Origin of the sequence: Ruegeria sp. HKCCD6428 (genome assembly GCF_013110595.1) — a bacterium.
Classification (GTDB): domain Bacteria; phylum Pseudomonadota; class Alphaproteobacteria; order Rhodobacterales; family Rhodobacteraceae; genus Ruegeria.
The window spans coordinates 1-56290 of record NZ_WVQX01000007.1 but is presented as its reverse complement, the minus strand read 5'-3'; the positions used below and the strand labels follow the sequence as shown (position 1 = coordinate 56290).

Genomic DNA, 56290 nt, shown 5'->3' with positions numbered 1-56290 from the left:
GACAAACCCGAACTCCTCTGCGAGGGTGGTGAAGATGAAATCGGTGTGTTTCTCGGGCAGGAAGTTCAGCCGGGATTGCGTACCCTGCATGAAACCGCGCCCGTTCCAGCCGCCGGAACCAAGGGCGATCTTGGATTGCGTGATGTGATATCCGGCACCCAAAGGATCGGTAGAAGGGTCAAGAAACGTGTCGATCCGGCGGAACTGATAATCCTTGAGCAACTGCCATTCGGTCCCGCGACTGTTGAACACGGCGGCGATCAGGCCCACGACGGCGGCAATGACGGCTGCAAAGTAAGCCCAGTGGACACCCGCAAGAAACATCAGCCCGCCACCGGCAGCCAACAGCAGGATCGACGTGCCGAGATCCGGCTGCTTCAGAACCAGCAGGGTTGGTAGGACAATCAGGGCCACGGGAATAAAGACCCACAGAGGGCGCGACGTCTTGTGCGATGGCAGCCAGTCGTAATATGCCGCCAGAACCATGACCAGGGCCACCTTCATGACTTCTGAGGGTTGCAGGCGCATGAACCCAAGGTCGATCCAACGCTGCGCACCCATGCCGATGGTGCCGAACAATTCCACGAAGACCAGCAACGCAACCGACCCGAGATAGGCCAGCACGGACATGTTGCGCCAGAACCAGATCGGAACCAAAGCAATGATGAACATCGCGATCAGGCCAAGCCCAAACCGCTCCATCTGCGGTTCTGCCCAGGGTGTCCACGACCCGCCTGCAACCGAATACAGCATCAGGAACCCTGCGCTGGCCGTGCTGATCAGCAACAGGGTCAGCGGCCAGTTCATGTACAGGAATTTCCGAAACCCCGACGGCGTGGATTTCACGGCATATTCAAGATAGCTCATGCGCGGTCCTTTCCATCGGGACGCGCTTTGGGGCGACGGTCGCCCTCGAGCCGTTTTTGCTGTTCCTTGATGCGCTCGCGGTCGGCAACCGGATATGCTTCAAGCGGCGGAGTACCGTTATAGAGCGCCTGAAGCATGATATCGCGGGCGACCGGTGCCGCCGCCTTGGACCCGCCGCCGCCATGTTCAACGACCACGGCAACCGCGTATTTCGGATTGTCATAGGGCGCGAAGCAGACGAACAAGGCGTGGTCGCGACGTTCCCATGGCAGGTCTTCGTTGCGTATAACGCCGGCGGCACGCTCGGCCTTAGTGATGTTGCGGACCTGGCTGGTGCCGGTTTTGCCGGCCATGCGGAACTCGTCTGCGATGATGCGACTGCGATAGGCCGTCCCCCGCCGATCATTCGAGACCGAGTACATGGCCTTGCGCACCTGTTCCAGATTGTAGGCGTTGATGTCCAGCGGTTCCCCTGCGCCCGAAGGCTGCTCGACACCGTCGATCGATCGTACAAGGCGCGGTGTCACAGATCGGCCGGTGGCGATACGAGCCGTCATGACGGCCAGTTGAAGCGGTGATGCCAGCATGAACCCTTGCCCGATGGACGCGTTGGCCGTGTCGCCCACCAGCCAATCCTGACCGTGTGTCCGCTGCTTCCATTCCTGGTTGGGGGCAAGTCCAGCGGCAACCGCCGACATCGGAATATCGTGCTTGACGCCCAGCCCCAATGTACGGGCCATTTCGGATATCTTGTCGATCCCGACCCGCAAAGCCACGTCGTAGTAATAGACGTCGCAGCTGCGTTTAAGCGACAGGTTCAGATCGACCGTACCATGCCCGCCGCGCTTCCAGCAGTGGAACCTGCGGCTGCCGACCTTCAGATGTCCGGGGCAATACACTGTGTTTCCAGGGCCTATCACGCCGGCCTCCAGCGCGGCCAATGCGGTGACCATCTTGAACGTCGACCCCGGAGGATAAGTGCCTTGTACGGACTTGTTGGCCAGAGGGCGATACTTGTCCCCCGTCAATGCCCGATAATCAGCGACCGAGATACCGCGCACAAACAGATTAGGATCGAAACTGGGTGTAGAGCTGACAGCGCGCAGGTCCCCGGTTTCGCAATCCAGAACAATTGCAGCCGCGCTTTCACCTGCCAGCCGCGCTTGCGCATATTGTTGCAGGTCGGCATCGATCGCCAATTGCAAGTCCGCACCCGGCTGACCTTCCTGCCGGTCCAGCTCGCGCATGACGCGCCCTGTGGCATTGACTTCGACACGCTTTGCGCCGGCTTTGCCACGCAGGGCTGTTTCCTGCTTGGCTTCCAACCCGACCTTGCCAATCTGAAACCTGGGAATTCGCAAAACCGGCTCGGGGTCTTCGAGCTTGCTGAGATCGTAGTCGCTGACCGGGCCGACATAGCCGACGATATGGGCGAAATCCTCATAGCGCGGGTATTGCCGTGTCAGACCGACCTCGGGCGTCACACCCGGAAGGGCCGGGGCATTGACTGCGACTTTCGAGATGTCTTCCCAAGTGACCTGATCCGCCAGAGTGACCGGCAGGAACGGCGCTGATCGGCGCATTTCGGTCCGGGCGCGTTCGATCTCATCGTCGTTCAGCGGGATGAGTTCCGACAATTTGGCAATCACCTTGTCGACGTCGCCTGCGTCTTCACGCACGATGACGATGCGATAGGATGGTGAGTTCTGACCGATGATCTGCCCGTTGCGATCATAGATACGTCCACGGGTTGGCGGGATCAGTCGAATGTTGATGCGGTTTTCTTCGGCCAGCAGGCGGTATTCGTCGGCCTGATCCACCTGCATGAAACGCATCCGTGCGGCCAGCCCGCCGATAAAAGCCGCCTGCAAACCGCCCAGCAGCAGCGCCCGGCGTGGCAGGCGTTTATAGGCAAGGCCCTGCGACTTGGGTTTGCGTTGTTTCATGCTCCGCCCCCTACGGCTCCAGCATCCGAAGCAGACAGGCGGTGGACGCCAAATACGCTTTGGCTCAACAGCACGATGATCGGGTAGAAGGCGATTGTCAGCACAAGTTGAATCACGACTGGCCACAAAGCGGCCTGCTGCACCGACAAGATCGACAGAACGACTCGGTTGATCAAAAACACCATGGCAATCACCACACCGACGGACATCCATTCACCGACAAATCCGGTGTCCTTCATACCCGGAGCGGCAGAGCGCAGATAGGCTGTGCCAAACACCACCAGCGCGGCCAGAAGGCCCGGCGGGCGTTGCAGCAACAGATCCGCCATCAGCATGACAAACGCGACCAACACGGTGGGCACATAATCGGGGCGCCGCAATACCCAGGCAAAGGTCAGCGCAACCAACACATCAGGAAAAGGCCAGCGATCCGGTTGCGCATCGAGCGGCAGCAAGTGCATGAACAGCACGACAAAGGCCAGCGCAACGTAAAGGCCGCGCATTGCCCAGTTGTATGAGGCGGGCCTATCCATCGCTGACCTCATCCGGTACAAGCGCAGTTTCGGGCCGAGTTGGCCCGACGATCCCACCCGGATCTTGAATTGGCGGGGGCGAATGGAAGCGCAGAACGCGAAGAAACTCGAGCCGTTCAAAATCCGCTGAAAGGCGAACGCGCAGACGGCCGCCCGGATCCGCGGCGATCTGGCCGATCAAAAGGCCTGCCGGAAAAACGCCACCGTCGCCGGATGTGATCACCCGATCACCGGGGCGGACCAGCTCTCGGTTTTCCAGGAATTCGACCACTGGGGCCGGAGTATTGTCTCCTTTGATCAACGCGGTCTGGCCAGAAGGCTGAATCGTTGCCGGAATGGCGCTGGTGGCATCCGTCACCAGGATCACCCGAGCCGTATCTGGCCCGACGCCGGAAATTCGGCCCACCAGCCCGATGCCATCCATCGTGGCCCAGCCATCAACGATCCCGTCGCGTTCCCCCACATTCAACAGGACGGACTGCCGGAAGGGTGACCCGCTGTCGGCCATCACAACACCCGTGATGTATGTCAGGCGCGGGTCGAGGCGGACATTGTTCAGATCCAACAGCCGCGCATTTTCCTGCTCCAATTGCAGTGCGGCCTCTTTCCAGGCACGCATCAGGCGCAGTTCGCTGCGCAGCTCGCGATTCTGCTCGCTCAGACGCTGGTAGCTTTGGAAATCACGCACAAGGTTCACAGCGGCAGTCACCGGCACCATGGCCCAATCCATCGACGGTACGACTGCGTCCACCACCTGCGCGCGGAACCGCTCGACGCGCGGGCTGTCGATCCGCCAGACTAGAAAGATGCCCAGCAAGCACAGGATGACGATCCCCAGCAACAAGCGGCGCAGAGGGGTCGTGTAGTCATCGCGCTGTGATCGGTCTTTTGCCACAGGTTACCTTCCCGTGCTGCTCGTGCCGAATTCAGACTGCCCCCTGAAAGGTGCGCGCCTCAGCTTTCGTAGTCAATCGCGTGGCGCAGCTGTTTTTCGTATTCTAGCGCCTTGCCGGTGCCCAAAGCCACACAATTCAGGCTTTCGTCCGCGATGGACACGGCCAGGCCTGTCTGTTCGCGCAGGGCCAGATCCAGATCACCCAGAAGCGCGCCACCGCCGGTCAACATCACGCCCCGGTCCACGATATCGGCGGCCAGATCGGGCGGAGTGGTTTCCAGCGCAGTCATCACCGCTTCGCAGATCTGCTGGACGGGTTCCGACAGCGCCTCGGCGACCTGGGCCTGGCTGATCTCGATTTCCTTGGGTACGCCGTTCAACAGGTCACGACCCCGGATATGCATCGACTGGCCGCGGCCATCATCAGGCATCCGCGCCGTGCCAATTGTCGTCTTGATCCGCTCGGCAGTGGATTCACCGACCAGCAGGTTCTGCTGGCGACGCAGGTACGAGATGATGGCTTCATCCATGCGGTCACCACCAACACGGACCGAGCGGGCATAGACGATGTCGCCCAGCGACAGAACCGCCACTTCGGTTGTACCACCGCCGATGTCGACGACCATGTTGCCGGTCGGGTCGGTGATCGGCATGCCCGCGCCGATGGCGGCGGCGATCGGTTCGGCGATCAGGCCGGCGCGGCGGGCACCAGCGGACAGAACCGACTGACGGATCGCTCGCTTTTCAACGGGTGTCGCGCCATGGGGGACGCAGACGATGATCTTGGGCTTCGAGAAAGTCGAACGCTTGTGAACCTTGCGGATGAAGTGCTTGATCATTTCTTCGGCTGTATCGAAGTCAGCAATCACACCTTCGCGCATGGGGCGGATGGCTTCGATCGAACCGGGCGTCCGGCCCAGCATCAGCTTGGCATCTTCGCCGACAGCCAGAACTTTCTTCACGCCGTCCTTGACGTGATAGGCTACGACCGAAGGCTCAGACAGGATGACACCGCGCCCCTTGACGTAAACCAGCGTGTTCGCCGTTCCAAGGTCGATGGCCATGTCCGCTGTGAACAGGCCGCCCAGATTGCCAAAGATCCCCATGTTTCCCCTGATCCTGTATGTCGGTTTTTCTACTGCCCGCGACTCGACGGTTCCGGGACGGATGACTTATAGGGTGCCATCACGCCCGGTAAAAGGGCTGATTCCGCGACAATCAGCACCTTTCCGCCTTATTGAATGGGACTTTAGAAGGCAAAATGCTCTCTTATCAACACATTTACCACGCCGGGAATCTGGCTGATGTCCAAAAGCACGCATTGCTGGCCTGGGTGCTGAATTATTTGACGCAGAAGGACAAGCCGCTCAGCTATGTCGAAACGCATTCCGGGCGGGGGCTGTACCAGTTGGACGCGGACGAATCCATGCGGACGGGCGAGGCGGCGGCGGGAATCGAGCGCGCGAAACGAGAAGGGTGGTTCGGCCCCGGGCATCCGATGGCGCGGGTTCTGAAAAACATACAGGCCCGGCACGGCGACGCGGCCTATCCGGGGTCGCCGATGATTGCAGCACATCTGTTGAGGGATCAGGACAGTCTGCATTTTGCCGAGCTGCACCCCCAGGAACATGCCGCGCTGTCTTTGGCAATGTCACCGTTCGGGGCGAAGGTGTATCGGCAGGACGGGTTTGAACTGGTGCAATCCCTGATGCCTCCGACGCCGCGACGGGGGCTTTTGCTGATTGACCCAAGCTATGAGGTGAAGACCGATTACGATCGACTGCCCGGAGTGATTGCCAAACTGCACCGGAAATGGAATGTCGGGGTGATCGCGCTGTGGTACCCGGTGTTGTCGGACAAACGCCACGCACGGATGATCGTGACGCTTGAAGCGCAAAACTTCCCCAAGGCTATTTGTCATGAGGTGACATTTCCACCGGTGCGCGAGGGGCATCGGATGGTGGGATCAGGGATGTTCATTCTGAACGCACCATTCGGCATTGAGGAAGAAACGACACGCCTGTCGCAGCTATTTGCAAGCCTCTGAGGTCAGCCAAAGAAATGCAACCGATACTCCCGCCCTGTTTGCCTGCATCAGAGATGCAGTCAAATATGTTGGGCCCGGCAGCGCGCCGCAGGCGCGCTGCCGGGCCCAAAGCTGCAAGGGTGCTCGGCGCAGCCGGGCAACCGCAGGTGCGGGAGCCCCTCACCGCGCCACTTTGGATCAGGTCAGGTCTTTGTAGCTGATTTCGCGGGCATCCGCGCCCGGGCCGGTCTTTTCCCGGCGCACGATCAGGCGGTTCAGCGCGTGGATATAGGCTTTGGCCGAAGCCACGACGGTATCCGTGTTCGCCGACTGACCCGTGGCGATCATGCCATCTTCTTCCAGCCTGACCGAAACCGTGGCCTGCGCATCGGTGCCTTCGGTCACCGCATGAACCTGATACAGCTGCAAACGGGCCGTGTTGGGGTGAATCGCACGGATTGCCTTGAAGGTCGCGTCTACCGGCCCGTCGCCATGTTCAGTTGCGATGACGTCCTTGCCGTCGACTTCCAGCTCAACCGTCGATTCCGCCTGCCCGCCGGTGCCGCAGGTGACTTTCATCGACACCAATTGCAGATAGTCGTCCGCCTCGTCCAACGTCATCAGCGCAATGAGATCGTCGTCGAACACTTCTTTCTTGCGGTCCGCCAGATCCTTGAACCGCACGAAGATGTCTTTGAGTTGATTGTCGCCAACTTCAAAGCCCAGCGTTTCCAGTTTGTCGCGCAGAGCCGCGCGGCCCGAGTGCTTGCCCAGAGGCAGGGATGTGCCCGACAGGCCGATATCCTCGGGGCGCATGATCTCGAAATTGTCGCGGTTCTTGAGCATGCCGTCCTGATGGATGCCGCTTTCGTGGGCAAACGCGTTCTTGCCGACGATGGCCTTGTTGAACTGAACGTTGAAGCCCGACACCGTAGCGACCCGGCGCGAGATATGCATGATCTTGGTCGTGTCGATCCCGGTGTGGAAGGGCATGATGTCATTGCGCGTGCGCATAGCCATTACGACCTCTTCCAGGGCGGTGTTGCCGGCGCGTTCGCCCAGGCCGTTGATGGTGCATTCGATCTGGCGTGCGCCACCGATGACCGCCGCCAGCGAATTCGCTGTCGCCATGCCGAGGTCGTTGTGACAATGGGTGGCGAAGATCACCTCATCTGCGCCCGGAACCGTTTCGATCAGGCGTTTGATCAGGTCAGCGGATTCCAGAGGCGCAGTATATCCCACGGTGTCGGGGATGTTGATGGTGGTTGCCCCGGCCTTGATCGCGATTTCGATGACGCGGCACAGGTAATCCCACTCGGTCCGGGTCGCGTCCATCGGCGACCACTGCACGTTTTCGCACAGGTTGCGCGCGTGGCTGACCGTTTCGTGAATTTTGTCAGCCATCTCGTCCTGTGTCAGGTTCGGAATGGCGCGGTGCAGCGGAGAGGTGCCGATGAATGTGTGAATGCGGTTCTGTTCCGCGTGTTTGACCGCCTCCCAGCAGCGGTCGATATCGGCGAAATTGGCGCGGGCCAGACCGCAGATGCGGCTGTTTTTCGATCGTTGTGCGATCTCGGACACCGCTTTGAAGTCACCTTCGGATGCGATCGGAAAACCCGCTTCGATGATGTCGACGCCCATGTCATCCAACAGTTCGGCAATCTCGAGCTTTTCGTCGTGGGTCATGGTCGCGCCGGGGCTCTGCTCGCCGTCGCGCAAAGTGGTATCAAAGATCAAGACGCGGTCTTGGTCGGTCACGTTGGTCATGGGAATCTCTTTCTTGTCTGTCCTAAAGCCTGTTGGCGCGCTGGCGTCCTCCTCTGAGCGGGCGCGCCGGATGGCACGCTCAGAGGCGGATTAGGATCAGTAGGCCACGCAGAACCGCGCCGTGAGGGGCGGCTTTGGCAAAAGGGATATCTGCGCAGTTGATCATGGGTTTGAGGTTATACAGACGCCGCCGGGAATGAAAAGAACCAATTTTCGACAAGTTGCGGTGTACGGGGTTGGAAATTCCCGTCCCTTGATTGATCCGTCCATGCCGCTAGCTGGTCGCAGATGGATACTGCTTTGATCATTGGTGCGTCCGGCGGGATTGGTGCGGCCGTACGCGAGCAATTGGAGGCACAGGGCGTTGCGGTGACGTGCCTCTCGCGCTCTGTCGAGGGGTTCGATCTGATGGAGCCAGATCGAGCAAGCCGGATGCTTGATCGCCTATCGGGCCCGTTCGATCTTGTTCTCGTCGCTTCCGGGGCGCTGGAAATTTCAGGCAATGCGCCCGAAAAGACCATTCGATCTGTTTCGGCAAGGGCAATGATGGACCAGTTTGCTCTGAATGCCGTTGGTCCGGCGTTGGTGCTAAGCCGGGCCCATCAGTTGTTGCCGCGATATCGGCGTTCCGTATTTGCTGTATTGTCCGCGCGGGTCGGGTCCATTGGCGACAATCGGATGGGCGGCTGGATCAGCTACCGCGCGGCCAAGGCCGCGGTCAATCAAATCGTCCATACTTCGGCAATTGAATTGGCCCGGACCCATAAACAGGCGATATGTGTTGCGCTGCATCCCGGCACGGTCAAGACAGAGTTTACTCGGAAATATCTGGGACGGCATCCTGCCGTTGAACCCGGTGAAGCCGCGCGCAACCTGATGTCCGTGATCGGCGGGTTGCGCCCGGCGGATACCGGTGGGTTCTTTGACTGGGCCGGAAAACCAGTTCCCTGGTGAGCGATCATTCGCCAGACGGATCTGGCTGTGCCGTCTCTGAGTCCGGGTCTGTCTGCTGTGCCGGAGCGTCTACGCCGCCCTGCTGGTCCTGGGTTTGATTTGGCAAAACACCGTTTTCCCAGATACCGGTTTCTTCTTGCCCGTTGGCATAGCGCATGGTTCCGCTGCCCTGCCTTTTGTTGTCGACAAAGTTGCCCTCATAGACGTCGCCGTTCGAATAGGTCGCTATGCCTTCGCCGTTGATTTTGCCTTCGGACCAGTCGCCGACATACTTGAACCCGGCAGGGGTCACGATTTCTCCTTTGCCGTGGCGCTTACCGTTCACGAAATCCCCGGTGTATACCGTGCCGTCAGAGTAGGTCGCCTTGCCTTTTCCCTGACGAACCCCGTTGACCCAGTCTCCGTCATAGATCGAACCGTCCGCGCGGGTCATCACACCCTTGCCGTGGCTTTGCGCGTTTTTGAACTGGCCCTTGTAGATCATGCCGGTGGCATAGGTCGCCGTACCCTGGCCTTCGATGACGCCGGCGATCCACTCACCCTCGTAAGTGGAGCCGTCGGGATAGGTGATGCGGCCGTTTCCTTCCGCCAGATCGGCCACGAAATCGCCCACATAGACCGAACCGTCGGGATAGGTCAGCTCACCCAGGCCTTCTATCTGACCCTGGTTCCAGTCGCCGGTGTACACAAAACCATCGGTTCCGGTGAACGTGCCTGTGCCATGGCGGCGATCATCGACAAAATCGCCCTCGTAGACGTCCCCTGACGCGTGAGTTACTTTGCCTTTGCCCTGACGGCGCCCCTGCACAAGCTTGCCTTCATAAACATCGCCATTGGCATAGGTCAGGCGACCTGTCCCGGTGATCTGGTCCTGCGTCCATTCGCCTTCGTATACCATTCCGTCAGGCATTGTCTGGGTGCCCGTGCCATCGCGCAAGCCGGCGTTGACATCGCCTTCGTAAACGCTGCCATCGACATAGGTGATCGTGGCCTTGCCTTGCCGCTGACCGTCCACCCAGTCGCCATCGTAGACATATCCGTCGGGAAAGGTCAGTTTTCCCTTGCCGTGCCGTTGTGCGTTCCTGAACTCACCCTCATATCGCGAGCCATTGGCAAATTCAGCGACGCCCGTGCCGTTGATGGATCCGTTGGACCATTCTCCATCATAGCTGCTGCCATTGGCGTAAACGATCTTGCCGCGCCCTTCCGGCTGACCTTTGACGAACGCGCCTTCATAAACCGATCCATCCGGGTACTTGGTGACGCCCTGGCCCTGAATTTCGCCTTCCACCCACTGGCCGGTGTATTCGAACCCGTTGGGCAGCCGATACGTACCCGTCCCGTGGCGCAGGCCATTCTCATAAGTGCCCTCGTAGACGCCGCCCACTTCGTCATCCTTGACGATAATCGTGCCGTCCTGTGCAAAAGCGGTCGCAGCTGCCAGGCTCATGGCCACAGCCCCAATTGAGTTTCGGATCACGTTCATTTTGGTCCTGCCTGCCGGATCATCGTTGGTTGCATCCCTGGGCGCAAAACTAGGGTACCGTCGCGGGCAGGGCAACGGGTTTTGCCGCATTGGCCTTTTACTCGCGCGATGATCTGCTAAATGGCAATAGGACTGACGAGGCAAGAGGGCAGCATGGCCGACCGTTTCCGCATCACTCTGGCGCAACTGAACCCGACCTTAGGGGATATCGACGGCAATGCGGCCAAGGTCGTTGCCGCGTGGGAACAGGGCAAGGCGGCGGGGGCCGATCTGGTGGCGTTCCCCGAGATGTTCATCACCGGATACAACACGCAGGATCTGGTGCTGAAGCCGGTATTTCATCGCGCGGCCATGGATGCGGTCGAGTCTCTGGCGGCGAAATGCGCCGATGGGCCCGCGATTGCCCTGGGTGGTCCGTGGGTCGATGATGGCAAGTTGTACAATGCCTATCTGATCCTGAAGGGGGGGCGGATCACCAGCAAGGTTCTGAAGCACCACCTGCCGAATGAGACTGTTTTCGACGAAGTACGCCTGTATGATGCCGGTCCTCTGGGCGGTCCGTATTCGGTTGGCAACTTCCGGATCGGCAGTCCCATCTGCGAGGATGGCTGGCACCCGGATGTGGCGGAAACGCTTGAGGAAACCGGGGCCGAGTTTCTGCTGATCCCCAATGGGTCGCCCTATTTCCGGAACAAATACGATGTACGTCTGAACCATATGGTCGCGCGCGTGGTCGAAACGGGCCTGCCGCTGATCTACCTGAACATGGTCGGCGGGCAGGACGATCAGGTCTTTGACGGCGCCAGCTTCGGTCTCAACCCGGGCGGAGAGCTGGCCTTCAGGATGCCGGTATTCGACGAAGTGGTTTCTCAGGTGGATCTTGAGCGCGGCGATGATGGCTGGCGCATTGTGCCGGCAGAAATCGTGCCCCAGCCGGATGTGTGGGAGCAGGATTACCGCGCGATGGTGCAATCCCTGCGGGACTATATGGGCAAGACCGGTTTCAAAAAGGCAGTTCTGGGACTGTCCGGAGGGATCGATTCCGCGTTGGTGGCGACCATCGCGGTGGATGCCATCGGGGCCGACAATGTTCGCTGCGTGATGTTGCCGTCGGAATATACCAGCCAAGCGTCATTGGACGATGCCGAAGCCGTCGCCAAGGCGCTGGGTGTGCACTATGACCATGTGCCGATTTCGGAAAGCCGGGCTGCCGTCACCAACACGCTCGCTCCGCTATTTGCGGGGTTGGACGAAGGCTTGACCGAGGAGAACATTCAGTCGCGCCTGCGCGGGCTTTTGCTGATGGCGATCTCGAACAAGTTTGGTGAAATGCTGTTGACCACCGGCAACAAGTCCGAGGTTGCGGTGGGCTATGCCACGATCTATGGCGACATGAATGGCGGCTACAACCCGATCAAGGATCTGTACAAGACCCGCGTGTTCGAAACCTGCCGCTGGCGCAACGCCAACAATCGAGACTGGATGATGGGGCCTGACGGAGAGGTCATTCGCCCGTCCGTCATCGACAAACCCCCCAGCGCCGAACTGCGCGAAGATCAGAAGGACAGTGACAGCCTGCCGGACTATCCCGTACTGGACGCGATACTTGACATTCTGGTCGATCAGGATGGCTCCATCGCGGATTGCGTCGCCGCCGGATTTGACGAGGCGGACGCGCGAAAGGTCGAGCACCTGATCTATATCAGCGAGTACAAACGGTTCCAGTCCGCTCCGGGCACGCGCTTGAGTAAGCGGGCATTCTGGCTGGACCGGCGGTACCCGATCGTAAATCGCTGGCGTGATCGTCACTGAAATCGAAGCCAAACTCGTCAGATCGGAAACAGTGAAGTTTCGGTGCTTTGCATTGTTCCCTGATCGAGGGGCAAAGCCCGTGCAACCGGGCGAAAAAGGCCATCCCTGGCTTGCTTGGGTGACATTTTTCTGACACATTTTTGCTTGGAAGTTGCCCAATGTGGGGCGGATGCGACGCATTGTCGTTGATGGCGAGGGCCGAATGTGGCGAACGCAGCGTATCCGGGGTTGGATGTCTGAGTGAATGGTTTGGTGTTAAAATGTACGAGGATTATGAAAAATCGCTTCATGCGCCTTTGAAATGGCGCACAATGGAATCTCCGCCGCAAGAATTGGATGAAAAAAAGCTGGATGCAGCAATTGCCGATCTGTTGAATGAGCAGCGGCAGTCGGAAGATCAGAAAGCGGCCATGTTGCGGCCAGAGTTTCCGCAATTGCTTCCTCAGGAAGACGCATCCGCGCAAGCGGCGCTGAAGGAAAACCGGTTGTCCGCGATCTTGCGCCAGAAATGGGCGGAACTGTCCGGCGCAGCGTAACCTTCGGCCCGCGCTTTTAACCTCAGGCGTCTGGGTCACAGATGCCGAAAATCTTATGTTGCGGTGGCAGTTTGTATTGCCCATGCTTTGTCTTTTGGTCTCCATAGCGGTCCAAGCGACAGAGTAAGGCCTATTGATGACCGCGCCCAAACCGACTCCTGTAGAACCTGATCTTGCCCTGCCCAAAACCGTTGATGTCGTGGTCATCGGCGGCGGAATCATCGGCGTTTCAACCGCATTGGAACTGGCAGAGCGGGGCGCTTCGGTTCTTGTGTGCGAAAAAGGGCAGATTGCAGCCGAACAAAGTTCACGCAATTGGGGCTGGGTCCGTCTTGGGATGCGGGACCCAAGAGAGATACCCCTGATGCAGGAATCGTTGCGCATCTGGCAGACGCTCGATGACCGGCTGGACCGCAAGACAGGTTACACCCGATCCGGTATCCTTTTTGGCGCATCCGGCAGGCGGGATACCGGCAACATGGAACGTTGGCTGCACCATGTCGAAGGATTGCAGACCGGCGCGCGGATGGTTTTTGGCGGTGAGTTGGCAGACCTTTTGCACGGCAACCAATCGGGCTTTGAATCCGCTTTGTACATGCCGCAGGACGGTCGTGCCGAACCTCAATGGACAGCCCCCGCCATTGCCGAAGCTGCGCGGGCTCGGGGCGCGGTGATCATGACGAACTGCGCCGTGCGCAGTTTGGACGTTCAGGCTGGACGTATCGCCGGTGTTTTCACCGAGCGCGGCAAAGTTGCCAGCGGCCGCGTCGTTCTGGCCGGGGGCGCGTGGTCGCGCCTGTTTGCAGGCAATGCGGGGATCGAACTGCCGCAGCTGAAGGTTCTGAATACGGTCCTGCGCACATCCCCCGTCGCAGAGGGGCCCGAGACGTCGTTGTGGTCGGATGACTTTGCGATCCGAAAACGGGCCGATGGCGGTTACACAATTGCCTCCGGCCATGAGAATACCGTGGACATCGTGCCGGACAGCTTTCGATTGGCGATGCAGTTTCTGCCGGCTTTTGTGCAGGAGTGGAAATCTCTGCGCTTTCGCCTGTCCAAACGCTGGACGATCGAAGCACAACAGGACCGGAGATGGCTGCCAACCGATGTGACGCCGTTCGAAAAGTGCCGGATCCTAGACCCTGAGCCGTCTCAAAAAACGTTGCGACGCGCCTGGGCCAGTGCATGCAAGGGATACCCCGCTGTGCAAACAGGCGAGATCGTACAAAGCTGGGCAGGTATGATCGATGTGACGCCGGATGCGATTCCCGTCATCTCGGGCGTGGATGATCTGCCGGGAATGTACATTGCCACGGGGTTTTCAGGCCATGGCTTTGGAATCGGCCCCGGGGCGGGGCGGCTGATGGCTGATCTGGTTGCCGAAACAACGGCTTGCGTGGACCCGGCCGCCTTTCGCTTGTCGCGGTTCAGTGACGGTTCAATAGTGCGGCCGGATCCGGGGTACTGAACGCTCAGCCCATCATCTGGTAGCTAACCGGGACAAAGCGAAAGCCTTCTCCACGGGTCTCAACATACCCGGCGCCGGGGAAGGGCATGTGATAGCCGACCATAGGCACCTTGTCGGCAGCCAGCATGCCAAGAACATCGCGGCGTGCGGCAGTGGCTGCGGCCTTGTCCATGTCAAACCGGACTTCCCATTCTGGATTGGCGAAAGACCAGACATAGTGGTTGGCCAGATCCGCCGTCAGCACCAGACGTTGCCCGTTGCTTTCCAAATGGTAGACCGTGTGGCCCGGTGTGTGGCCATAAGCGGCCACTGCGGTAATGCCCGAGGCAACCTCGCCCCCGTCTTCGACAAAGGTCATTTTCTCGGCCAAAGGTGTGACTTTTTCAGCGACCAGATCGCCCACACGATTGCCTGCGTCCTGCGCAGCCCAGAAATCATATTCCGGAGAAGCCGTCACGTAGCGCGCATTGGCGAAGGTGGGCGCGCCTTCGGTGGTCATGCCACCGATATGGTCAGGGTGCATATGCGTTATCACGACCACATCGATCTGATCCGGGGTCACGCCCGCATCTGCCAGCGCGGCCTGTATGCCACCTTGCCCCAGACCGGTATCAAACAGAACCAGCTCTGATCCCGTGTTGACCAGTGAGGGGGTAAAGAAAAACTGTGCGACGTCTGCCGGAATGAAGTTTTCAGCCGAAACCTTGGCAAATTCTTCGTCCGTCGCTCCGCCCCCAAAAATCTCTTTGGCTCCGTCGCGTGGAAAGCTGCCATCCAGCAGGGTCGTGACCGTGAAATCGCCAATATGAAATGACCTGGCGATTGTCGAGTTTGCTTTGGTTTCCGGGCTGGCGGCCAGAACCGGTGCGGCCGCAGCTGCAAACGGCAAGGCGGCGGCACTTCCCAAAGCGGCGCGGCGTGAAAGTTTTATTGTCATCTTCGTTCTCCCTGTCAGGACATCATTGTTGCAGTTAGGGCGTCGAGAGTCTCCTGCCAGTTTATACGCCATTCAGATGGGGTGCATGGATGAATAATACGTGTTAATTTTTGTTCATGGCGCGATCAGACAACAAGACAGTTCCGACAGATCAAAGCGTCGAGAATTTCCTGAGAACGGTTCAACCGGCGCGCCGTGCTGAAGACGCGCACCAGCTTGACAAATTGTTTCGCGCCACCACCGGGTTTAGCCCGGTCATGTGGGGCCCGTCGATCGTCGGGTATGGCCGCTACCACTATCGCTACAAATCGGGTCGTGAAGGGGTCTTTCTGGCAACCGGTTTTTCGCCGCGCAAATCAGCTTTGGTGATTTACATCATGCCGGGTTACGCAGATTTTGCGGATCTCATGGCCAGATTGGGAAAGCACAAGTTGGGCAAGTCCTGTCTTTACGTCAACAAACTGGCGGATATCGACACGGGCGTTTTGCGCGAACTCATTCGCGCCGGACTGGACGACCTCGACAGGGTGTGGCCGGTGAAACCTTTCTGAATCACCTGATGGATCAAGCGGCGGCTGGACAAAAACGCCCCCATGTGACAAGAGCCGCGCCAACAGGAGACACCCATGACAACCACCCGTTTCGCCCCGTCGCCCACCGGTTACATCCATGTGGGCAACCTGCGCACCGCCCTGATGAACTATCTGATTGCCCGCAAGGCAGGCGGTACGTTTATCCTGCGCATCGATGATACCGACCCCGAGCGGTCGAAAGAAGAATATGTCGATGCCATCAAGCAGGACCTGGAATGGCTGGGTTTGCATTGGGACCGGGTCGAGCGTCAGTCGGACCGTCTGGACCGCTATGCCGAAGCGGCCGACAAGCTGCGCGCGATGGGTCGTTTGTACGAAGCGTTCGAAACGCCGACCGAGCTGGATCTGAAACGCAAGAAGCAACTGAACATGGGCAAGCCGCCGGTCTATGACCGCGCTGCGCTGAACCTGTCGGAGGCCGAGAAAGAGAAGCTGCGCGCCGAACGTGGCAACGGCGTCTGGCGCTTCAAGCTGGATCATGAACGTATCGAATGGAATGACGGCATTCTTGGCGACATCTCGATTGATGCGGCTTCGGTTTCCGATCCGGTTCTGATCCGTGGCGATGGTCAGGTTCTCTATACGATTGCGTCGGTTGTGGATGATACTGAAATGGGCGTGACGGATGTTGTACGGGGTTCGGACCATGTGACCAACACGGCGACGCAGATCCAGATCATCGAGGCGCTGGGCGGGCGTTGTCCACGCTTTGCCCACCATTCTCTGCTGACTGGTCCGCAGGGCGAGGCATTGTCGAAACGGCTGGGCACGCTGGCCTTGCGCGATCTTCGCGAACAGGGTGTGCAACCGATGGCATTGCTGAGCCTTATGGCGCGTCTGGGCTCGTCTGATCCGGTTGAGCTGCGCTCGGAAATGGCCGAGCTGATCGAAGGGTTCGATGTAAACCGGTTTGGCGCCGCGCCGACCAAGTTCGATGTACAGGACCTGTTCCCGCTGACCGCCAGGCATTTGCAATCGCTGCCGCTGTCCGAGGTGGCCAGTGCCGTTGCGGATGCCGGTGTTCCAGATGAATTGGCAGAACCTTTCTGGGCTATGGCCCGCGAAAACATCACCACCCTGGCCGATCTCAAGGGCTGGTGGGAGCTGTGCCGTGACGGGGCCGATCCCTTGATCGCCGATGAAGATCGGGAATTCATTGCCCAGGCGATGGCTTTGCTGCCCGAAGGTCCCTTCGATGGTGACACGTGGGGCACTTGGACCAAAGCCGTGAAAGAGGCAACCGGTCGCAAGGGCAAAGGCCTGTTCATGCCACTGCGCAAAGCGTTGACCGGCATGGAGCGCGGCCCGGAAATGGCTGCGCTGATGCCGTTGCTACAGGTGATCCGCGCGCGCGGCTAACGTGGTGGCACACCAATTTTCTGGGCCACGTCATCGGCGTGGCCCTTTTTTTATGCCGGCTGTACGAACCGAACCGACAATCTTGTCAGGCGGTCATCGACAAAATCACGTTCGACAGGTTTGAGTTGCTGATGGCGTGGATAACGCGGTTCGGCGCGATCATTCACGATCGGGGCGTCCCAGCCTGTTGTCGTCTCAAAGAATCGATCCGCGCCGTCTTCGCCGAATGCCCGCAAGTAACCCTGCACGACAACATCGATATAGCTGAGCAGCAACGGGTGGTGATTGCTGGGCTGGTTGTGCCGATCCTGCGGGACGGCGTAGACAGCTATTTCGACGTCGTGCGTCAGGGGATGTGAAACCGACTGCGTTGCGGGAATTCGGTCATACGCCCATTCCCGTTCATCCAGCGCGGCCCAGTCATTATTGGGAACATGCGCAATCATACCTTCGATCTCTGACTTCGGGTCGGGCACGGCAGTCAGAAACGCCACGGGTCGCAGATCGGTATGCCGCCAGGCCCGCCGCCAACCCTTCAGTCGCGCGGGGCGCGGATCGGGGAAATCATGCGTCGCGAGGTTCACGAGGCTGCCATAGCCAAAGAAATAGGGGTCGGCCATCCAAGAAGTGTCCTTTGGGTCGATTGATGTATGTCAAACCGCTTTTTTCCCGGACATGCAATAAGGTTGCATCTTGAATTTAGGGAGGCCCTCATGCGGATTACCAAAAGGACGAATATCGCTGTGCGCCTGTTGATGTATTGCGCAGCTCACCCGGACAGGCTGGTCACGAAATCCGAAATCGCCGAAGTGTGCAACATTTCGGAAAACCATCTGGCGCAGGTGATCAATCAGCTGAGCCAGCTGAACTATCTGAGCACGCAGCGCGGTCGAAACGGTGGCATGTCGCTGGCGCGCCCTGCGGATCAGATACGCATCGGTGCGGTGTTCCGGCATGTTGAAGGGGCTTTGCCCATTGCCGAGTGTTTCGCCGACGCTGACAACACGTGCCCGCTCACGGATGCCTGCCGGCTGAGGCTTGCGCTTCAGGACGCGGCAGAGGTGTTCTATGCGTCCCTGGACGATGTTACCCTGGATGCGCTGGTATGTGACAATGATCCGCTGCTGAGGCTCTTGCAGCCCGTGGCCTGCGTGCGCTGATTTCAATCGCTCGCTCGCAATATGCGCGCCGGACGCACCGAAAGTGGACGCAGGGCAAATGCCAGCCCAGCACATAACGTGACGCCTATCCCGGCCAGTACGATGCCGAAGGCCGATGACCAGATGACCGTGAACTCTGTGTCGAAGATGTAGGTGGCAACGGCCCAGCCGCCCAGAATGCCAACGAACAGCGCGACGCAACCCGCAGCGGTCCCAAGCAGAACGGATCGCAGGCCAAAGCTGCGCAGGATACGGCCACGATCTGCACCCAATGTCCTGAGGATCGCTGCTTCGTATCTGCGGGCAGGTTCGCCTGCCGCCGCAGCGCCGATCAGAACCAGAAATCCGGTCAGCAGCGATACTCCTGCACCGTACGAGGTTGCTGCGGCGATGCCCGCCAGCAGGCCCGAGACACGATCAATGGCGTCGCGCACCCGGATGGCCGTGATATTGGGGAACTGGCCTGCAAGATCCCGCAGGATGGCCGCCTCGGCCTGTTCTTCGGCATAGACCGTCGCGATAAAGCTGTGCGGCGCACCGGCCAGCGCAGAGGGGTTCATCGACATGACAAAGCCCATTCCCGCGGTAGAGAAATCCACCTCGCGCAGGGACGTCAGCTCTGCCGTGATGTCACGCCCCAGGATATTGACGGTCAGTTGGTCGCCCAGGTTCAGGCCCATCTCTTCGGCTTCTTCTGCGGCAAAGCTGACCTGGGGTGCACCTGCGTAATCTTCGGCCCACCATTCCCCTGCGGTCAGGCGTGCGTTCGGCGGCGGTTGAACCGAATAGGTCACGCCGCGATCCCCTTCCAGCACCCAGTGATCTCCGGCCACGTCCTGAGCGGGCTGGCCGTTGATCTGCGTGATGATCCCGCGCAACATCGGCGCGCTTTCAATGCGGCTGACCGCGGGGTCGTTTTGCAGGCGTTCGGTGAAGCCGGGCATTTGATCTTTCTGGATGTCCACAAAGAAGTACGACGGCGCAACATCCGGCAAGTTGCCCGAAATGGCGTTGCGCAGGGTCCCGTCGATCTGCCCGACCGCAGCCAGCACCGACAGGCCCAGCCCCAGTGACAGAACCACAGATCCTGCACCTTCGCGTGGGTCCGAGATGGCCGACAACGCCCATCTGACTGTGGGTCGCCCGCGGGCCAACGAAGTCCCAGCCCGGGCCAGTTTGCGAATGGCATAAGCGGCGAGGGCCAACAGCGCCAGTGCACCGACAAGCCCGCCGCCGGTCCAGACAGTAAGCCGCGTCGAGCCGCTGAACCATGATGCCAGGGCGATCAGCAACAACAGCCCGGCACCGGTTGCCACGACGTAAATCAGACGTGGAAAGGGGCGGGCCGAGCTCAGCGCGTCGCGAAACAACGTCGCGGCGCGCACATCTTCGGTGCGGGCCAATGGCCAAAGGGTGAACAGGAACGCTGTGAGCAGACCGTATATTGCCGCCTCGATCAGCGGCTGTGCATACAGCGAAAACACTGCTGGAACCGGCAATTGGCTTTCCAGCAGCGGGGCCAGAACAAGCGGCGCCAATCCACCCAGCGTCAGGCCGATCGCGATCCCGAAGACGGACAGAACGCCAATTTGAATCATGTAGGTTTGAAAAATGGTGGCGCGATCGGCCCCCAAGGTGCGCAGAGTCGCAACCGTTTCCGTCTTCTGCCCCAGATAAGCACGCACGGCGGCAGAAACGCCGATGCCTCCGACGGCAAGCCCGGACAGCCCGACAAGGACAAGAAATGCACTCAGGCGATTGACGAACTCGGATATCCCGGGGGCACCGTTGCGTGCATCCGTCCAGCGCATTCCAGTGCCTTCGAATGCCGCGTCAGCCCTTGCGGATACATCCGAAAGATCTGCGTTCCGGGGCAGGATCATCCTGTACTTTGTTGAAAACAGTGTTCCGGGTTCCAGCAGACCGGACGCCTGCAACGCCTTGGTTCGCACCAGAGTGCGCGGCCCAAGGCCAAACCCATCCGCCGCGCTGTCGGGCTCGTCCAGCAAGGCAGCCGTCAGGATGAACTCTTGCGTCCCAAGTGAAAACCGATCACCGACGGACACCCCGAGCCGGTCCATCAGCACAGGTTCCATCACCGCCCCGGGCAAGCCGGAGCTACCGTTCAGGGCGTCTTCCAGCGGGATCTCGGGTTCCAGCCGTACCGAGCCGACAAGTGGGTACACGTTGTCGACCGACTTGACTTGAGTCAGCGCTCGTTCCGGACCTGTCGCGCCGGGCACAACGGCCATCGAGCGGAAATCGACAACCTCGGACATCTGGACGGATGTCTGTTGCATCCAGGCGCGCTCTGCCTCATCGGCAAAACGATAGGTGAATTCAAGTTCGGCATCGCCCCCCAGCAGCGAGGCCCCTTCTTGCGCAAGCCCAGCCTGTATGGCCTGCCGCACCGACCCGACGGCCGCAATGGCTGCGACCCCCAACGCCAAACAGGCCAGAAAGATCCGAAAACCGCTCAGGCCTCCGCGTAGCTCGCGGCGGGCGAGCCGCCCGGCCATCCGCAGGCTCATTCCGCGGCCTCCTGCCGGGTCTCTTCGGCGATCCTGCCGTCACGCAACCGAACGACCCGATCACATCTTTCGGCCAATGAATGGCTGTGTGTCACCAGAACTAGGGTTGCATCATATTTCCGGCGCAGACCAAACAGTAAATCAACAATTGCGGCCCCGTTGGTTTCGTCCAGGTTCCCGGTCGGTTCATCAGCCAACAGGATTTGGGGACGTGGTGCAGATGCTCGCGCCAAGGCAACACGTTGTTGTTCTCCGCCCGACAGTTGCGCCGGGTAATGATCGCGACGGTGCGACAGGCCAACGGCGTCCAGCTCTTGCTCGGCCCGGTCGAACGCATCCTTGTGCCCTGCCAGTTCCAGTGGGGTTGCCACGTTTTCAAGCGCGGTCATTGTCGGGATCAGATGGAAGTTCTGAAACACCACCCCCATACTGTCGCGTCGAAACCGGGCCAGAGCGTCCTCATCCATGTCGGTAAGGTCTTGACCCAGCGCCATGATTTGACCGTGCGTCGCCTGTTCCAACCCCGCCATCAACATCAGCAGCGAAGACTTGCCCGAGCCAGAAGGCCCGATAAGCCCCAGCGTCTCGCCTTTGTTCACAGTCAAAGTAATGTCATGCAGGATATCGACCCGCCCGGCATTGCCATCCAGGGACAAAGCGGCATCTTGGAGGGCGAGAACAGCAGTCGTCATGGGTCTACCCGAAAAAGGAGCGGTCTTTTGGGATATGGAGCGATCACCACGTTGCGCAAGGCTTTGATGGCAGGCCTTTTCACGTGGTGCGGTTTTGCGGCCACAGCCGAACAAGTGGTGATTGCGGCTTTAGGGGACTCGCTGACTCAGGGCTATGGGCTGGTGGAGGAAAGCGGGTTTGTTCCACAGCTTGAACGCTGGTTGCAGACGCAGGGCGCGGATGTCCGCGTCATCAACGCAGGCGTTTCGGGTGACACGACGGCGGGTGGGGCCGCACGTGTGGACTGGACCCTGACACCGGATGTGGATGGCATGATCGTTGCCCTTGGCGGCAACGACCTGCTGCGGGGGATCGACCCTGCCGTATCAAAGGCCAATCTGCGCAGGATCCTGGACGTGGCGCGGGGCACGAATGTACCGGTTCTGCTGATCGGTATGCAGGCGCCGGGCAACTACGGGGCCGATTACAAGCAAGCTTTCGACGGAATGTACCCAGACCTGGCAAATGAGTTCGACGTCCTCTTCGCCGCCAGTTTCTTTGAAGGTCTTGCGGCCGAGGGCGACCCCGGTGCGGTATCGCAGTTCATGCAGCCGGACGGAATACATCCAAACGCGGATGGGGTGGCAAAGATCGTTGAATCACTGGGGCCGTCCGTTCTGAAGCTGGTTGATCAGGCGGGTCGAGCGGAATAGGCGCCCATCCATGGGCACCTAGACGACCGTGACAACGGTTCCGATCGGGACCCGGTTGTACAAATCGATCACATGCTCGTTCAGCATTCGTATGCACCCGTTGGACACCGCCCGGCCAATGGTCTGCGGCTGCGTCGTGCCGTGGATGCGGAAATAGGTATCGACACCGTTCTGGAACAGATACAGCGCGCGCGCGCCCAGCGGGTTATCTCCGCCGCCGGGTTGGACATAGTCATTGTCCTTGAATTTGGCGTAAGCGACGGGATCACGTTCGATCATCTCATCGGTCGGGCGCCAGGTCGGCCATTCCTTTTTCACATCGATGGTGGCCGTGCCGGTAAACTCCAACCCCGCTTTTCCGACGCCGCATCCATAGCGGATCGCTTTGCGAGGTTCCGTGACGTAGTAAAGGTAGAACGACCGGGGCGCGACCAGCAGCTGACCAGGTACGAACTGTTTCTTGATGCGCACGAATTGCGGTGTCGGATCATACTCGACCGCTTTTTTGGCGCTGGCGATGCCCGGCAACATGCTTGCTGCTGTTCCGGCCAGAAAAATACGGCGTGTAAACATCGAAACCCTCGTCGAATGACCAATGAAACTGAAACCAATTTCATCATGATACGATATTTGGTCAATTCTAGGGCAGGCATCACGTGGACGTGATGTGTCCTGCCTGCCACCCGAGGTGGTGGCGGGAAAGGGGCGAGGGGAATCCCCTCACCCGAAATCAAGCTCAGGCCAGCTGGATGCTGTCGGCGCTTTCGCGGCCGTCACGACCGGCGCGCAGCTCGTACGTGACTTTCTGGTTGTCGGCCAGACCGGTCAGGCCCGAACGTTCGACAGCCGAGATGTGTACGAATACATCTTTGCCGCCTTCTTCCGGTGCGATGAAGCCGAAGCCTTTGGTGGTATTGAACCATTTTACGGTGCCTGCTGGCATATCCGTGTCTCCTGTTTGAGTGCTGCCCACGGAGTTGCGGCAGCCTGGCGTCGTCGGTCTGTATCGATAGACTGACTGCCGATGAAGGAGACAGTAGGTCGAATAGAAAAACGTAAGCACTTTGCATATGGCATCGGGGCGGGGGTGTGACAAGGGATTTTGTTTGATTTCTGCAAAGGCATGAGGGATTTCCGCCGTGTCCACAGGCCCGGGGAGGCTAGTTTTCTTTCACGGTGCTGCAGCCTTGCCCAGCATCGACGAACAGGTTGAACGGTCAATCCTAGTTATCACTGATGTCGTGCAGAGTGGTGTTCATGTCACCAGATGGTCACCGCCTTTTTCACTGCAATGCAGGTCGCGATGCGGCTTGCGTCAATCGCGATCGCTTTCCCGTCCAGGCGCGGGCGATCAAGCCAGCCAAGATCCGGATGAAGGCACCTTAGTCGCGCCTGCGTTTGCACCGGTTGAATACCGGTTTGTGACGCGCGCATTCTTTGTCAAAATCGCGCCCGAGAAAGTCGTCGTGATGGATAGAGGCTATCCCGCGCCACACGCCTGCCGTTGACGCAAGGCATGCGCTTCGATTCCAGAAACGAAAGCGCCGGGCATGCCCGTTACCCATAAAGTGCGCGGGCCTCGGCGAAGGACAACAGGCGACGGTTCTTCTCGTCCCACAGGTGAAGCCGCGCATTGGCGAGGCTTTCCCGGATGGTCATCCGGTTGCTGTTTGCCAGTTCTTCATGATCGCGCAGCACCTCGGTCAGGCGGTAGAACGGAATGCGGCTGTAGAGGTGGTGTACATGGTGGATGCCGATATTGGCGCTGAACCATTGCAACACTGAGGGCAGGATATAGTGCGAACTTCCGTGCAGCGCCGCTTCATGCAGTTGCCAGTCTGCATCCGCGTCCCAATGCGTGTTCTCGAACTGGTGTTGTACATAAAACAGCCAAACTCCGGCCGTTGCGGCAATCAGAGTCGACGGCAGAAAGATCAGCAACATCGGCATCAGCCCGCCAAAATAGTAGATGGCCACGAGGGCAACCAGAATCGCAAGATTGGTCGCCATCGCGCTGACCCAGAACCTGACGCTGTCTGTCAGACCCAGCGGAAGGCGGTTTTGAAACAAAAACAGATAGCCAGGGCCAAGCACGAACAGAGTAATCGGGTTCCGGTACACGCGGTACCAGAACCTGTTCAGTGGTGCTTTGGCGCGGTATTCAGCCACGGTCAGGGTGTGGACATCGCCCATCCCGCGCTTGTCCAGGTTGCCGGAACTGTTGTGATGCGTAGAATGCGTGCGCCGCCAGACATCATATGGTGTCAGTGTCAGAACTCCGATGCCGCGCCCGATCCAGTCGCTGACGGCCCGGTTTTTGAAGAACGCGCCGTGCCCGCAATCATGCTGGATGGCAAACAAGCGCAACAGAAAGGCCGCATTGAGGGCGGAAATCACAAAAGCCAGCCAATAGCTGACTGAAAGTGACATCCAGGACAATGCCCACAGTCCGAAAAAGGGGATAATGCTTACGCCCAGCTCAAAAGCGCTGCGCATTTGGTCCGGTTCGCGATATTTGGCAAGCGTTGTTACCCAGTCACGTGCGGCGGTGGTCTCCGGCTTGTCGCGGAGCGAGAGAGAGGGTTCAGTCATACGCCTGCCAGTCTAGTGTTTGTAGGCCACCGGATAGACGACCACCCCGACATAGCAAGCGGTTTTTCTTAGAGGCGCTGCATTTTACGGTCACTTTTCGGTCAAAGGCCGGCAGAGGTGCCCTTTGCGTAACACTGGGCTCAAGACCTCATGCCGGCATCCCGGGGCGCAGGGCAATCTACAGGCTTGTCAAGTGCGGTTATCGGGCCTATACGCCTGCGGTGGCTTTCCGCCACGAGAATCAAAACCAAGAAATGCCGTGTTTGGCCCATCACGCTTCGGGGTCATATCCGGCTTAGGAGAAGCGACATGAAACTGAACGAACTGCGCGACAATCCAGGCGCCAGCCCGAAACGCACCCGCGTTGGCCGTGGTCCGGGTTCCGGCAAAGGTAAAATGGGTGGCCGTGGTATCAAAGGCCAGAAATCCCGTTCGGGTGTGGCCATCAATGGCTACGAAGGCGGCCAGATGCCATTGTACCAGCGTCTGCCCAAGCGCGGCTTCAACAAGCCGAACCGCAAGGAATTCGCCGTTATCAATCTGGGTCTGATCCAGAAATTCGTCGACGCCGGCAAGCTGGACGCTTCGGCTGCGATCACCGAAGACGCTCTGGTTGCGTCCGGTCTGGTGCGCCGCAAGCTGGACGGTATCCGCGTTCTGGCCAAAGGCGAAATCAGCGCCAAGGTGAACCTGGAAGTGACCGGTGCTTCGAAATCTGCCGTCGAGGCAGTCGAGAAAGCGGGCGGTTCACTGAAGGTCACAAAAGCTGCTGCGGCAGAGTAATCGCTTGTGAGCGGGCAAAGACCCGCTTACATAGACCTCAGAGTTTTCCAAGACGCCGTCCGAGCCGGAAAACGGTTCCGGGCGGCGTTTGCATAAGAGAGACCGATTTATGGTATCAGCAGCAGAACAAATGGCAGCCAACACAAGCTGGGCTGCTTTGGGCAAGGCCACCGATCTGCGCAACCGCATCCTGTTCACGCTGGGTTTGCTGATTGTCTATCGTCTGGGCACCTTTATTCCGGTGCCGGGGATTGACGGAGCAGCTTTGCGCGAATTCATGGAACAGGCGGGGCAGGGCATCGGCGGCATGATTTCGATGTTTACCGGCGGGGCGCTGGGGCGGATGGGTATCTTTGCCCTCGGCATCATGCCTTACATTTCGGCCTCGATCATCGTTCAGCTTCTGACATCCATGGTTCCCGCGCTCGAACAGCTCAAGAAAGAGGGCGAGCAGGGGCGCAAGAAGATCAACCAGTATACCCGGTTCGGCACCGTGGCTCTGGCCACCGTTCAGGCTTATGGTCTGGCCGTTTCGCTGGAATCGGGCGATCTGGCGACTGATCCGGGGCTCTATTTCCGCATGTCGACCATGATCACGCTGGTTGGCGGCACAATGTTTCTGATGTGGCTGGGTGAACAGATCACTGCACGCGGGATCGGCAACGGTATCTCTTTGATCATCTTCGTCGGCATCATTGCCGAAGTTCCGGCAGCTCTGGCGCAGTTCTTTGCAAGCGGCCGCAGCGGTGCAATCAGCCCCGCCGTGATCGTTGGCGTGATCGTCATGGTCATCGCGGTCATCACCTTTGTGGTGTTCATGGAGCGCGCCCTGCGCAAGATCCACATTCAGTATCCGCGCCGCCAGGCCGGTATGAAAGTCTACGAAGGCGGCTCAAGCCACTTGCCGGTCAAGGTCAACCCTGCGGGTGTTATTCCGGCGATCTTCGCCAGCTCGCTGCTGCTGCTGCCTGTCACGATCTCGACCTTCTCGTCCGGTGCTGCCAACGGGCCGGTCATGTCGTGGCTGCTGGCCAATTTCGGCCCCGGACAGCCGCTTTACCTTCTGTTCTTTGCCTCGATGATCGTGTTCTTCGCCTATTTTTATACGTTCAACGTGTCGTTCAAGCCGGACGATGTGGCGGACAACCTGAAAAAGCAGAACGGTTTTGTGCCCGGCATCCGGCCCGGCAAGAAAACCGCCGAGTATCTGGAATACGTGGTCAACCGCGTGCTGGTTCTGGGTTCGGCCTATCTGGCCGCGGTCTGTCTGCTGCCCGAAATTCTGCGGGGTCAGTTTGCTATTCCGTTCTATTTCGGTGGCACCTCGGTTCTGATTATCGTCTCTGTGACTATGGACACGATCCAGCAAGTCCAGAGCCACCTGCTGGCGCATCAATATGAAGGGCTTATCGAAAAGTCCCAGCTGCGCGGCAAAGGCAAGAAACGCGGCAGAAAGGGAGCTGCTCGTCGATGAACATCATTCTTCTGGGCCCCCCGGGGGCAGGCAAGGGAACGCAGGCGCGTCACCTGGTAGAGACCCGCGGGATGGTGCAGCTCAGCACCGGCGATATGCTGCGCGAGGCCAAGACCAGCGGAACCGAAATGGGCCAGAAGGTTGCTGCGATCATGGACGCGGGCAAGCTGGTCACCGATGAGATCGTGATCGGCCTGATTGAAGAGAAACTGACCACCGAAAAGGGCGCCGGTTTTATCTTTGACGGCTTCCCCCGCACTTTGGCGCAGGCCGACGCGCTGTCGGCTCTGCTGACCAAGCTGGGCCAGTCCCTGCATACCGTGATCGAGATGCGCGTGGATGACGATGCTCTGGTGGAACGGATTACCGCACGGTCAACCTGCGGCGGATGCGGTGAGGTCTATAACGACAAGACCAAGCCGATCCCAGTTGACGGCAAATGTACCAATTGCGGCAAGGAAAATGACTTCGTTCGTCGCGCCGACGATAACGAAGACAGTCTGCGCACGCGGTTGATGGAATACTACAAGAAGACCTCGCCGCTGATTGGCTATTACTACGCCAAGGGCGATCTGCGCCCCGTGAACGGGCTGGCGGACATCAAAGAAGTCACGGCGTCGATCGAGGCCATTCTCGACTGATTTCAATATGGGCTTGACGGCACCGCCAAAAGCCCATATCGACCCCCATCCCTAAAGGGAATCAAGACCGCGTGCGGGATTCGTCCCAACCGCCCCGACCACCTCGAATAATGCTGAACCCTCTGGCCACACTGCCACGGTAAAGCGTTGTGAAAAAAGGTTCTGGAGTTACGGAACCGCAACGAAAAGGAAAGTGACACGTGGCACGTATTGCCGGCGTAAACATCCCGACTGCAAAGCGGGTACCTATCGCCCTCACATATATCACCGGTATCGGAAACACCTCGGCCAAAGCAATCTGCGAAGCCGTGGGCATTGAAGCGCACCGTCGCGTCAACGAACTGTCCGACGCCGAAGTTCTGGCCATCCGCGAGCACATCGATGCAAATTTCACCGTTGAAGGTGACCTGCGTCGTGAAGTTCAGATGAACGTCAAGCGCTTGATGGACCTGGGCTGCTATCGCGGTCTGCGTCACCGCCGCAACCTGCCGGTTCGCGGTCAGCGTACCCACACCAACGCTCGTACCCGCAAAGGCCCCGCAAAGGCCATCGCTGGTAAGAAGAAATAAGGGAGGGTCTGACCGATGGCACGTGACAAGACTCGCGTTAAGCGCAAAGAGCGTAAGAACATCGCATCGGGCGTTGCCCATGTGAATTCGACCTTCAACAACACCAAGATCCTGATCTCGGACGTACAGGGCAACGCCATCTCGTGGTCGTCTGCCGGTACCATGGGCTTCAAGGGGTCGCGGAAATCGACCCCCTACGCCGCTCAGATGGCTGCGGAAGACGCAGGCAAGAAGGCGCAGGAACATGGCGTCAAGACGCTGGAAGTCGAAGTTCAGGGCCCCGGTTCGGGCCGTGAATCGGCACTACGCGCGCTGGCTGCCGTGGGCTTCAACATCACGTCGATCCGCGACGTGACACCGATTGCTCACAACGGCTGCCGCCCGCCGAAGCGTCGTCGCGTCTAAGCGATTTTGAATTTAGCTGGGGCTGTGTTTCTGCACGGCCCCAGCACGTCATTTTGAACCTCGGGCGTCTGCACCTTGTTGGTCATGGGGCGCGGACAGGAATGGAGGGATTACATGATCCACAAGAATTGGGCAGAATTGATCAAGCCGACCCAGCTGGAAGCCAAGCCGGGCAATGATCCTGCACGTCAGGCCACCCTGGTTGCCGAACCGCTGGAGCGTGGCTTTGGTCTGACCTTGGGCAACGCCCTGCGCCGCGTCCTGATGAGCTCGCTGCAAGGGGCGGCCATCACCAGCGTCCAGATCGACAACGTCCTGCACGAGTTTTCGAGCGTGGCAGGCGTTCGTGAAGACGTCACCGACATCATCCTGAACCTCAAGCAGGTTGCCCTGCGCATGGAAGTCGAAGGCCCCAAGCGCCTGTCGATCAATGCCAAGGGCCCCGCGGTCGTCACTGCGGGTGACATCAGCGAAAGCGCCGGCATCGAGGTTCTGAACCGCGATCACGTCATCTGCCACCTCGACGATGGCGCTGACCTCTTCATGGAGCTGACCGTCAACACCGGCAAGGGCTATGTCTCGGCCGAGAAGAACAAGCCCGAAGACGCACCCATCGGCCTGATTCCGATTGATGCGATCTATTCGCCGGTCAAAAAGGTCGCCTATGACGTTCAGCCGACCCGTGAAGGTCAGGTTCTGGACTATGACAAACTGACTCTGAAAATCGAAACCGACGGTTCGATCACGCCGGAAGACGCGCTGGCCTTTGCCGCTCGTATCCTTCAGGATCAGCTGTCGATCTTCGTCAACTTCGACGAGCCGGAATCGGCAAGCCGCCAGGACGAAGACGATGGTCTGGAGTTCAACCCGCTGCTGCTGAAGAAGGTGGACGAGCTGGAACTGTCGGTCCGTTCGGCAAACTGCCTGAAGAACGACAACATCGTCTATATCGGTGATCTGATCCAGAAGACCGAAGCCGAGATGCTGCGCACCCCGAACTTCGGCCGCAAGTCGCTGAACGAGATCAAGGAAGTGCTGTCCGGCATGGGCCTGCACCTGGGCATGGATGTCGAGGATTGGCCGCCGGACAACATCGAAGATCTGGCCAAGAAATTCGAAGACGCGTTCTAAGCGCGTCTTCCCCAATGCCCGGCCCGAAGTGGGAATATCCGGGGACCATATGGGCATTCCCGCCCCAAGGAGAGCCGGTGACACGCATCGCCGGCCAGACAAAGCAAAACGCGAAAGAAGGAACTAGAAAATGCGTCACGCACGTGGTTACCGCCGCCTGAACCGTACTCATGAGCACCGCAAGGCGCTGTTTGCGAACATGGCTGGCTCGCTCATCGAACATGAGCAAATCAAAACGACTCTGCCCAAGGCAAAAGAACTGCGCCCGATCGTTGAAAAACTGATCACTCTGGGCAAGCGCGGCGACCTGCACGCCCGCCGTCAGGCCGCAGCACAGCTGAAGGAAGACAAAGACGTCGCCAAGCTGTTCGAAGTTCTGGGCCCCCGCTACGCCGAGCGTCAGGGCGGTTATGTCCGCATTCTGAAAGCTGGCTTCCGCTATGGCGATATGGCCCCGATGGCGATCATCGAATTCGTTGATCGTGATCTGGACGCCAAAGGTGCGGCTGACAAAGCCCGCGTTGCCGCCGAAGAGGCAGCAGACGAAGAATAAGATCTGACCCAAGGTCACGGTCGAACCTCCGTTCGGGAAACCGGGCGGAGGTTTTTTCGTTATGGCATGTCCGACATGTTGCGGGGCATACCCGACCGCCGACTTGCAATTCAGATTTTGTGTCAGCATATCTGGGCCAATCGCAAAAAACGGAGCCACCATGATCCGCGTAATGCTGACCCTTGTTGCCTTGACCTGCGCGACGCAAGGAATGGCCGAAACGAAAGTTCCGCAGTCACAGGCCGAGATTTCGTTGGGATTTGCCCCGGTCGTGAAACAGGCATCGCCGGCGGTTGTGAACATCTATGCCAAGATCGTCCGGCAGGGCCGGGCAAGCCCGTTTTTCTCGGACCCGTTCTTTCAGGATTTCTTTGGCCGGGGGTTTGGCGAACCACGTCAGCGGGTTCAAAACTCGTTGGGTTCCGGGGTTATCCTGTCTGACGATGGGTATGTTGTTTCCAACTATCACGTGGTCGGATCCGCGACCGAGATCCGGGTCGTGACCACCGATCGGCGCGAGTTTTCGGCCGAGGTTGTGCTGGGCCATGAGGAAAGCGATATTGCGATCCTGCGTTTGAAAGAGGCCGAAGACCTGCCCTACCTGACCCTTCGCGATTCCGACCAGGTCGAGGTTGGAGAGCTGGCGCTGGCCATCGGAAACCCGTTCGGGGTGGGGCAGACGGTATCGTCCGGCATCATCTCGGGGCTGGCGCGCACGGGCACGGCAACCGGAAATGGCCGCGGATATTTCATCCAGACGGATGCGGCAATCAACCCGGGCAACTCCGGTGGGGCGCTGATCGATGTGAATGGCCAGCTGATCGGGATCAATACCTCGATTCTGACCCGATCGGGTGGGTCAAACGGAATAGGCTTTGCCATCCCCGCCAATCTGGTGGCGCAATTCCTCAAGCAGGCGCAGCAGGGAAACGAAACCTTCGTCAGCCCGTGGGCGGGAATGTCGGGTCAACACATGAGCGCGGATATCGCGGAATCCCTTGGCCTGGCCATCCCGTTGGGCGTTGTGATCTCTGATCTGCATGAGCTCAGCCCTTTGCGCGACGCAGGGTTCAGAGTGGGAGACGTGGTAACCCATGTGGACGGGGACGAGGTCAATTCACCCGCCGAGATGAAGTTTCGGATGTCGGTCGCCGGAGTGGGCGGAACCTCGGTTCTGACCCGTCTGCGCGGCGACCAAAGTGAAGATGTCGAGGTGGCGCTTATCAAAGCCCCCGATGTTCCGGCCGCCGAAGAAACGACGTTGAATGACAGAACCGTTCTTCCGGGGTTGGTGGTGTCCCGGGTCAATCCCGCGGTGATCACCAGGATGGGATTGTCGCTGTCGCTGACCGGTGTCGTCGTGGTGGATCCCGGCCCGTATGGCGGAAGGGCGGGTTTGCGAACCGGTGATATTCTTGAAAGCATCAATGCCGATGAGATCCATCGCCCTCGGGACGTTGAGACCGCGCTGACCGATCCGGGCCGTTACGTGCAGATAGGTCTGGTGCGCGGGGGGCGGTCCGTCTCTTTGCGGTTCCGGTTGTGACCTGTGAGTGATCTGTTCGATACCGGGGCGGCAGAACCTGCCGCTTCTCCTCACCGGCCTCTGGCTGACCGGTTGCGGCCTCGATCCCTGGCCGAGGTGATCGGGCAGGAGCAGGTGCTGGGCCCCGAGGCCCCTCTGGGTGTCATGCTGGCGGCAGGCAGTCTGTCCAGCCTGATCTTCTGGGGCCCTCCCGGAGTTGGAAAGACCACGATTGCACGGCTGTTGGCACAGGAAACCGATCTGCACTTCGTTCAGATCAGTGCGATCTTTACCGGTGTGCCGGATCTGAAGAAAGTCTTCGAGGCCGCGAAGATACGCCGCCAGAACGGGCAGGGCACCTTGTTGTTCGTGGACGAGATTCACCGCTTCAACAAGGCTCAGCAAGATGGGTTTCTGCCCCATATGGAAGACGGGACAATCCTGTTGGTCGGCGCAACCACCGAGAACCCGTCATTCGAACTGAATGCCGCTGTGCTCAGCCGGTCGCAAGTGCTGGTGCTGGAACGGCTGAGCCTTGCCGATCTGGAGCGTTTGACCCAGCGGGCTGAGAAAGAGTTGGGCCACGCGTTGCCATTGACGCCTGCCGCCCGCGATGCGTTGCAAGAGATGGCCGATGGCGACGGTCGGGCTTTGCTGAACCTGATCGAACAGGTTTCGGCGTGGAAGGTGGACGCGCCGCTGGCCCCCGACGCGCTGTCAACGCGTTTGATGCGGCGGGCTGCAAAATACGACAAATCCGGTGATGAGCATTACAACCTGATCTCGGCCCTGCACAAATCGGTGCGCGGATCTGACCCCGATGCGGCCCTGTATTGGTTCGCGCGCATGCTGACCGGGGGCGAAGATCCGCGGTATCTTGCGCGCAGGATCACACGCATGGCGGTCGAGGACATAGGCCTGGCCGATCCGCAGGCGCAGGCCATTTGTTTGCAATCGTGGGAAACCTACGAACGTCTGGGTTCACCCGAGGGCGAGTTGGCGCTTGCTCAGGCGCTGGTCTATCTTGCCCTGGCGCCAAAATCCAACGGCGCCTATGTCGGTTACAAGGCGGCAATGCGGCTGGCCAAGCAATCCGGCAGCGAGCCACCGCCAAAGCATATCCTGAACGCGCCGACTTCTTTGATGAAGGATCAGGGTTACGGCGCGGGCTATGCCTATGACCATGATGCCGAGGACGGGTTTTCCGGTCAGAACTACTTCCCCGAGACGATGAAACGCCCGGTGTTGTATCAGCCGGTCGAGCGCGGTTTCGAGCGTGAGCTAAAGAAACGCCTCGATTACTTTGCCAAGCTGCGGACACAGCGGAACAGCTAGTTACGCAGGGTCAGTCGTAAAGGTTCCGCGGCGTCACAGGCGACAGGATTGAAGTTGGACGCTTCCCTTGGGTCAACGCTTGCAGGGGAGGACTTGATATGCCGGTTTCAATCGAAAAATCCGAAGATGTCTGGACCGTCATTCACGACAGGCCGGATGCGCGGAACGCCGTTGATACGAAACATGCCGAGGCTCTGGTTGAGGCATTTCTGAGTTTCGAGGCCAGTTCGGCCAAGGCTGCGGTATTCTGGGGTAAAGGTGGCAATTTCTGTGCAGGGTGGGATCTGAAACTTGCCGCATCGCTGGCCGATCCCGAACGGCGCGAGGCGTATTTCGACAAACATGGTTTTCCCATCGGTTCGGCCCCGTCAACGCTGGGGCCCATGGGGCCGTCGCGGCTGGAGCTTTCGAAACCTGTCATCGGCGCGATAGAGGGCGCGGCAGTGGCCGGAGGAATGGAGCTTGCCTTGTGGTGCGATATCCGGGTCATGGCGGAAACGTCTTACTTGGGTGTGTTTTGCCGCCGCTGGGGGATTACCCTGATGGATGGTGGTTCGGTCAGGTTGCCGCGTCTGGTGGGGCAGGGCAAGGCGTTGGAGATTGCTCTGACCGGGCGCAAGGTCGAGGCGGAGGAGTGTTACAGGATTGGGCTGGCGGAAAAGGTCGTTCCGCATGGCACAGCACGAAAGGCGGCTGAAGACATGGCACATGATATCGCCCGTTTCCCGCAAGAGGCCGTTCGGGCAGACCGCCGGTCGATCATCGAAACCCGTGGAATGCCGGTTCGTGACGCGCTGAAGGTTGAATGGGCCAACGGGTTGGATGCCATTCGCCGCGAAGGAACCGCTGGTGCGACCCGTTTTCGGGACGGAGCAGGGCGGCACGGCGACTTCTCGAACATCTGAGATCCAGAGCCAGATACCTTGACTCTTGCCGCGTTGCGCGCGACAGACGCCCATGATTTCTGGGACACGGATAAATACGCAATCTGGGCGGATCACCCGCGCGGAACAAGGGGTAATGGCATGAGTGGCGTGCAGATGATTACAGTCGCTGAAGGGGATGGGGACCAGCGCGTGGATCGCTGGCTGCGCCGCCTGTTTCCGCATGTCAGCCAGGGGCGCATTGAAAAGATGTGCCGCAAGGGAGAATTGCGTGTTGACGGAAGCCGCGCCAAGGCCTCGACGCGGCTGGAGGCAGGGCAGGTGGTTCGCGTGCCGCCTTTGCCGGACGCTGATCACAAACCGGCTGAGGTCAAGCATCACATCTCGGATGCGGATGCCAAGATGATCCAATCTTGCGTGATCTACCGCGACGATCACATTCTGGCGCTGAACAAGCCGCATGGTCTGCCGGTGCAGGGCGGCAGCGGGCAGACAAGGCATGTTGACAGCCTGTCCGAAGCGCTGCGGTTCGGCTATGACGAGAACCCTCGGCTGGTTCATAGATTGGACAAGGACACGTCAGGTGTTCTGCTGCTGGCACGCACGCGTGAGGCCGCCAAGGGTTTGACGGCCGCTTTCCGTCACCGTGATACGCGCAAGATCTACTGGGCGCTGGTTGCCGGAGTTCCAACGCCGTACCTGGGTGAGATCAAGACCGGCCTTGTCAAGGCGCCCGGTCATGGCAAGCACGGCGAGGGTGAAAAGATGATCCCCGTGCATATGAACGAAATTGACAGCACTCCGGGCGCGAAACGCGCGCATACGCATTACGCAACACTCTATCGAGTTGCCGGCCGCGCCGCCTGGGTCGCGATGGAGCCGATCACTGGACGTACGCACCAATTGAGGGCGCATATGGCCGCAATCGGACATCCGATTATCGGCGACGGAAAATACGGCGGTTCGGGTCAGGAAAACCTTGGCGACGGATGGGGCGCGCAACTGGGTGGGATCATCAGCAAAAAGCTGCATCTGCACGCACGGCGACTGTCCTTCCTGCATCCGGTGACGCGGAAACCAGTGACCGTGACGGCGCCCTTGCCCGAGCATATGAAGCACAGCTGGGACACGTTCGGATGGAGCGAGGATCTGGCGGCCGACGACCCGTTTGAGGCGCTGCAATGAGCGCACCCTTGCGGCTGGTCCTGTTCGACGTCGACGGTACTCTGGTCGACAGTCAGGGCAGTATCGTTCATTGCATGACCGCCAGCTTTCAGGCCGCCTCCGTGCCGGTTCCGACGCGAAAGGCGATCCTGTCCATCGTCGGCTTGTCGCTGCCGCATGCCATCGCCCGGTTGGCGCCGGAACAGCCTCTTTCGGTACAGAACGATCTGGTCGACGGGTATAAAGAGGCCTATCACGCCCATCGTCTTGAATTGGGCGCGGCAAGTTCGCCGCTGTACCCCGGTGCGCGCGAGGCGATTGAAGCGTTGCATGCCGTGCCCGAAGTGCTTCTTGGCGTGGCAACCGGCAAGTCGCAGCGCGGGTTGGACGCATTGATCGAAGCCCACGGGCTGGAACCGTATTTCGTGACCCGGCAGGTCGCGGATCACCACCCGTCAAAGCCGCATCCGTCCATGGTGCAGACCGCATTGGCGGAAACCGGGGTCGATCCGGCCTGCGCAGTGATGATCGGCGACACGAGCTTTGACATGGATATGGCCGCGGCCGCCGGTGTTCGCGGCATCGGCGTCATCTGGGGCTATCATGACCGATCGGCTCTGACCGCAGCTTCTTGCATTATCGAAACCTTTGACCAGTTGCCCAATGCGCTGGCTGGGATGTGGAATTGAAAGATGAGTGACTGGAAACCGAAACGCTTCTGGAAGGACAGCACCGTTGCCGCGGTTGATGGCGGCTTCACCGTCGAACTGGATGGCCGCAGGGTCAAAACACCCGCCAAAGCAGACCTGATCTTGCCAACCCGCCCCATGGCCGAAGCGGTGGCAGGGGAATGGGACGCGCAGGAAAAAGAAGTTGATCCTGCCATGATGCCGTTCACCCGTTCTGCAAATGCAGCGATTGACAAAGTCCGCATCCAGCACGGGGAAGTGGCCGACATGCTGGCCGATTACGGCGATTCCGATTTATTGTGTTATCGCGCAACCCACCCGCAGGAGTTGCAGGATCGTCAGAGCGCCGAATGGGACCCCGCCCTGGATTGGGCCGAGACCGCGCTGTCTGCCCGTCTGGTTCCGGTTGCGGGCGTCCTGCATCAACCGCAGCCGGAATCCGCCCTGGCGACATTGCGTTCTCGGGTGCACGGGCTGGATGCGTTCCAACTGGCCGCTTTTCACGATCTTGTCAGCTTGTCGGGGTCATTGATTCTTGGCTTTGCGGCCGCCATGAATTGGCGCAATCCGGACGAAATATGGCGCATTTCAAGATTGGATGAAACCTGGCAAATTGAACAATGGGGCCATGACGAAGAAGCCCATCAGGTTGCCGAGGCCAAGAAAGCAGCCTTTATGCATGCCAAACGCTTCTTTGAATTATCGGTTTGATCCTAAATTCCGGTTTTTTGAGCAAATCTGTAAACAGCTTGGGGCCTGATCCATCGATTTCGATGATCCGGCCCTTGACGTTTGTTTATGAATACGCCCAAACTCAGTGCCACTAAAGGGGAGACACCTTTGGGGTAACCTATCCGGCATCCACTTGCCGGGCAGAGCCGTCTCGGACGAGGCGGAAAATCAGGAAGAGGTAAAAATGAAAAAATCCGTAATCTTGGGCGCGGCAACGATTGCCGGTCTTGCTGCTGGCGCAGCCATGGCAGGGACCGTTGACGACGTTAAAGCACGCGGCAAGCTGAATTGTGGTGTGACCACCGGTCTGGTTGGTTTTGCTGCGCCCGACGCAAATGGCGAATGGCAAGGCTTTGACGTATCGCTGTGCCGCGCCGTTGCTGCTGCCGTTCTGGGTGACGCCAACGCCGTTGAATTCGTTCCGACCACTGGTAAGACACGTTTTACCGCTCTGGCCTCGGGCGAGATCGACATGCTGGCAAGAAACACCACCTGGACCTTCAGCCGCGACGTCGACCTGAAGTTCGAATTCACCGGTGTGAACTATTATGACGGTCAGGGCTTCATGGTTCCCAAGGCGCTGGGCGTCAGCTCGGCCAAGGAACTGGACGGCGCCCGTGTCTGCATCCAGACCGGCACCACCACCGAGCTGAACCTAGCCGATTTCTTCCGTGCCAACAACATCAGCTACGAGCCGGTTCCGATCGAAACCAACGCCGAAGCGCAGCAGCAGTACCTGGCTGGTGCATGTGACGTTTACACCACTGATGCATCGGGCCTCGCCGCAACCCGCGCCACCTTCGAAGCGCCGGACGAGCACATCCTGCTGCCCGAAATCATCTCGAAAGAGCCGCTGGGCCCGCTGGTCCGTCATGGCGACCACGAGTGGGGCGACGTTGTCCGCTGGACCCTGAACGCACTGATTTCGGCTGAAGAGCTGGGCGTGACCTCGGCAAATATCGACGAACTGAGCGCTGGCACCGACAACCCGGAAATCAACCGCCTGCTGGGTACAGAAGGCACTCTGGGTGAAATGCTGGGTCTGGACGCCGACTGGGCGGCCAAAGCGATCAAAGCTGGCGGCAACTATGGTGAAATCTTCGCCAAGAACATCGGTGAAGAAACACCGATCGGCCTGGCGCGCGGCCTGAACGCACAGTGGACCGAAGGCGGCCTGCTGTACTCGCCGCCGTTCCGTTAAGGCATCAATGGAAGAGGGCGCGGGGCAACCTGCGCCCTCTTCTACAATAAATTGCTGCGGGCAGATGCAGAGCGGGGAAAACCTCGCCGAAATGAAACAGCTCGCAAGCCACGGGGATCCCAAAATATGTCGACTATGACTGACCCACCGAAAGCTGATTTTCGGTTGTCTATGCTCATAAACGATACCCGCTATCGCTCTCTTACATTTCAGGTGATTGCGGCCATCGTCATTGCGCTTTCCATCTGGTATCTGGGCAACAACCTGATCCAGAACCTCAGGGCCGCAGGGCTCAATATTTCCTATGCTTTCCTCGGCGATTCCGCCGGGTACGACATCAACCAGCGTCTTGTTGAATATGACAGTCAGTCATCGCATGCACGCGCGGCACTTGTCGGTTTGCTGAACACACTGCTCGTGGCCTTCCTGGCCTGTATCACCGCAACGGTTTTCGGTGTGATCGCGGGTGTTCTGAGACTGTCGAACAACTGGCTCGTGTCGAAGCTGATGGCAGTATATGTCGAGATCTTCCGGAACATCCCGGTTCTGATCTGGATCATCATCATCTTCACGATCATGACGGCCGTGCTGCCGGCGCCCAGCGCGTTCCGGGGGGAAAACCCGACGTCTTCAATGCTGTTTGGGTCCTTCGCCTTTACCAATAGAGGCATTTATTTTCCCCGTCCCGAGTTCGCCAATGGCCTGTTTGCATCGACAGCCCTGAACTGGTTGCTGGTCATCGCCGTCTTGATCGGATCGTGGTTCGTTAGTGGCGAAGTCGAAAAACGCGCGACCAAGAAGCAGGAAGAAACTGGCGAGCGCCCCGCGACGCTGTTGCCGAAACTGGCAATCTGGCTGGTGCCTTTTGTGCTGTTGATGATCATCATGGGCCTGACTTGGGATGTCCCCGAGCTGAAGCGCTTTAACTTCAGCGGTGGACTGAATGCCGGTGGTCCACTGATTGCGCTGTGGTTTGCCCTGTCGATCTATACCGGTGCCTTTATCGCGGAAAACGTGCGTGCGGGTATTCAGGCGATCAGCAAAGGTCAGACCGAGGCGGCCGCCGCGTTGGGCCTGCGTCAGGGACGGATCATGAAACTGGTCATCCTGCCCCAGGCATTGCGGGTCATCATCCCGCCGCTGATCTCGCAGTATCTGAATATCACCAAGAACTCGTCTCTCGCGATTGCCGTTGGCTATGCGGATATCACCGCAACACTGGGTGGTATTACCCTGAACCAGACCGGCCGGGCGATTGAATGCGTTCTGCTGCTGATGTTGTTCTACCTCACGGCCTCGCTGCTGATTTCGACGGGGATGAACATCTACAACGCTTCCGTCAAGCTGAAGGAGCGCTGAGCCATGAGTGATCAAGCAACAAACCCGATCGCCTTCGTGGCCGAAGGCACCATCCCGCCCTCACCGCCGCCGGCAAATGAGACCGGCGTCATCAAATGGCTGCGCGAGAATCTGTTCTCAGGGGTCGTCAACTCGATCCTGACAGTTCTGTCGCTGATCCTGATCTACATTCTTCTCAAGAATACCTTGCCATGGATTCTGAACGGAGTGTGGAATGCCAACTCGCTCGCGGAATGCCGCGAGATTCTGGGGGACAAGACCGGAGCCTGTTTCGCGGTTCTGACGGAACGCTGGCCTCAGCTGATCTATGGGTTCAAGTACCCCGTCGATGCCTATTGGCGGCCGAACCTGGCCTTTGTTCTGATGCTGGTGGCGATTGCGCCGGTGCTGTTCTTTGACTTGCCTCGCAAGATGCTGTTGTTCACTGCGGTCTATCCCTTCCTGGCTTTCTGGCTGATCTGGGGTGGCACGATCCTCGTGCCTCTGGTTGCACTAGTTGGCTGCATAGCCGCCGGTGGTGTCTTCCAGAAGCTGGGCAACAACAACTTTGCCGCCGGGTTCTTCGGCGCAATTGTGACGGCACTGGTCATCTGGAACGTCGGAGGGGCCCTGATCCCGGAAGGCGCATCAGAGAATGCGTGGCTGACGGCCGTTCCCAGCCGTGACTTGGGCGGTTTCATGCTGAACATGATGCTGGGCGTAACCTGTGTGTCGCTGTCGGTACCACTTGGGATCGCACTGGCCTTGGGGCGACAGTCGAACATGCCGCTGATCAAGTGGGTCTGCGTCATCTTCATCGAGTTCATCCGCGGCGTGCCTCTGATCACGCTGCTGTTCGTGGCTTCGGTGATGCTGGCCTATTTCTTCCCGCCTGACAGCACGGTCGACCTGTTCCTGCGCGTGGTGATCATGATCACCATGTTCTCGTCCGCCTATATCGCCGAGGTGATCCGCGGCGGTCTGGCAGCGCTTCCGCGCGGGCAGTACGAGGCCGCAGACAGTCTTGGGTTGGATTATCCGCAGGCGATGCGGCTCATCATCCTGCCGCAGGCGCTGAAGATCTCGATCCCCGGGATTGTGAACGTGGCCGTGGGCCTGTTCAAGGATACTACACTGGTTTCGGTCATTTCGATGTTCGATCTGGTGGGCATGATCCGGGGACCCATCCTGGCGTCGACCGAATGGAACGGCGTCTACTGGGAGCTTCTGGGCTTTGCCGCGCTTCTGTTCTTCGTCGTCTGCTACGGCATCTCTCAATATTCTCAGTGGCTCGAGCGTCGCCTTGCCACAGATCATCGTTAAGGAGTTCAACACATGTCTGAACTTGCAATCGACCGCGAAATCGACCGCTCCAAGATGCAGGTGAGCGACGAGGTCGCCATTGAAATCAACAGCATGAACAAGTGGTACGGGTCCTTCCACGTGCTGCGCGACATCAATCTGACCGTCAATCAGGGCGAGCGGATCGTGATCGCGGGCCCGTCGGGTTCGGGCAAGTCCACCCTGATCCGCTGCCTGAACGCGCTGGAAGAACACCAGCAAGGCAAGATCGTGGTGGACGGTATCGAGCTGTCGAATGACCTGAAGAACATCGACAAGATTCGCTCCGAGGTCGGAATGGTGTTCCAGCACTTCAACCTGTTCCCGCACCTGACCATTCTGGAAAACTGTACGCTGGCCCCAATCTGGGTGCGCAAGACGCCCAAGAAAGAGGCTGAAGAGCGGGCGATGCATTTCCTGGAAAAGGTGAAAATCCCCGAGCAGGCTGACAAGTTTCCCGGTCAGCTTTCCGGCGGTCAACAGCAGCGTGTGGCGATCGCCCGCTCGCTCTGCATGATGCCACGGATCATGTTGTTCGATGAACCGACATCGGCGCTGGACCCCGAGATGATCAAAGAGGTGCTCGACACCATGATCGAACTGGCCGAGGAAGGCATGACCATGCTGTGCGTGACGCACGAGATGGGTTTTGCCCGTCAGGTCGCCAACCGCGTGATCTTCATGGATGCCGGTCAGATCGTGGAGCAGAACGAACCCGAAGAGTTCTTCAACAACCCGCAAAGCGAGCGGACCAAACTGTTCCTGAGCCAGATTCTGGGTCACTGACCTGCACAAAGGCTGAAAGAATTATGGCGGGGTGTTGCCCCGCCTTTTTCTATTCGATCAACTCACGCGGGATGGTGAACCCCAGCACCGTCCCGGTTTGCCATCGGACCTCGGCCCAGCTGTTTAAGTCGAACGACATGACGGTTGTTGCACAGGTTGGATAATCGAAAAAGCGTGTATGATTTGGCGGTTGTCGCACCAGACGGTTGGCAAAATCGGCGATCCCGGGATTGTGGCCCAACATCAATACCGCCGGTTCCGTAGCACCTGAAAGCTCTCGCAGCATGACCTTTGAATCAGCGTGGTAGAGCGCGCTGTGAAAGCTGACTTTATCGGCCTGCAAACCCATGCGATCCCATGTCTCGCGGGTGCGAGTTGATGTAGAGCTTAGGACTTCATCCGGCAACCAACCGTGGTGACGCAACCAAGCAGCGATGGCCGGGGCTGACTTTCGTCCACGCTTGTTCAGCGGGCGGTCATGATCGCCAAGACCCGGGCTATCCCAGCTGGATTTCGCATGACGTGTCAGGATCAGAATTCGGGTCATGACGGATGAAAGGCTTTCATGTGATGGGCCGATTGTTCCGGGTCGCGTCCTGCGCCCGCGCTCAGAGGGCAGGCTAGGCGGGCCAGACACCCGCCCGCCATACAGGTTTGACCTTCAGCGGTGCCCAGATGGTCGTGGCATGCAGCGACATCATAGAACTCCTGCGCGTTCAGCGCGCTGACCGGACAGGTCGTCGTGCAAGGCGCGGCGCAGCTTTCGCAAGGCGACACGCCGGAAGGGGCCGGGATGGCGAACTCTTCGGCAAAATGCAGTGCGCCCCGATAGGAAATCATCATCCCAACGGTATCATGCACCAATGCCCCGACCGGGCTGCTGAACGTCCGCCCAGATTTGAGCGCCCAGTCAATGAATGGCGTGTACGGAGGGCCGCCGAACGGGAAATACGCCTGTGCGCCGAGCCTTTCGGCCATCTGACCGACGATCCTTTGCGACCATCGGTCAACGGGGTCGGCCTGGTGCCATTCCGGTGAGGCCTTTAGTACGGGCCAGAATTCCGGCCCGGCCCCCAACAGGATCAGCGTGCCGGTTTCGAGGTCTTTGGCTGCAACGTGGCGAGGATGCAGCGCTCCCATGACCAACAATCCAGCATCACGGGCGGCGTTTTCAACCTTTTCATAAGGCGTCGCGTCAGGATCAGAGGAAGGCTGTGCAAGATGTGTCATGTCTCATCCTCCTCTCTTGCGGGGATCAGTCCGGGCGTATCAGCGACCCGGCCCCATGTTCCGTGAACAGCTCCAGCAGCACGGCATTGGGTGCGCGCCCATCAAGTATGACGACAGCCCGAACGCCGCTGTGCAGGGCGTCCAGTGCGGTTTCTGTCTTGGGTATCATACCGCCTGCAATGGTGCCTTCGCGGGTCATTTCCCTTATCTGACCGGCCTTGAGTTCGGTCACGACATCGCCCGCCGCGTTCTTGACACCGGAAACATCCGTCAGCAGCAACAGACGGTCTGCCTTGAGCGAAGAAGCGATTGCTCCGGCTGCCGTGTCACCATTGACGTTGAATGTTTCACCGTCGCGGCCTGCACCAAGCGGGGCGATGACCGGGATTACGTCATGTGAAAACAGATCATGCAGGATCTTCGGATTCATCTCGGCAGGGGTGCCGACAAAGCCCAGCGACGCATCCGTTTGATCGCAGACCATCAGGCCTGCGTCCTTGCCGGACAGGCCCACGGCTGATCCGCCCTGATCATTGATCGCCTGTACGATGCGCTTGTTCACGAGTCCGGACAGAACCATTTCGACCACTTCAACCGTGGCCTTGTCGGTCACTCGCTTGCCGTTCACGAATTCGGATTGAATGTCCAACTTGCCCAGCATTGCATTGATCATCGGACCACCGCCGTGGACGACCACCGGGTTCACACCCACCTGGCGCATCAGAACCACGTCCCGGGCAAAGCTTTCCATCGCCTCATCGCTGCCCATGGCGTGTCCGCCAAGTTTGATGACCACGATGGCTCCATCATAGCGCTGCAGATAGGGCAGGGCACTGTTGAGTGTGGCTGCGGTGGCGATCCAGTCCCGGTTCATATCTCGTGTCTTCATAGCTAAAGTCCTTCTGGAAAACCGTGTTAGGACCTTTGCCCCACGCTGCCAAGGGCGAAGCTATTCCAGATGGGCAATGATGGACCGCAGGGTCGCGATGCCGTCACCCTTTTCGGAAGAGGTAAGCACGATTTCCGGAAATGCCGCGGGATGTTTGGACAACGCGGCCCGGGTTTGCTCCAGCACCTTCTCGCGATCCTTGGCTTTGACCTTGTCTGCCTTGGTCAGAACGCATTGAAATGTCACGGCGCTGGTGTCCAGCAACTTCATGATTTCGTCATCGACCGGTTTTACCCCGTGGCGCGAGTCGATCAGGACAAAGGCGCGGCGCAGTGTCTGGCGCCCGCTGAGATATTGTTTCAGCAGCTTCTGCCACTTCTCGACCACTTTCACCGGGGCGTTTGCATAGCCATAGCCCGGCAGGTCCACGAGATAGAGTTCAGGGCCTTGGGTGAAAAAGTTGATCTCTTGCGTGCGGCCAGGCGTGTTGGATGCGCGGGCCAGACCCTTCGTGCCGGTCAAGGCATTGATCAGGCTGGATTTGCCCACGTTCGAACGCCCCGCAAAACAGACTTCCAACCGGTCAGGGGCGGGAAGGCCATTCATGGCGACAACGCCTTTGACGAACTCGGACGGGCCTGCAAACAGTTTGCGGCCTCGCTCCTGGGCGAATTCATCCGGGTCTTCGGCCAGGGGGAAGGGAAGCGCGGTCATAGCAGCTGCACCTCATCGTTGACGCGGATTTCGCCACCCTGGACTACCTCGGCGTAAACGCCGAAATCCTGATGGTCCCAACTGTTCAGGGCGCGCAGGGTGTCTGCGTCCCTCTCACCGGTTTCGGGATTGGCGGTGGTGGCCATACATCGCGTGATCCGTTCGCGGACGCGAAGCACGGCCTCGCCAATGCGCACGTCACGACCCAGCCAGTCAAACTCATCCCATAACGGCAGACCTTCGAACCAGATATTGCCGCGCCATCGAACAATGGACAGAGTCCGGTCCAGTTTCTGTTCGACTGCGCGATGCGATGCCATGTTGCACAGGCTGATCGATGGAAAGTCGCTGTCCGTCATACCGCGCCCCGGAACCCGAACGATCCGGGCAGATGCGGCCCGGTCCGCCGGCATAAGTGGCTTTACCCAGTCCAGAAAAGCCTCTTGTTCGGTGTCCGGCGCAAAACCGAGATCCGGTCGCTGCGGGTGGCGCAATGTAACCCGGTCGCCCTGCAATTCGGCCGAAATGGCCATCAACTGAGGCGCTTTTGAACCGCGGCTGAAATTGAAACAGGGTGCCCATTCCGAACCATCGGTTTTGGCGGCCTCATGAGCGACCGCCCAAACGCGATCCCCGGGCATGGTCTGCCCGGGGATGAGTGTGACTTGGCTCAGGGCTTCTCGCCCATGGCTTTTGATCGGGTGGCGCCAAAGGCTTGAGACCGTTCCGCTCATTTGTTGTCCGTTTTTGGCGTCCGCTTGAAACCGGACTTTATGTTTCCGAATACATCCGGCTTATAGCCCTGGCTGCGCATGATCAGATATTGCTGTGTGAACGTGATCGTGTTGTTCGCGATCCAGTACACGACCAGACCACTGGCGAAACCACCCAGCATGAACATGAAGACCCAAGGCATCCAGGCAAAGATCATGGCCTGCGTCGGATCGGTTGGCGCCGGGTTCAGTTTCTGCTGCAACCACATCGAAATACCCAGCAGCAGTGGCAGAATACCGATGAAGATCAGCGCCATCAGGCTTTCGGGTGCAGGTGCGGCCCAAGGCAGCAAGCCAAAGAAGTTGAAGATCGACGTCGGATCCGGCGCGCTCAGGTCCTGGAACGGGCCGAACCATGGGGCCTGACGCAGCTCGATCGTCACGAAAATAACCTTGTACAGCGAGAAGAAAATCGGAATCTGCAACAGAATTGGCAAGCAGCCTGCGGCAGGGTTCACCTTTTCCTTTTTGTACAGCTCCATCATGCCCTGCTGCATTTTCTGGCGATCATCGCCTGCGGCTTCTTTCAGGGCTTCCATTTGCGGCTGCAATTCCTTCATCTTCGCCATCGAGACGTATGACTTGAAGGCAAGCGGGAACAGGATGGCCTTGATGATCAGCGTCAGGCCGATGATTGACCACCCCATGTTCCCAATCAGGGCATTGATGTTGTGCAGCAGCCAGAAGATCGGCTTGGTCAGGAAGTAGAACCAACCCCAGTCGATGCTGTCGATGAACTTCTGAACACCTTCCGCCTGATACTCCCGGATGGTTTCCCATTCCTTGGCACCGGCGAACAGTCTGGTCGTGACCTCTTCCGTCGTACCGGGCGCGACCGTCAGCGTCGGCAGCACTGTTTCCGTCTGATAGATTTTACGACGTGAATCGTATTTGGCAGCGGCCTTGAACGCTGAACCCTCGGCCGGGATCAGGGTGGTCATCCAGTAGTGATCCGTAAACCCGATCCAGCCGCCTTCTTTGACCTGATAGACCTCGGCCTGTGCGCGTTCATTGGGGTCGATATCGAAATCGCGCACATCGCCATAGTCGATCTCATCCAGAACGCCGTCAGCCATGACCATGACGCCTTCGTGAAGAATGAAGAAGTTCTTCAGGCCCGGCAGGTCACCGTCTTCGCCTATACCGTGGCGTGCCAGAATGCCGTAGGGGGCCATGCCGACCTCAGCGTCCGTGGTGTTCTCGACCGACTGGGTGACCGAGAACATATAGTCTTCATCAACGGCAATGGTGCGGCGGAAGGTGAGGCCGTTTCCATTGTCCCAGGCCAGCGTGATCGGAGTGTCAACACCCAGAGTTTCGCCCTGCTCAAGCGTCCAAAGAGTGTTCGGGCCGGGAACGTCCGCTACCGACAGGCCCGCACCGGGGGCCCAGCCATAAAGCGCATAATAGGCAGAGTCACTTCCAACCGGGGACAGAAGTTCGACGATCGGAGAATCCTCGGCCAGTGAAACCTTGTAATCCTTCAGCGACAGCTCATCAATTCGGCCACCGGCAAGCGACAGGCTGCCCGTCAGGCGGGGCGTGTCGATGCTGACGCGGGGCGCCTCGGGTTCGGCTTCGGCTTCAGTGGCGCTTGCAGTTGCTTCGCCGACCGTACCGGTATCAGCGGCGCTGGGCGTCTGAACCTCATTCCCTTCGATGCTGGCGATTTCAGCCTGTTCCGTGGTTGGTGTGGGTTCCGGCGGGGGGAACAGCACGAACCAGACCAGGATCACGAGAAAGCTGAGCGCGGTTGCGAGGATGAGATTCTTGTTCTGATCGTCCATCTGGGACAGCCACCTTGAGCAGTGAAAGACACCCGCAGGGTTCAACAGAGTGCAGGCCCAAAGGTCAAGCGGAATCGCTCGTCATTTCGTCACGGATTGGTCTTCTGTGGCGCAGTTTCCGGTTCTTCAGCCGGTTTGCCGCCCGATTTTGGGCATTCCGTCGACCTTGTTGCGATGAGACGTGATCCAGCCCTCGGTTTTTTCGAAAGGCATGGGCTTGCCGATGCCAAACCCTTGAACATGGTCACATCCCAATTGCGCCATCAAGGCGTGTTCTCCGGGCGTTTCAACACCTTCAGCAAGCGTTTCCAGGTTCAGCCGTTCTGCCATGGTCAGAATTGCGCTGGCCAACTGCTGCTGGCTTGGGTCCTGGTCCGCCTTTGTCACGAAAGAGCGGTCGATCTTGATCCGGGACACGTTGAACCGCTTGATTGACGCGATCGAGGCATGCCCTGTGCCGAAATCGTCCAGATCGATACAGCACCCCATCGCGGCCAAGCCCGTGACATTGCGGGTGATTACGTCATCCGGCCCTCTGGAAAACACGGTCTCCAATACTTCGACCGCCAATCTGTCCGGGGTCAGATCGCATTGATCCAATTCCCATTTCAGGCGGTCGATCAGCCCCGGGTCACGCAATTCGTCCGACGAAAAGTTGATGCCGATGCGTGGTACGGTCAGACCGGCGCGATCCCATTCGCGCATTGCGCAAAAGGCGTGATGCCGCATCGCCTGCCCCAGTTTGCCCATCAACTCCGCCTGTTCGGCAAAGGGCAGAAAGACATTGGGACCCAGCACTCCTTTTTTCGGGTGTTCCCAGCGGGCCAGAGCCTCGAACCCGGACACGCGCCCGGTATCCGTCGAGATCTGCGGTTGAAACCATGGACGAATTTCACCGCTTTCCAGCGCCGCATCAAATTCCTTGCGCAGATTGGTTCTGACCTGAGCCCGGCGACGTGTTTCGGACGAAAAGGCACGAATCGTCGACGGCCCGTTTTGCTGTGCTTCTTGCAGCGCGTTGTTTGCAGCGTTGCACCAATCCGTCGCGGTGCCGTCGGGGACATTGCTGCTGAGGCAGAAACCGATAGAGCAGGACAAGTAAACTCCGGTTCCGTTCAGCATGATGGGGTCTTCGACCGCGGATTGCATTCGTCCCGACATCTGAATGCAGGTTTCCAGATCAAGCTGTTGCGCCGGGTGCAGAACAACCATCATCTTGTTTCCATCGATCCGGGTCGCGGAGTCACTGGCGCGGATCATGGACATGACACGAGAGCAGAATTGCTGTGCCACATGGTTTGCTGCTGCTTGGCCATGCAGTTCAAGTATTTGCGTATAGTCGTCCAGGATCACAGCGAAACAGGCCGACGTTTCACCTTTGCGGCGACTATCCGAGAGCACCTCTGCCAGAACGGTTTCGAACTGGTCATTCGGCAGCAGGCCACCCTGTTGCCGTTTCCTGTCTGCCGGGCTGGGTGCTATTGCGCCTATACCGGCAATCATCATGGGCAAGCCCAGGGCCACCGCGACCAAAGCGCGTTCACCGCCAAGCCAGAACGCCCCCAGGCTTGTTGCCGGAACAAAGGCAAGAACGGCTGGGCCGTATGCCACATTTCTCAAAGCTTCAATAATACGGTCGACGAAAGGATGATTCCGCATCGGGTCCTGACCTTGGGCATGAATGGTATGCCGAGCCTAGGAAACCAGTCTGAGTCAGTCGTTAACGCAGCAGCGGTATTTCTTCCAAATTTTCCGCTTTTTCGTCAGAGTTTACGGAAAGATTAACAAAATCAAAGAGTTTCGCATCCAGAAGGTGCGACGGGCGTGCATTTGTTAACGCGCGGAACATAACCTGACGCCGACCTGGACTGTTCTTTTCCCATTGATCGAGAATCTGTTTGACCTGCTGCCGTTGCAACCCGTCCTGACTGCCGCACAAATCGCAGGGGATGATCGGATATTGCATGGCCTTGGCAAATTTCTCGCAGTCGGCTTCGGCGACGTGGGCAAGCGGGCGGAAGACAAAAAGATCTCCCTCTTCATTCACCAGTTTCGGTGGCATGGTGGCCAGACGGCCTCCGTGGAAGAGGTTCATGAAAAACGTTTCGAGAATATCGTCGCGGTGGTGGCCCAGCACGACGGCGGAACAGCCTTCTTCCCGGGCAATGCGATACAGGTTGCCGCGGCGAAGTCGCGAGCACAGGGCGCAATATGTTCGGCCCTGCGGGACCTTGTCCATCACAACAGAGTAGGTGTCCTGGTACTCGATCCTGTGTGGCACACCCATGCGGTCCAGAAACTCTGGCAGGACCGTTGCCGGAAATCCGGGTTGTCCCTGATCCAGATTGCAAGCCAGAAGATCGACGGGCAGCAATCCGCGCCATTTGAGTTCGTAGAGGACGGCCAGCAGCGTATAACTGTCCTTGCCGCCCGACAGGCAGACAAGCCAACGCGGCGGTGTGCCGGTCTTGTCATGGGCGGAGGGGTCCACCATCCCGTATTGCTCGATCGCTTCGCGGGTCTGGCGCACGATGCGTTTGCGCAGTTTCTTGAACTCGGTGGTCGAGGGCGCGCCAGCAAAGAGCGGGTGGATATCGTCTGCATCATCAAACATGCGCTGCCCCTACAGCAGATGGCGCAACCGGGCAAGTGGCGGGTCAGCCAAGCCGCGCCAGCAGGGCGCCGGTATCCAACCCGGCTACTGCTCCGGGAATGCGGCCGCTGTCACCGGAAAGACGTGTGGCAACAAAGCCATCAGCCACAGCGCCGGGCGCATGGCGCAGCAATTGCGAGGCTGTCAGCAGCAGAGCCGTACGTTCAGCGTACCAGCGCGCTTCGGCCTCGGGCGGCGGACCGGGCCAGCGGCTGCGATGCGCGGTCAGAGCTGCGTCATAACTTCTGTCCGTGCCTCTCACCGCATCCAACTCGGCCCCCAGAACCTCGGCGGCCAGCGGCTCACGCGCCAGGGTGCGCAGGATATCGAGGCAGATCACATTGCCTGACCCCTCCCAGATGCTGTTCAGGGGCGCTTCACGATAGATCAGGGGCAAGGGCGTGTCTTCGACGTACCCCATGCCGCCCAGCACTTCCATCGCTTCGACGACGACGACCGGGCAGCGCTTGTTGTTCAGGAACTTGGCCAATGCGACGCCGATCCGGGCAAAGGCCTTGTCTTCGGGTGTCTGGCCGTCAAATGCCTGCGCCACACGCATTCCCAGAGTCACTGCGCCTTCCCAGTCCAGAACAAGGTCGGACAGGACCGCTTGCATCAGCGGTTGATCAATCAATCGGCGCTGAAATGCGCTGCGGTGTTCCACCCAATGATGCGCTGCGCTGAGCGCGGCACGCATCAGCCCGGCCGGCGCCATGGCTGTATCAAGCCGCGTGTGGTGCACCATTTCCAGTATGGTGCGCACGCCCGCGCCTTCTTCGCCCAACTGATAGGCCAGCGCGTCATGATACTCGATTTCCGAAGATGCGTTGGATTTGTTGCCCAGCTTGTCCTTCAGACGCATCAGGTGGATCGCATTGCGTTCGCTCTCGAGCCAGCGGGGCACCAGAAAACAGGTCAACCCGCCGGGCGCCTGCGCCAGTGTCAGGAACCCATCCGACATTGGCGCGGAACAGAACCACTTGTGCCCGCGCAAGCGCCAGTGATCCCCGTCGCGGGTCGCAATGGTCGTATTAGCGCGTATGTCCGAACCGCCCTGTTTCTCGGTCATGGCCATCCCCAGCGTCACGCTGGTCTTTTGACCGATCGGTTTCTTCGAAGGATCATAGTGGCGGGCCATGAGTTTTGGCTGCCAGAGTGAGGCAATGTGTTCATTGGCGGCCAGTGCAGGGATTGCTGCATAGGTCATGGTCATCGGGCAGCAATGCCCGGGTTCGACCTGTCCGGCCAAATAGACCATCGCCGCATGGGTCGCGTGCCCTCCGGGCTGTCTATCCCAGGCCAGTGCGGCATAGCCCGCCGATTGGCTGATCTGCATCATCTGATGATAGGCCGGGTGAAAGCGCACCTCGTCCAGGCGTCTGCCGCCGGGATCGAACAGCCGCAGCTCTGGCGGATGCCGGTTGGCTTCCCGACCCAGTTCCCGCGTTTCTTCGGTTCCGAGTGTTTTGCCATATGCCGCCAGTTCCAAAGCGCGCGCGCCCGCTGTCTTTGCTGCGTCTTGCAGGACCGGATCGGACAGCCAAAGATCGGTGCCGCCGCGCGCGGGCGGTTGGTTCAGGACATCGTGGGTTGGCAGGGTATCGCGCGCTGGGGATTTCATCGGGACCTCGGGTTGGACTGGTCCAACTGTTCAGGCGCGGCACTTGCCGGTCAAGTCTGACGAGGGGTCAGGACGAAGGGTCGTTATGCTTGTCGTCAGGTACCGGATCGTATCCGTCGCCGCCCCAAGGGTGGCAACGGCAGATCCGATGAGCGGCCAGGTAGGATCCTTTGACCGCCCCGTGTTTCTCCAGCGCCTCAAGCGCATAGGCGGAACAGGTGGGTTGGTAGCGACAGTTGAAACCGACCCATGGGCTGAAGATCAGCCGATACGCCCGAACAGGCAGGGCGACGATATGGGACAGGAAGGTCATTTTTCGGCCGCATGCACCTTGCGGAGCGCATAGCGCAGGTCGTCCAACAGTGCGTCATAGGGGCGGTTGGCGGTAACCTCGGCGCGGCCGATCAGGACGTAATCCCACCCGTCGCGGCCGGCTTCGGGCAACACGGCCCGCGCGGCTTCGCGCAGACGGCGCTTGGCGCCGTTGCGGGCCACGGCATTGCCCACTTTTTTCGAGCAAGTGAAGCCCACGCGAATCCCGACGCCCTCGCCGGGCGCGCGCTTGCGGGCCTGAACCATCATCGAAGACGTGCCTTGTCGGCGGGCACGCGCCGCTTTCAGAAAGTCGGACCGCTTCTTGAGAACGGTCAGGGGTGCAGATGCACAAACGGACGCCGCCGGGGGCTTGTTCCCGGGGTGGTTCCTACCAACCTCAGGGGCCTCCGGCGGCGTCATGTTCATAACCTGATCGGTGAGCGGTTTACGCGCTCAGCGATTTGCGGCCGCGTGCGCGGCGTGCATTCAGGATCTTGCGGCCGGCCTTAGTGGCCATGCGCGCGCGGAAACCGTGGCGGCGTTTGCGAACCAGGTTCGAAGGCTGATAGGTGCGTTTCATCGCTCCGTCTCCAATCTATGCGGTCGGGTGCGGCGCGGATTCGCCTGCCCGTGGTGTTCGAAGCCCGTCCTCTACTGCCAAGCGGGGGGTAAGTCAAACCCCAACGGCCAGGTTTTCGCAGCTTTTGCAACAATTCTGTTACCGGCTACGGCAAAAGGTTTCAAAATACCCGTTTATCGCCGAAATCTCTCACATTCGGTGCCACAAAGATCAAGGCCCCGTGATCCCCCTGTTGCTGGCCCGTCAGTCAGCGCATCTTGGGCACAAGATGAAGCACAAAGAACCGGAAAATCTGATGTCCGACACGAGCCAGGCGCCGCGCAATGGTTTCGCGCGCCACATTCCGTTGCTTGTAATCCTGAGCGTTGCCGTTGTCGGCTTTTTCACGCTTGGGGATTACCTGACTTTCGAGACCTTGCGGGACAATCGCGAGGCGCTTCTGGCGTGGCGGGTCGGTCACTATTGGGTCATGGCAGCCGCTTTTGTCGCCATTTATGTCGTCATAGTGGCCTTTTCACTGCCCGGTGCCGCGGTGGCTTCGATGACGGGCGGTTTTCTTTTCGGTCTTTTTGCGGGAACCGTTTTCAATGTCGTGTCCGCCACCATCGGTGCGTCGGCGATCTTTCTGGCGGCGCGCTGGGGCTTGGGCGAATCCCTGACGTCGCGCCTGGAATCATCAGAAGGCACGGTCAGGAAACTGAAGGACGGTCTGCGGGAAAACGAAATCTCGGTGTTGTTTCTGCTGCGTCTGGTGCCGGTGGTGCCGTTCTTTGTTGCCAATCTCGTGCCGGCTTTGGTCGGTGTGAAGTTCCGCAATTTTCTTTTGACGACCGCGCTGGGCATCATCCCCGGAGGTATCGTGTACACGTGGATCGGGGTCGGTTTGGGCGGTGTATTCGACCGTGGGGAAACGCCTGATGTTTCGTTGCTGTGGGAACCGTTCGTGATCGGGCCGATTACAGGGTTGTGCGTATTGGCCGCCTTGCCCATCGTTTTCAAAGCACTGCGCGCGAAAAGAGGCACCTGAACCATGAAAGAGTTGAAAACCGATCTCCTGGTCATTGGCGCCGGGTCCGGAGGATTGTCCGTCGCTGCGGGCGCCAGCCAGATGGGCGCGGATGTTGTCCTGCTGGAAGGGCACAAGATGGGCGGGGATTGCCTGAATTTCGGCTGTGTCCCGTCGAAGGCGCTGATCGCAAGTGGCAAAGCGGCCCATGCTCAGGCGCATTCCGTTCGTTTTGGCATCGCTGATACAATCCCTCAGGTCGACTACGCCGCAGTAAAGGATCATGTTCATGATGTGATCGCGCAGATCGAACCGATGGACAGTCAGCAGCGATTCGAAGGCTTCGGAGTGAAGGTCATCCGCGAATATGGCACGTTTTTATCCCCTGAAAAGGTGCAGGCCGGGGATCATGTCATCTGTGCACGTCGCATCGTCATCGCGACCGGTTCATCACCGCTGGTGCCGCCGATTCCGGGGTTGGACACGGTGCCCTACTATACGAACGAAACCATCTTTGACTTGAGAGAGCGGCCAGATCACCTGCTGATCATCGGGGGCGGCCCGATCGGGATGGAGATGGCGCAGGCCCATATACGCCTCGGCAGCAGGGTGACGGTCGTCGAAGGGCTCAAAGCCTTGGGCAAAGACGATCCCGAGGCTGCCTCCGTGGTGCTGGATACCCTGCGCAGTGAAGGCGTGGACATCCGGGAAAACGCCATGATCGCGCAGGTGCGCGGAACAGAGGGCGCTGTGGAAGTCGTTGCCGAAAACGGTGAAATTCACCGGGGCTCTCATCTTTTGATCGCTGCCGGTCGCAAAGCCAATATCGAGCGTCTGAACCTGGAGGCAGCCGGAATTGAACGCACGAAAACAGGCCTCAGAACGGATGACGCGCTGCGCACGACCAATCGCTGCGTCTATGCGATCGGAGATGTGGCCGGTGGCCTGCAATTCACCCATGTTGCAGGGTATCATGCAGGTGTCATCATTCGTTCGGCCCTGTTCGGACTGCCGTCCAGGGCGAAAACGGAACATATTCCTTGGGCCACCTATACGGACCCGGAGCTGGCCCAGGTCGGACTGACCGAAGCTCAGGCCCGCGAGGCGCATGGTAAAAAGCTCGAAATCGCCCGCTTTGACTATCTCCACAATGACCGGGCGATTGCCGAGCGCAAAACCAAAGGCTTCGTCAAGGTCATGGTCGTGAAAGGCCGACCCGTCGGCGCCACAATCGTCGGGCATCAGGCGGGTGAGTTGATCAACTTGTGGTCGTTGGCTTTGGCCAATAACCTGAAGATGGGGCAGATCGCCGCCATGGTTTCACCCTATCCGACGATCGGAGAGCTTAACAAACGTGTGGCGGGTGCTTATTTCTCGCCAAGGCTGTTTGAGAATCAGACAGTTAAACGAGTGGTCAGGTTCGTCCAGCGCTGGATTCCCTGACCTGAGGAGGGGCGCAAATTGAACTCGCTTTCGGGCCGATTTCTGATCCTGACGACGGTCTTCGTCATGTTGGCCGAGGTTCTGATCTTTGTCCCGTCGATCGCCCGGTTCCGCGAGGACTTTCTGTTGAACAGGCTCGAACGCGCGCAGATCGCCTCGCTGGCTTTGCTGGCGGATGATATGCTGGCCGAAGATCTTGAGGCGGAACTGCTGGCAAACGCAGGCGTCTACAATGTCGTATTGCGACGGGATGAGGTTCGGCAACTGATGCTGTCGTCGCCGATTCCCGATCCAATCGCCGGCACGTTCGATTTGCGGGATGCAAGCCCCTGGATTCTTATCCGGGATGCGATCAGCCGCTTTCTCAAACCCGAAAACGAAGTCATCCGGGTCATCGGAGAACCGGTCAAGGGGGCAGGCCTTCTGATCGAAGTCACCATGGACAGCATACCGTTGCGAACGGCGATGATTGACTACGGGTTGCGTATTCTCGGTCTGTCCTTTGTGATCTCCATCATCACGGCGTTTTTCCTGTTTCTCGCCGTACGCGTCGTACTTGTGCGGCCCATCAAAAGCGTCGTCGGCTACATGCAGCGCTATGCCAGTGCGCCAGAGGACGCGCGTGGCATAATCTCGCCGAATTCGAAGGTGACGGAGCTGCGAGAGGCCGAGGAGGCACTGAAGATGCTGCAAACGGACCTGACCCAGGCGCTCAAACAGCGGGAAAGGCTGGCGCAGCTTGGGGGGGCCGTAGCCAAAGTCAGCCATGACTTGCGCAATATCCTGACGTCGGCGCAGCTGTTTACCGATCGGATCGAGGCCAGCGATGATCCGCTGGTGCGGCGGATGGCGCCGAAACTGGTGAATTCCATCACCCGGGCCGTGTCCCTTTGTGAAAGCACATTGGCCTTTGGCCGCGCGGAAGAGCCCGCGCCCACTCTGACTATGGTTCCGATCCGCGCAATCGCGGCGGATGTCGCGGCCAGCGAACAACTCGCCGTCGCCGATGCCTGCGTCGAAATCGTGAACGAAGTGCCGGACGCGCTTGTGGCCCGCGCCGACCCCGAACAATTGTACCGCGTCATCATGAACCTCGTGCGCAACGCGAGACAGGCTCTGGTTGCCTCCGGAAAACCTGGACGGGTTACCATTGCGGGGTGTGAAAACGACGATGCTTGGTGCATCGAAATCCGCGACACGGGGCCGGGTCTTCCCCCCAAGGCGCGCGAAAACCTGTTCACGCCTTTCCAGGGCGGGGTCCGAAAGGGTGGCTCGGGTCTGGGGCTGGCAATCTCGCAGGAGCTGGTGCGCGGCCATGGCGGGGATCTGGTTTTGAAAGAGACCGGACCCGAGGGAACAGTCTTTGAAATCAGCCTTCCGCGCGGGGACATGACTTTTTGATTTTTTTTTGAAGAATCGGCTTGCACGTCTCGGGCAGCAGGTCTAAACACCGCCTCACCAACGCGGACCGATAGCTCAGCTGGATAGAGTACTTGACTACGAATCAAGGGGTCGGGGGTTCGAATCCTCCTCGGTCCGCCATTTTCCTTTGAATTCATCGGAAAAATGGCGGTTTTTACCAGCTACCCGCCAACATACCCGCCAAAGTGGTGGCTAGTTTCGAATGGCCTGTAGACATCGACGGATTGATACCGGGAAATAACTCGTCAGTTCAAACTGACTATGAGTTACCTGATCGGGTTCAGCCAAATATTCTATCCGTTTACTGTTTTTTTGCTGGGCGACATACTTCCATACAAGTTCTAAGTTAACTCCTAGGGTCAGGATGCATTGATTTTCGCTGCGCTGCGTGACTCACGGCTCCCAGAACGGAGGGGAGACATGAGCGATCTTTATTGACGAACCGACGCGCAGATGGCG

Annotated in this window: 55 protein-coding genes and 1 tRNA gene (1 of these 56 cut by a window edge); 30 read left to right on the top strand and 26 right to left on the bottom strand. The window is 59.2% G+C overall.

From position 1 onward, the window contains the following. The 5 genes in view from rodA to GS620_RS15470 are tightly spaced (at most 59 nt apart) and all read right to left on the bottom strand, a layout consistent with a single transcriptional unit that may run on beyond the window. Nucleotides 1–867, bottom strand: the 5' portion of a protein-coding gene (gene rodA / locus GS620_RS15490; protein ID WP_171206015.1) for a rod shape-determining protein RodA. It extends 273 nt beyond the left edge of the window; the window shows 867 of its 1140 coding nt (coding positions 1–867); it begins with the start codon at nucleotides 865–867; its stop codon lies off the left edge, out of view. After that, nucleotides 864–2813, bottom strand: coding sequence for a penicillin-binding protein 2 (mrdA, locus tag GS620_RS15485; protein WP_171331337.1), 1950 nt, complete (start codon nucleotides 2811–2813; stop codon nucleotides 864–866). The genes rodA and mrdA overlap by 4 nt, the downstream gene beginning before the upstream one ends. Further along, nucleotides 2810–3346 (bottom strand): rod shape-determining protein MreD, encoded by a 537-nt coding sequence (locus tag GS620_RS15480; protein WP_171616763.1) that lies wholly within the window; start codon nucleotides 3344–3346, stop codon nucleotides 2810–2812. Before GS620_RS15480 ends, mrdA begins: the two co-directional genes overlap by 4 nt. Further along, nucleotides 3339–4241, bottom strand: coding sequence for a rod shape-determining protein MreC (mreC, locus tag GS620_RS15475; RefSeq protein ID WP_170346418.1), 903 nt, complete (start codon nucleotides 4239–4241; stop codon nucleotides 3339–3341). Before mreC ends, GS620_RS15480 begins: the two co-directional genes overlap by 8 nt. 59 nt (nucleotides 4242–4300) lie before the next feature. Beyond that, nucleotides 4301–5347 (bottom strand): rod shape-determining protein, encoded by a 1047-nt coding sequence (locus GS620_RS15470; RefSeq protein WP_039523195.1) that lies wholly within the window; start codon nucleotides 5345–5347, stop codon nucleotides 4301–4303. 155 nt (nucleotides 5348–5502) lie between these two features. Between GS620_RS15470 and GS620_RS15465 the strand changes: the two genes are divergently transcribed. Further along, a complete protein-coding gene (locus GS620_RS15465; protein ID WP_171616761.1) occupies nucleotides 5503–6288 on the top strand; it encodes a 23S rRNA (adenine(2030)-N(6))-methyltransferase RlmJ in 786 nt (261 codons plus the stop codon). Between the two features lie 177 nt (nucleotides 6289–6465). On the opposite strand, the gene GS620_RS15460 is transcribed toward GS620_RS15465, so the two are convergent. Next, nucleotides 6466–8034, bottom strand: coding sequence for a 2-isopropylmalate synthase (locus GS620_RS15460; RefSeq protein ID WP_171119655.1), 1569 nt, complete (start codon nucleotides 8032–8034; stop codon nucleotides 6466–6468). A 288-nt stretch (nucleotides 8035–8322) separates the two neighbouring features. On the opposite strand from GS620_RS15460, the gene GS620_RS15455 reads away from it, so the two are divergent. Beyond that, nucleotides 8323–8988: an SDR family NAD(P)-dependent oxidoreductase gene (locus GS620_RS15455; RefSeq protein WP_171206011.1), complete on the top strand. Its 666-nt coding sequence runs from the start codon at nucleotides 8323–8325 to the stop codon at nucleotides 8986–8988. Between the two features lie 4 nt (nucleotides 8989–8992). Here the strand turns inward: GS620_RS15455 and GS620_RS15450 are convergent, their stop codons facing one another. Then, nucleotides 8993–10474 carry a 2-isopropylmalate synthase gene (locus GS620_RS15450; RefSeq protein WP_171616759.1) on the bottom strand — a complete coding sequence of 494 codons (1482 nt, stop codon included), beginning with the start codon at nucleotides 10472–10474 and terminating at the stop codon, nucleotides 8993–8995. A gap of 153 nt (nucleotides 10475–10627) precedes the next feature. Here GS620_RS15450 and GS620_RS15445 point away from each other — a divergent pair, with 153 nt between their 5' ends. The 3 genes from GS620_RS15445 (at nucleotide 10628) to GS620_RS15435 (ending at nucleotide 14290) form a co-directional block, all read left to right on the top strand. Then, entirely contained in the window at nucleotides 10628–12286 is a 1659-nt protein-coding gene (locus tag GS620_RS15445) for an NAD+ synthase (RefSeq protein WP_171616757.1), read from the top strand. Nucleotides 12287–12546: 260 nt separating this feature from the next. Continuing rightward, complete coding sequence (locus GS620_RS15440) at nucleotides 12547–12822, top strand: hypothetical protein (RefSeq protein ID WP_171616755.1); 276 nt, start codon at nucleotides 12547–12549, stop codon at nucleotides 12820–12822. 136 nt (nucleotides 12823–12958) lie between these two features. After that, the gene (locus tag GS620_RS15435; RefSeq protein ID WP_171616753.1) at nucleotides 12959–14290 is read left to right on the top strand and encodes an FAD-binding oxidoreductase; all 1332 of its coding nucleotides are present in this window, start codon (nucleotides 12959–12961) and stop codon (nucleotides 14288–14290) included. A 4-nt stretch (nucleotides 14291–14294) separates the two neighbouring features. Here GS620_RS15435 and GS620_RS15430 read toward each other — a convergent pair whose 3' ends face one another. Next, nucleotides 14295–15227: an MBL fold metallo-hydrolase gene (locus tag GS620_RS15430; protein ID WP_171616751.1), complete on the bottom strand. Its 933-nt coding sequence runs from the start codon at nucleotides 15225–15227 to the stop codon at nucleotides 14295–14297. A 116-nt stretch (nucleotides 15228–15343) separates the two neighbouring features. Between GS620_RS15430 and GS620_RS15425 the strand changes: the two genes are divergently transcribed. Together GS620_RS15425 and gltX are read left to right on the top strand one after the other, a co-directional pair. Beyond that, nucleotides 15344–15778, top strand: coding sequence for a DUF1801 domain-containing protein (locus GS620_RS15425; protein ID WP_171206006.1), 435 nt, complete (start codon nucleotides 15344–15346; stop codon nucleotides 15776–15778). 75 nt (nucleotides 15779–15853) lie between these two features. Beyond that, nucleotides 15854–17179 (top strand): glutamate--tRNA ligase, encoded by a 1326-nt coding sequence (gene gltX, locus GS620_RS15420; RefSeq protein ID WP_171119648.1) that lies wholly within the window; start codon nucleotides 15854–15856, stop codon nucleotides 17177–17179. 50 nt (nucleotides 17180–17229) lie between these two features. On the opposite strand, the gene GS620_RS15415 is transcribed toward gltX, so the two are convergent. After that, nucleotides 17230–17799: a gamma-glutamylcyclotransferase family protein gene (locus tag GS620_RS15415; protein WP_171616749.1), complete on the bottom strand. Its 570-nt coding sequence runs from the start codon at nucleotides 17797–17799 to the stop codon at nucleotides 17230–17232. A gap of 93 nt (nucleotides 17800–17892) precedes the next feature. On the opposite strand from GS620_RS15415, the gene GS620_RS15410 reads away from it, so the two are divergent. After that, a complete protein-coding gene (locus GS620_RS15410; protein ID WP_170346430.1) occupies nucleotides 17893–18339 on the top strand; it encodes an Rrf2 family transcriptional regulator in 447 nt (148 codons plus the stop codon). 2 nt (nucleotides 18340–18341) lie between these two features. Here the strand turns inward: GS620_RS15410 and GS620_RS15405 are convergent, their stop codons facing one another. Together GS620_RS15405 and GS620_RS15400 are read right to left on the bottom strand one after the other, a co-directional pair. Continuing rightward, nucleotides 18342–20870 carry an ABC transporter permease gene (locus tag GS620_RS15405; protein ID WP_171616748.1) on the bottom strand — a complete coding sequence of 843 codons (2529 nt, stop codon included), beginning with the start codon at nucleotides 20868–20870 and terminating at the stop codon, nucleotides 18342–18344. Next, complete coding sequence (locus tag GS620_RS15400; protein WP_171233064.1) at nucleotides 20867–21562, bottom strand: ABC transporter ATP-binding protein; 696 nt, start codon at nucleotides 21560–21562, stop codon at nucleotides 20867–20869. The genes GS620_RS15405 and GS620_RS15400 overlap by 4 nt, the downstream gene beginning before the upstream one ends. Nucleotides 21563–21628: 66 nt before the next feature. Here GS620_RS15400 and GS620_RS15395 point away from each other — a divergent pair, with 66 nt between their 5' ends. After that, complete coding sequence (locus GS620_RS15395; RefSeq protein WP_171206145.1) at nucleotides 21629–22255, top strand: arylesterase; 627 nt, start codon at nucleotides 21629–21631, stop codon at nucleotides 22253–22255. Between the two features lie 18 nt (nucleotides 22256–22273). Here GS620_RS15395 and GS620_RS15390 read toward each other — a convergent pair whose 3' ends face one another. From GS620_RS15390 to GS620_RS15380, 3 genes are all read right to left on the bottom strand, one after another. After that, complete coding sequence (locus GS620_RS15390; protein ID WP_171119644.1) at nucleotides 22274–22828, bottom strand: L,D-transpeptidase; 555 nt, start codon at nucleotides 22826–22828, stop codon at nucleotides 22274–22276. Nucleotides 22829–22991: 163 nt separating this feature from the next. After that, nucleotides 22992–23198: a cold-shock protein gene (locus GS620_RS15385; RefSeq protein ID WP_152456904.1), complete on the bottom strand. Its 207-nt coding sequence runs from the start codon at nucleotides 23196–23198 to the stop codon at nucleotides 22992–22994. Between the two features lie 614 nt (nucleotides 23199–23812). Next, on the bottom strand, nucleotides 23813–24847 hold the full coding sequence (locus tag GS620_RS15380; RefSeq protein ID WP_171616747.1) for a fatty acid desaturase: 1035 nt from the start codon (nucleotides 24845–24847) through the stop codon (nucleotides 23813–23815). Nucleotides 24848–25156: 309 nt separating this feature from the next. Here GS620_RS15380 and rplO point away from each other — a divergent pair, with 309 nt between their 5' ends. The 17 genes from rplO to GS620_RS15295 all read left to right on the top strand — a co-directional run bounded on the left by rplO (nucleotide 25157) and on the right by GS620_RS15295 (nucleotide 41398). Continuing rightward, nucleotides 25157–25630, top strand: a complete 474-nt coding sequence (gene rplO / locus GS620_RS15375) for a 50S ribosomal protein L15 (protein ID WP_152456906.1) — start codon at nucleotides 25157–25159, stop codon at nucleotides 25628–25630. A gap of 109 nt (nucleotides 25631–25739) precedes the next feature. After that, nucleotides 25740–27104 (top strand): preprotein translocase subunit SecY, encoded by a 1365-nt coding sequence (secY, locus tag GS620_RS15370; RefSeq protein ID WP_152456907.1) that lies wholly within the window; start codon nucleotides 25740–25742, stop codon nucleotides 27102–27104. Further along, the gene (locus GS620_RS15365; RefSeq protein WP_171616746.1) at nucleotides 27101–27745 is read left to right on the top strand and encodes an adenylate kinase; all 645 of its coding nucleotides are present in this window, start codon (nucleotides 27101–27103) and stop codon (nucleotides 27743–27745) included. Before secY ends, GS620_RS15365 begins: the two co-directional genes overlap by 4 nt. Before the next feature lie 200 nt (nucleotides 27746–27945). Further along, nucleotides 27946–28314 carry a 30S ribosomal protein S13 gene (rpsM, locus tag GS620_RS15360; RefSeq protein ID WP_008757392.1) on the top strand — a complete coding sequence of 123 codons (369 nt, stop codon included), beginning with the start codon at nucleotides 27946–27948 and terminating at the stop codon, nucleotides 28312–28314. Nucleotides 28315–28329: 15 nt separating this feature from the next. Continuing rightward, entirely contained in the window at nucleotides 28330–28719 is a 390-nt protein-coding gene (gene rpsK / locus GS620_RS15355) for a 30S ribosomal protein S11 (protein WP_008757289.1), read from the top strand. Between the two features lie 114 nt (nucleotides 28720–28833). Then, nucleotides 28834–29850 (top strand): DNA-directed RNA polymerase subunit alpha, encoded by a 1017-nt coding sequence (locus tag GS620_RS15350; protein ID WP_117870179.1) that lies wholly within the window; start codon nucleotides 28834–28836, stop codon nucleotides 29848–29850. A 130-nt stretch (nucleotides 29851–29980) separates the two neighbouring features. Continuing rightward, entirely contained in the window at nucleotides 29981–30403 is a 423-nt protein-coding gene (rplQ, locus tag GS620_RS15345; RefSeq protein WP_152456909.1) for a 50S ribosomal protein L17, read from the top strand. 160 nt (nucleotides 30404–30563) lie between these two features. Further along, nucleotides 30564–31949, top strand: a complete 1386-nt coding sequence (locus GS620_RS15340) for a trypsin-like peptidase domain-containing protein (protein ID WP_171616745.1) — start codon at nucleotides 30564–30566, stop codon at nucleotides 31947–31949. A gap of 3 nt (nucleotides 31950–31952) precedes the next feature. Beyond that, nucleotides 31953–33263, top strand: coding sequence for an AAA family ATPase (locus GS620_RS15335; protein ID WP_171616744.1), 1311 nt, complete (start codon nucleotides 31953–31955; stop codon nucleotides 33261–33263). Nucleotides 33264–33361: 98 nt separating this feature from the next. Continuing rightward, nucleotides 33362–34168 (top strand): crotonase/enoyl-CoA hydratase family protein, encoded by an 807-nt coding sequence (locus GS620_RS15330; RefSeq protein ID WP_171119639.1) that lies wholly within the window; start codon nucleotides 33362–33364, stop codon nucleotides 34166–34168. 120 nt (nucleotides 34169–34288) lie between these two features. Beyond that, nucleotides 34289–35332, top strand: a complete 1044-nt coding sequence (locus tag GS620_RS15325; RefSeq protein WP_171229727.1) for an RluA family pseudouridine synthase — start codon at nucleotides 34289–34291, stop codon at nucleotides 35330–35332. Further along, on the top strand, nucleotides 35329–36000 hold the full coding sequence (locus tag GS620_RS15320; RefSeq protein ID WP_171616743.1) for an HAD-IA family hydrolase: 672 nt from the start codon (nucleotides 35329–35331) through the stop codon (nucleotides 35998–36000). The genes GS620_RS15325 and GS620_RS15320 overlap by 4 nt, the downstream gene beginning before the upstream one ends. A 3-nt stretch (nucleotides 36001–36003) precedes the next feature. Next, complete coding sequence (locus GS620_RS15315; protein WP_171616742.1) at nucleotides 36004–36711, top strand: ATP12 family chaperone protein; 708 nt, start codon at nucleotides 36004–36006, stop codon at nucleotides 36709–36711. 205 nt (nucleotides 36712–36916) lie between these two features. Then, on the top strand, nucleotides 36917–37933 hold the full coding sequence (locus GS620_RS15310) for an amino acid ABC transporter substrate-binding protein (protein ID WP_152456916.1): 1017 nt from the start codon (nucleotides 36917–36919) through the stop codon (nucleotides 37931–37933). Between the two features lie 126 nt (nucleotides 37934–38059). Continuing rightward, entirely contained in the window at nucleotides 38060–39292 is a 1233-nt protein-coding gene (locus GS620_RS15305; protein ID WP_152456917.1) for an amino acid ABC transporter permease, read from the top strand. Nucleotides 39293–39295: 3 nt separating this feature from the next. Next, entirely contained in the window at nucleotides 39296–40594 is a 1299-nt protein-coding gene (locus GS620_RS15300; RefSeq protein WP_171119635.1) for an amino acid ABC transporter permease, read from the top strand. Between the two features lie 12 nt (nucleotides 40595–40606). Continuing rightward, nucleotides 40607–41398, top strand: a complete 792-nt coding sequence (locus GS620_RS15295; RefSeq protein WP_152456919.1) for an amino acid ABC transporter ATP-binding protein — start codon at nucleotides 40607–40609, stop codon at nucleotides 41396–41398. A gap of 49 nt (nucleotides 41399–41447) precedes the next feature. Here the strand turns inward: GS620_RS15295 and GS620_RS15290 are convergent, their stop codons facing one another. The 12 genes from GS620_RS15290 to rpmH form a co-directional block, all read right to left on the bottom strand. After that, entirely contained in the window at nucleotides 41448–41945 is a 498-nt protein-coding gene (locus GS620_RS15290; protein ID WP_171119633.1) for a histidine phosphatase family protein, read from the bottom strand. After that, entirely contained in the window at nucleotides 41942–42628 is a 687-nt protein-coding gene (locus GS620_RS15285) for a ferredoxin (RefSeq protein ID WP_171616741.1), read from the bottom strand. Before GS620_RS15285 ends, GS620_RS15290 begins: the two co-directional genes overlap by 4 nt. 25 nt (nucleotides 42629–42653) lie before the next feature. Continuing rightward, nucleotides 42654–43517, bottom strand: coding sequence for an acetylglutamate kinase (argB, locus tag GS620_RS15280; RefSeq protein ID WP_171119631.1), 864 nt, complete (start codon nucleotides 43515–43517; stop codon nucleotides 42654–42656). A 60-nt stretch (nucleotides 43518–43577) separates the two neighbouring features. Then, the gene (gene yihA, locus GS620_RS15275) at nucleotides 43578–44231 is read right to left on the bottom strand and encodes a ribosome biogenesis GTP-binding protein YihA/YsxC (RefSeq protein ID WP_171229721.1); all 654 of its coding nucleotides are present in this window, start codon (nucleotides 44229–44231) and stop codon (nucleotides 43578–43580) included. Continuing rightward, complete coding sequence (locus GS620_RS15270; protein WP_171205990.1) at nucleotides 44228–44965, bottom strand: MOSC domain-containing protein; 738 nt, start codon at nucleotides 44963–44965, stop codon at nucleotides 44228–44230. The genes yihA and GS620_RS15270 overlap by 4 nt, the downstream gene beginning before the upstream one ends. After that, the gene (gene yidC, locus GS620_RS15265; protein ID WP_171616740.1) at nucleotides 44962–46791 is read right to left on the bottom strand and encodes a membrane protein insertase YidC; all 1830 of its coding nucleotides are present in this window, start codon (nucleotides 46789–46791) and stop codon (nucleotides 44962–44964) included. Before yidC ends, GS620_RS15270 begins: the two co-directional genes overlap by 4 nt. A 126-nt stretch (nucleotides 46792–46917) precedes the next feature. Next, complete coding sequence (locus tag GS620_RS15260) at nucleotides 46918–48450, bottom strand: bifunctional diguanylate cyclase/phosphodiesterase (protein ID WP_171616738.1); 1533 nt, start codon at nucleotides 48448–48450, stop codon at nucleotides 46918–46920. 61 nt (nucleotides 48451–48511) lie between these two features. Beyond that, entirely contained in the window at nucleotides 48512–49405 is an 894-nt protein-coding gene (gene ttcA / locus GS620_RS15255) for a tRNA 2-thiocytidine(32) synthetase TtcA (RefSeq protein ID WP_152456926.1), read from the bottom strand. Nucleotides 49406–49448: 43 nt separating this feature from the next. Continuing rightward, complete coding sequence (locus GS620_RS15250) at nucleotides 49449–51065, bottom strand: acyl-CoA dehydrogenase family protein (RefSeq protein WP_171616736.1); 1617 nt, start codon at nucleotides 51063–51065, stop codon at nucleotides 49449–49451. 67 nt (nucleotides 51066–51132) lie between these two features. Further along, on the bottom strand, nucleotides 51133–51378 hold the full coding sequence (gene yidD, locus GS620_RS15245; RefSeq protein ID WP_152456928.1) for a membrane protein insertion efficiency factor YidD: 246 nt from the start codon (nucleotides 51376–51378) through the stop codon (nucleotides 51133–51135). After that, on the bottom strand, nucleotides 51375–51800 hold the full coding sequence (gene rnpA / locus GS620_RS15240; protein WP_171119624.1) for a ribonuclease P protein component: 426 nt from the start codon (nucleotides 51798–51800) through the stop codon (nucleotides 51375–51377). The genes yidD and rnpA overlap by 4 nt, the downstream gene beginning before the upstream one ends. A 25-nt stretch (nucleotides 51801–51825) precedes the next feature. Then, a complete protein-coding gene (gene rpmH / locus GS620_RS15235; RefSeq protein ID WP_005980833.1) occupies nucleotides 51826–51960 on the bottom strand; it encodes a 50S ribosomal protein L34 in 135 nt (44 codons plus the stop codon). 295 nt (nucleotides 51961–52255) lie between these two features. Between rpmH and GS620_RS15230 the strand changes: the two genes are divergently transcribed. The 4 genes from GS620_RS15230 to GS620_RS15215 all read left to right on the top strand — a co-directional run bounded on the left by GS620_RS15230 (nucleotide 52256) and on the right by GS620_RS15215 (nucleotide 55951). Then, the gene (locus GS620_RS15230) at nucleotides 52256–52987 is read left to right on the top strand and encodes a TVP38/TMEM64 family protein (RefSeq protein ID WP_171616734.1); all 732 of its coding nucleotides are present in this window, start codon (nucleotides 52256–52258) and stop codon (nucleotides 52985–52987) included. Nucleotides 52988–52990: 3 nt separating this feature from the next. Next, nucleotides 52991–54409, top strand: coding sequence for an NAD(P)/FAD-dependent oxidoreductase (locus tag GS620_RS15225; protein WP_171616732.1), 1419 nt, complete (start codon nucleotides 52991–52993; stop codon nucleotides 54407–54409). An 18-nt stretch (nucleotides 54410–54427) separates the two neighbouring features. Then, nucleotides 54428–55810: a HAMP domain-containing sensor histidine kinase gene (locus GS620_RS15220; protein ID WP_253283963.1), complete on the top strand. Its 1383-nt coding sequence runs from the start codon at nucleotides 54428–54430 to the stop codon at nucleotides 55808–55810. A 64-nt stretch (nucleotides 55811–55874) separates the two neighbouring features. Next, nucleotides 55875–55951, top strand: a tRNA-Arg gene (locus GS620_RS15215). Nucleotides 55952–56290 lie beyond the last annotated feature (339 nt).

Excerpts from the sequence above, each read along its gene's own strand:
- mrdA (WP_171331337.1), bottom strand. The coding sequence starts at position 2,813 with ATGAAACAACGCAAACCCAAGTCGCAGGGCCTTGCCTATAAACGCCTG.
- GS620_RS15480 (WP_171616763.1), bottom strand. The coding sequence starts at position 3,346 with ATGGATAGGCCCGCCTCATACAACTGGGCAATGCGCGGCCTTTACGTT.
- GS620_RS15470 (WP_039523195.1), bottom strand. The coding sequence starts at position 5,347 with ATGGGGATCTTTGGCAATCTGGGCGGCCTGTTCACAGCGGACATGGCC.
- GS620_RS15465 (WP_171616761.1), top strand. The coding sequence starts at position 5,503 with ATGCTCTCTTATCAACACATTTACCACGCCGGGAATCTGGCTGATGTC.
- GS620_RS15460 (WP_171119655.1), bottom strand. The coding sequence starts at position 8,034 with ATGACCAACGTGACCGACCAAGACCGCGTCTTGATCTTTGATACCACT.
- GS620_RS15455 (WP_171206011.1), top strand. The coding sequence starts at position 8,323 with ATGGATACTGCTTTGATCATTGGTGCGTCCGGCGGGATTGGTGCGGCC.
- GS620_RS15450 (WP_171616759.1), bottom strand. The coding sequence starts at position 10,474 with ATGAACGTGATCCGAAACTCAATTGGGGCTGTGGCCATGAGCCTGGCA.
- GS620_RS15445 (WP_171616757.1), top strand. The coding sequence starts at position 10,628 with ATGGCCGACCGTTTCCGCATCACTCTGGCGCAACTGAACCCGACCTTA.
- GS620_RS15440 (WP_171616755.1), top strand. The coding sequence starts at position 12,547 with ATGTACGAGGATTATGAAAAATCGCTTCATGCGCCTTTGAAATGGCGC.
- GS620_RS15435 (WP_171616753.1), top strand. The coding sequence starts at position 12,959 with ATGACCGCGCCCAAACCGACTCCTGTAGAACCTGATCTTGCCCTGCCC.
- GS620_RS15430 (WP_171616751.1), bottom strand. The coding sequence starts at position 15,227 with ATGACAATAAAACTTTCACGCCGCGCCGCTTTGGGAAGTGCCGCCGCC.
- GS620_RS15425 (WP_171206006.1), top strand. The coding sequence starts at position 15,344 with ATGGCGCGATCAGACAACAAGACAGTTCCGACAGATCAAAGCGTCGAG.
- gltX (WP_171119648.1), top strand. The coding sequence starts at position 15,854 with ATGACAACCACCCGTTTCGCCCCGTCGCCCACCGGTTACATCCATGTG.
- GS620_RS15415 (WP_171616749.1), bottom strand. The coding sequence starts at position 17,799 with ATGGCCGACCCCTATTTCTTTGGCTATGGCAGCCTCGTGAACCTCGCG.
- GS620_RS15410 (WP_170346430.1), top strand. The coding sequence starts at position 17,893 with ATGCGGATTACCAAAAGGACGAATATCGCTGTGCGCCTGTTGATGTAT.
- GS620_RS15405 (WP_171616748.1), bottom strand. The coding sequence starts at position 20,870 with ATGAGCCTGCGGATGGCCGGGCGGCTCGCCCGCCGCGAGCTACGCGGA.
- GS620_RS15400 (WP_171233064.1), bottom strand. The coding sequence starts at position 21,562 with ATGACGACTGCTGTTCTCGCCCTCCAAGATGCCGCTTTGTCCCTGGAT.
- GS620_RS15395 (WP_171206145.1), top strand. The coding sequence starts at position 21,629 with ATGGCAGGCCTTTTCACGTGGTGCGGTTTTGCGGCCACAGCCGAACAA.
- GS620_RS15390 (WP_171119644.1), bottom strand. The coding sequence starts at position 22,828 with ATGTTTACACGCCGTATTTTTCTGGCCGGAACAGCAGCAAGCATGTTG.
- GS620_RS15385 (WP_152456904.1), bottom strand. The coding sequence starts at position 23,198 with ATGCCAGCAGGCACCGTAAAATGGTTCAATACCACCAAAGGCTTCGGC.
- GS620_RS15380 (WP_171616747.1), bottom strand. The coding sequence starts at position 24,847 with ATGACTGAACCCTCTCTCTCGCTCCGCGACAAGCCGGAGACCACCGCC.
- rplO (WP_152456906.1), top strand. The coding sequence starts at position 25,157 with ATGAAACTGAACGAACTGCGCGACAATCCAGGCGCCAGCCCGAAACGC.
- secY (WP_152456907.1), top strand. The coding sequence starts at position 25,740 with ATGGTATCAGCAGCAGAACAAATGGCAGCCAACACAAGCTGGGCTGCT.
- GS620_RS15365 (WP_171616746.1), top strand. The coding sequence starts at position 27,101 with ATGAACATCATTCTTCTGGGCCCCCCGGGGGCAGGCAAGGGAACGCAG.
- rpsK (WP_008757289.1), top strand. The coding sequence starts at position 28,330 with ATGGCACGTGACAAGACTCGCGTTAAGCGCAAAGAGCGTAAGAACATC.
- GS620_RS15350 (WP_117870179.1), top strand. The coding sequence starts at position 28,834 with ATGATCCACAAGAATTGGGCAGAATTGATCAAGCCGACCCAGCTGGAA.
- rplQ (WP_152456909.1), top strand. The coding sequence starts at position 29,981 with ATGCGTCACGCACGTGGTTACCGCCGCCTGAACCGTACTCATGAGCAC.
- GS620_RS15340 (WP_171616745.1), top strand. The coding sequence starts at position 30,564 with ATGATCCGCGTAATGCTGACCCTTGTTGCCTTGACCTGCGCGACGCAA.
- GS620_RS15330 (WP_171119639.1), top strand. The coding sequence starts at position 33,362 with ATGCCGGTTTCAATCGAAAAATCCGAAGATGTCTGGACCGTCATTCAC.
- GS620_RS15325 (WP_171229727.1), top strand. The coding sequence starts at position 34,289 with ATGAGTGGCGTGCAGATGATTACAGTCGCTGAAGGGGATGGGGACCAG.
- GS620_RS15320 (WP_171616743.1), top strand. The coding sequence starts at position 35,329 with ATGAGCGCACCCTTGCGGCTGGTCCTGTTCGACGTCGACGGTACTCTG.
- GS620_RS15315 (WP_171616742.1), top strand. The coding sequence starts at position 36,004 with ATGAGTGACTGGAAACCGAAACGCTTCTGGAAGGACAGCACCGTTGCC.
- GS620_RS15310 (WP_152456916.1), top strand. The coding sequence starts at position 36,917 with ATGAAAAAATCCGTAATCTTGGGCGCGGCAACGATTGCCGGTCTTGCT.
- GS620_RS15305 (WP_152456917.1), top strand. The coding sequence starts at position 38,060 with ATGTCGACTATGACTGACCCACCGAAAGCTGATTTTCGGTTGTCTATG.
- GS620_RS15300 (WP_171119635.1), top strand. The coding sequence starts at position 39,296 with ATGAGTGATCAAGCAACAAACCCGATCGCCTTCGTGGCCGAAGGCACC.
- GS620_RS15295 (WP_152456919.1), top strand. The coding sequence starts at position 40,607 with ATGTCTGAACTTGCAATCGACCGCGAAATCGACCGCTCCAAGATGCAG.
- GS620_RS15290 (WP_171119633.1), bottom strand. The coding sequence starts at position 41,945 with ATGACCCGAATTCTGATCCTGACACGTCATGCGAAATCCAGCTGGGAT.
- GS620_RS15285 (WP_171616741.1), bottom strand. The coding sequence starts at position 42,628 with ATGACACATCTTGCACAGCCTTCCTCTGATCCTGACGCGACGCCTTAT.
- argB (WP_171119631.1), bottom strand. The coding sequence starts at position 43,517 with ATGAAGACACGAGATATGAACCGGGACTGGATCGCCACCGCAGCCACA.
- yihA (WP_171229721.1), bottom strand. The coding sequence starts at position 44,231 with ATGACCGCGCTTCCCTTCCCCCTGGCCGAAGACCCGGATGAATTCGCC.
- GS620_RS15270 (WP_171205990.1), bottom strand. The coding sequence starts at position 44,965 with ATGAGCGGAACGGTCTCAAGCCTTTGGCGCCACCCGATCAAAAGCCAT.
- yidC (WP_171616740.1), bottom strand. The coding sequence starts at position 46,791 with ATGGACGATCAGAACAAGAATCTCATCCTCGCAACCGCGCTCAGCTTT.
- GS620_RS15260 (WP_171616738.1), bottom strand. The coding sequence starts at position 48,450 with ATGCGGAATCATCCTTTCGTCGACCGTATTATTGAAGCTTTGAGAAAT.
- ttcA (WP_152456926.1), bottom strand. The coding sequence starts at position 49,405 with ATGTTTGATGATGCAGACGATATCCACCCGCTCTTTGCTGGCGCGCCC.
- GS620_RS15250 (WP_171616736.1), bottom strand. The coding sequence starts at position 51,065 with ATGAAATCCCCAGCGCGCGATACCCTGCCAACCCACGATGTCCTGAAC.
- yidD (WP_152456928.1), bottom strand. The coding sequence starts at position 51,378 with ATGACCTTCCTGTCCCATATCGTCGCCCTGCCTGTTCGGGCGTATCGG.
- rnpA (WP_171119624.1), bottom strand. The coding sequence starts at position 51,800 with ATGACGCCGCCGGAGGCCCCTGAGGTTGGTAGGAACCACCCCGGGAAC.
- rpmH (WP_005980833.1), bottom strand. The coding sequence starts at position 51,960 with ATGAAACGCACCTATCAGCCTTCGAACCTGGTTCGCAAACGCCGCCAC.
- GS620_RS15230 (WP_171616734.1), top strand. The coding sequence starts at position 52,256 with ATGTCCGACACGAGCCAGGCGCCGCGCAATGGTTTCGCGCGCCACATT.
- GS620_RS15225 (WP_171616732.1), top strand. The coding sequence starts at position 52,991 with ATGAAAGAGTTGAAAACCGATCTCCTGGTCATTGGCGCCGGGTCCGGA.